Below are 57,671 nucleotides of genomic sequence, written 5' to 3'. Positions count from 1 at the left end.
ACCCGGCCGGGAACCAGTTCAGGAAGGACTTGTCCGACCAACGATTCGATGACCAACGCTTCTACCGCGATGCCCATCCAGGGCACCCGCACCCCCAACCGGATTTGATGATGACGCGACTTCCCAATCGCCGCCTGCTTGCCCTTGCCCTCACTGCAGCGATGGCGCCGGCACTGCCCGCGCTGGCACAGTCGGCCGATCCGTTCGCGCCAGCCGAAGCACCCGCGGCGAATTCGCCGCTGGCTTCCGCCGGCGCGTTCACAGTCAGCGACATCCGCGTCGACGGCCTGCAGCGCATCTCGGCGGGTACCGTCTTCACCTACCTCCCGATCGAGCGTGGCGACACGGTCGACTCGACCAAGGCCGCCACCGCCATCCGCGCGCTGTACAAGACCGGCTTCTTCGACGACGTCCAGCTCGATCGCCAGGGCAACATCCTGGTCGTCACCGTGCAGGAACGCCCGGCGATCAACAAGCTCACCGTCACCGGCAACAAGGACATCAAGACCGAGGACCTGATGAAGGGTCTGAAGGAAAACGGGATGGCTGAAGGCGACACCTTCAACCGCCTGGTGCTGGACAAGATGAGCCAGGAGCTCACCCGCCAGTACCAGAACCGCGGCAAGTACAACGTCGAGATCACTCCTGCGGTGTCGCGCCTGGACCGCAACCGCGTCGATGTCACCATCACGGTGAAGGAAGGCAAGGCCGCGCGCATCCAGCACATCAACCTGGTGGGCAACGAGAAGTTCGCCGACAAGGACATCCTGGACTCGTGGGAGTCCGGCGAGCACAACTGGCTGAGCTGGTACCGCCGCGACGACCAGTATTCGCGCGAAAAGCTCTCGGGCGACCTGGAAAAGCTCAACAACTACTACCTCGACCGCGGCTACATCGATTTCAACATCGATTCCACGCAGGTCTCGATCAGCCCCGACCGTCGCGACATGTTCCTCACCGCCGGCGTGAGCGAGGGCGACCAGTACAAGGTGTCCTCGGTCCAGCTGACCGGCGACACCGTGTTGCCGAAGGAAGAGTTGCAGACGATGGTGCTGGTCCACGAAGGCCAGATCTTCTCGCGTCGCCTGCTGGAACTGACTTCCGACTCCATCGTCGCCACCCTGGGCAACGTCGGTTACGCCTTCGCCCAGGTCAACCCGGTGCCGGACGTCGACCGCGAGGCCAAGACCGTGGGCATCAGCCTCCAGGTCGTGCCGGGCCCGCGCGTCAACGTGCGCAGCGTCGTGTTCAAGGGCAATACGCGCACCAGCGACGAGGTCATGCGCCGCGAGATGCGCCAGTTCGAGGGCAGCTGGTACTCGCAGGCCGCCATCGACCGTTCCAAGATCCGCCTGCAGGGCCTGGGCTACTTCGAGACCGTTGATATCGAGAGCAAGCCGGTAGAGGGCACCAACGACAAGGTCGACGTCGTCGTCAACGTCAAGGAAACCTCGTCGGGCAGCTTCGTCTTCGGCGTGGGTTACTCGCAGCTCAGCGGCCTGAGCACGCAGATCCAGCTGTCGCAGGAAAACTTCCTCGGCACCGGCAACCGCGTGTCGGTACAGGCCCAGCGCAGCTCCTACCAGTCGCGCTACGACTTCTCGTTCCTCAACCCGTACTTCCTCGATAACGGAATGACGCTGGGCTACAACGTGTGGTGGCGCTCGCTCGATTACTCCGACTTCGGCACCGCGCAGTACAACAGCGACAGCGGCGCCGGCCAGGTGGTACTGGGCTTCCCGATCAGCGAGACCGATACGGTTTCCGGCCTGTTCGGCATCGACACGAACAAGATCAACATCACGAACAGCACGCCGGCACCGATTGTCGATTACCTCAACGCACTCGACGCCGAAACGTTCCACGCCTGGCGCGGGGAACTGGGCTGGTCGCGCAATTCGCTGGACAACCTGCTGACGCCCTCGCGCGGCATGCAGCAGCGCATCTGGCTGGAAGCCACGCTACCGGGCTCGACCGTCGAGTACTACAAGCTCCAGTACAACATTTCGAAGTTCTGGCCGCTGTCGCGCCACCTCGTGCTCAACACCCGTGCCGAGCTCGGCTACGGCGACAGCTACGGTGACGCCACCACGCGCAACCTCTGCTTCACGGCGGGCAGCTTCCAGGACACCGACGGTGACGGCAAGACCGACACCTTCGTGCCGGGCCCGGATCCGAGCGAACCCTGCCTGACCTCGTCGCCCGACTACGACAAGACGGTCACCGCCGACGGCCTGCCCTTCTTCGAGAACTTCTACGCCGGTGGCGTACGTTCGGTGCGCGGCTTCCGCGACAACACCCTGGGCCCGCGCGAGTCGCCGCGCGGGAACACCACCTACCTGCAGCCGGTCGGTGGCGCGGTGAAGACCACCGGCGCGCTGGAAATGTATTTCCCGACCCTGCTCGACACGCCCGCGGCCCGCGCCTCGGCGTTCGTCGACTTCGGCAACGTCTTCAAGGACGTCGACAGCTGGGATGCGGGCGAACTGCGCGCTTCCACGGGCTTGGCGCTGATGTGGCGCTCGCCGATGGGGCCGATCTCGATCAGCTATGCCTTCCCGCTGCGCAAGGAAGACAACGACGAAATCGAGCGCCTGCAGTTCACCTTCGGCGGCACGTTCTGACCTGACGCGCGCCGACGTGGGCCAGCCTTCCTACAGCGCGGCCGAACTGGCCGAGCGTTTCGGCCTCGAACTGCAGGGTGATGGCGCCGTGCGCGTGCACGGCGTCGGCACGCTGGCCCGCGCGCAGGCCGGGCAGCTCGCCTTCCTGGCCAACAGCAAGTACCGCAGCCAGCTGGCCGAATCGCAGGCAAGCGTGATCACGATGCGCGCGGAAGATGCGACCGGCCACACGGGCACGGTGCTGGTCGCGCGCGATCCGTACGCTGCCTTCGCCCGGATGTCGGCGCTGTTCGAACCCAGGCCGCTGCGTCCCGCGGGTATCCACGCATCCGCCGACATCGCCGCAGACGCGCATGTCGACCCCAGCGCCCATGTGGGCGCGTTCGTCAGCATCGGTCCGCGCAGCCGCGTGGAAGCGGGGGCCGTGATTGGTCCCGGCTGCGTGATCGGCGATGACTGCGTGGTCGGCGCCGGCAGCGAACTCGTCGCGCGCGTCACCCTGGTCACGCGCGTGCGCCTGGGCCAGCGCGTGACCGTGCATGCCGGCGCGGTGCTCGGCGCCGCAGGCTTCGGCTTGGCAATGGAAGGCGGCAAGTGGTTGAACGTGCCGCAACTGGGTGGCGTGCTCATCGGCGACGATTGCGAGATCGGGGCCAACACCACGATCGATCGCGGCGCGATCGACGACACCGTGCTCGAGGAAGACGTGCGCCTCGACAACCAGATCCAGATCGGCCACAACGCCTTCATCGGCGCGCATACCGCAATGGCGGGCTGCGCGGCCGTGGCCGGAAGCGCCAGGATCGGGCGCTACTGCCTCATCGGCGGTGGCGCGGGCGTGCTGGGCCACCTCGAAGTCTGCGACAAGGTCATGGTCACGGCGATGAGCCTGGTGACCCACTCCATCCGCGAGCCCGGTGAATACTCCTCCGGCACCCCGTTGATGGACAATCGCAGCTGGCGCAGGAACGCCGCGCGCTTCAAGCAGCTGGATGCCCTTGCCCGCCGCATCGGGCGGGGACAAGCCGGGAAGGCCCCGGAAGACCCGGACGATCAATCGCGCTAATCTGCGCGCCATACGGACGCGCATGTGACGCCGAAGCGGGATAATTACAGATTCGCTTCGCGCCTTCCGTGCGCCAGGAAAAGATGATGACCCAGCCCGTGCAACTCCCGGTCGACGTGACCACCATCCAGAAGCTGCTGCCGCACCGCTATCCCTTCCTGCTGGTGGATCGCGTGGTGGAGCTGGAGCCCCACAAGCGCGTGCTGGCGTACAAGAACGTCACCTGCAACGAGCCCTTCTTCAATGGCCATTTCCCCGGCCATCCGGTGATGCCGGGCGTGCTGGTCATCGAGGCGCTGGCGCAGGCCGGCGGCCTGCTCACCCAGCTGTCGGGCGGTGAGCGCAAGGGCGATCTGTTCTACCTGGTCAAGGTGGACAACGCCCGTTTCGCCAGGATGGTAGTGCCCGGCGACAGGCTCGAACTCGACGTCACGCTCAAGCGCACCATCCGCAACATGGCGTTGTACGTCGGCGTCGCCCGGGTCGATGGCGAGGTAGCCGCCAGCGCCGAGATCCTCTGCGCCGAGGTCAAGAACGAGGCATGACCGCGACGACTCCGCCCGTGGTCCATCCCACCGCCGTCGTCGAAGCCGGCGTGAAACTTGGCGCGGGCGTGCGCGTCGGTCCGCTCTGCTACATCGGCGAAGGCGTCGAAGTCGGCGACAACACCAGCTTCGGCCCGCATTGCAGCGTGCTGGGTCCGACCAGGATCGGCCGCGACAACCGCTTCATGGGCCACTGCGCGATCGGCGGCGAACCGCAGGACAAGAAATACGCGGGCGAACGCGTCGAACTGTCCATCGGCGACCGCAACGTGTTCCGCGAGTTCTGCACCGTCAACCGCGGCACCAGCGGCGGTGGCAACACCACCAGCATCGGCAACGACAACTGGTTCCTCGCCTATACGCACGTCGCGCACGACTGCCACGTCGGCAACCACTGCGTGTTTTCCAACAACGCCACGCTGGCCGGCCATGTAACCGTGGGCGACCACGTCATCCTCAGCGGCTTCGCCGGCATCCACCAGTTCTGCCGCATCGGCGCGCATGCGTTCATCGGCATGGGCGCGTTCGTCAACGGCGACGTGCCGCCCTACCTGATGGTCGCCCAGGAGGGCTATGGGAAGCCGCGGGGCATCAACAGCGAAGGGCTCAAGCGCCGCGGCTTCGACAGCGATCGCATCGGTGCGATCAAGCGCGCCTACCGGGCGTTGTACATGTCTGGCAGCACGCTCGACGAAGCGCGCGCCAGGCTGGCGGAGATCGCCCGCGACAGCGCCGACGTGCGAGCGTTCCTGGACTTCATCGAAAGCGGCGAGCGGCCGCTGCTGCGGTAGGGACTACTGATGCGGATCGCCCTCGTCGCAGGCGAAGCCTCCGGCGACCTCCTCGGCGCCGGCCTGATCGCCGAACTGCGCAAGCGCTACCCCGATGCGCAATTCGCGGGCATCGGTGGCGATGCCATGCGGGCTGCGCGCATGGACACCTGGTTCGATGCCTCCGAACTCGCGGTGATGGGGCTGTCCGAAGTGCTCAGGCACCTGCCTCGCCTGCTGCGCGTTCGTCGCGCGCTGCGCGAACGCGTGCTGGCGTGGAAGCCGGATGTGTTCATCGGCATCGACGCCCCGGATTTCAACCTCGGCGTGGAGAAGTGGCTGAAGAAGCGCGGCATCCGCACCGTGCACTACGTCAGTCCCTCGGTCTGGGCATGGCGCGAGGGCCGCGCGGCGAAGATCGGCCAATCGGCCTCGCGCGTGCTGTGCCTGTTCCCGATGGAACCGCCGATCTATGCGAAGCATCGCGTCGATGCACGCTTCGTCGGCCACCCGCTCGCGGACGAAATGCCCCTCGATCCCGATCGCGCCGCGACGCGCGAGCAACTGGGCATCGATCCCGACCGCCCTGTGCTCGCATTGCTGCCGGGGTCGCGGGTAGGTGAAATCGAGCGGTTGGCGCCGACCTTCCTCGCCGCGGCAGCCCGCGTACTGGAGCAAGTGCCGGACCTGCAGGTGGTGGTGCCGATCGCGAACTCGCCTACGAACCTCGCCTTCCGCAAACTGCTCGGCGCGCATCGCGACTACGAAAGGCTGCGGTCATCGATGCGCATCCTGGTCGGCAACGCGCGCCGCCTGATGATCGCCAGCGACGTGGTGCTGCTGGCTTCGGGCACCGCCACGCTGGAGGCGATGCTGGCCAAGCGGCCCATGGTGGTCGCCTACAAGGTGGCGCCGGTCACCTATGCCCTGGTGAAGGGCCTGGGGATGCTGAAGGTCAGGAACTACTCGCTGCCCAACGTGCTCGCCGGAGAGCGCATCGTTCCCGAACTCATGCAGCGCGACTGCACGCCGGAGAAGCTGGCGGAGGCGACGTTGGCGATGCTGCGCGATACCGAAGCGACGGCGCGGATCCAGCCCCGCTTCCGCGAGCTGCACCTGCAGTTGCGCCAGGACGCCTCCGCGCGCGCAGCCGACGCGATTGCGGAACTGCTGCCGGCACGCCCGGCCAAGCTTGCGTGAATGTGCACCGACCGCGCACGCTCGGCGCGACGCCCCGGTAAGCCACGATGCTGATCGACCCGCCTGCCTCGCCGATCGAATCTTCACCGCTCGCGCCGCGCACCCCGCGCATCGCCGGCATCGATGAAGCCGGACGCGGTCCGCTGGCGGGGCCGGTGGTGGTCGCCGCGGTGGTATTCGCGCCCGGGCGCACACCGGTCAACGGGCTGGACGATTCCAAGCAACTCGATCCCGAACGCCGCGAAGTGCTGTTCGAACGCATCGTGCAGCGCGCCCTGGCCTACCGCATCGAATTCATCGAGGTCGAGGAAATCGACCGCATCAACATCCTGCAGGCCACGCTCACGGGCATGCGCCGTGCCCTCGAAGGCGTGGCGCATGCCGCGGATGCCGCCCGCATCGACGGCAACATCGTGCCGCCCGGCCTGTGCCGCCCGGGCGAGGCCTGGATCGGTGGCGACGCGCGCGACCGCGCGATCATGGCGGCTTCGATCCTCGCCAAGGTGTCGCGCGACCGCTACATGCGCGAGTTGCACCAGCAATGGCCGCAGTACGGTTTCGCCGAGCACAAGGGCTACTCCACGCCCGCCCATCTGGCCGCGCTGAAGGCGCACGGGCCATGCCCGCACCACCGGCGCAGCTTCATGCCGGTCAGGCTCGCTCAGGCGGATCTGTTCGCTGCGGAAGCGCCCTGACGATACGGGCCTCGAACAAGGGCACGGCAGCGGGCTGCCCTTGTCCGAGTTGGCTCGCTGCCTATTGGTTCTGGGATTTCGGCCCGATGATCACGTCCGGATCCACTTCCTGGTCGCCGACCTTGATGCCGTAGGAGTACCTGCCGTTGATCGCGCCGGCCATGACTTTCAGTTCGTGTTTGTCGCCCGCCTTGACCGACTTCTTCAAGACCCGCTCGTTCGCCCAAAGGAGCTTGAGGATGATCTCGAACGGCTCCGCGCTGGTCCAGACGATCGTTCCGCTGGGGCTGACCCAGGCGCTGTCGGGCTTCGCGCTTGGCTTGCCGGTCGCTGCATCCACTTGAATCGCGATCGACGTTTCGGACGGGGGCGTATTCTTCATTTTTGTTCTCCTATTCATGCCCGTCCGCTGGGCCAGGGGGTCAGCGGTCTTTCCCAACCGTCTGCTGTCGTGGCGTTATGCCGGCCAACAAGGGTTTGAGCAGCGGCGAAGCTTGCAACCGCTGCGTATTGATCCCGCCGTCGCAGGCGCGCTGCGCCCACGTGCGGGCACCATCCGGATCGCCTAGCAGCGCAAGCGATTGCGCAGCCCAGAACGCGACCTCCCCCTCTTCCACATTTAACGCATTCGCCCGCTCGATCAGCCTGCGCGCCTCCGGTTCCTGGCCGAGGTTCGCGCGGTACCAAGCGAGCACGGCGATGGCATGCGCATCGCTGGGCTTGATGTCGATGTACTCCTGCGCCATGCGCGCGGCGCGTTCATAGGCTGCGCGCGCCTGCGAGGCGGTGGCCGGCACCGCGGACAACGCGTCGCCGAGGTTGCCCCAGGTCCGATAGTCGCTGTTGTCCATCTGGGATGCGCGCCGGTATAAGTCGGCGGCTTCGGCATAGTGGCCCTGTTCGTAGCGCAGGGAACCCAGGTTGGTCAGCGCCGCGTAGTTCGGCTTGATCTTCAACGACCGGGTGTAGGCATCGGCGGCGCGGGCAGCATCTCCGCTGACCATGTAGAGGCCGCCCAGGCTGGCCCAGACGTCCTCGTCGTCGGGAGCGAGCGTGGCCGCCGTCGCGAATCCCGCAATCGCCTTGGGCATGTTGCCCTGCACGTAGTGCTCGAAGCCGAGCGCGCGATAGGTATTCGGGTCGCCCGGACGCAACTGGCGGGCGCGCTCGAAGTAGTCGAGGGCGACGTCGTTGTTGCCCTGCGCCGATTCCGCGCGCGCGAGCCCGACGTAGGCGTCGGGCCGCAAGGCGAGCGCGTCCAGGGCCTTGCCGTATTGCTCCACCGCCTGCGCGTTGTCGCCGCGCGCGCGGTAGAGGTCGCCCAATGCCAGGCTCACCTCGCGCAGGCTGGGGTCCATCGTGGCCGCCCGCTGGCAGGCGGCCTGTGCGCGCTCGAACGCGGCGGCGTCATGCGCGCCTTCGAACTCGATGATTTCCGCGCGGCAGATGCCGGCCTGCGCGCGGGCGAAGCTGGGATCGGCCGCCAAGGCCTCGCTGAAGAAACCGATCGCTCGGGTACCGCCCTTGCCGTCGCTGTCGTCGCGGTGTTCCAGCTGCTGCACGCCGTGCAGGTAGGCGTCGTAGGCGGCGACATTGCGCGTCGGTGCGAGCCGTTGCGTCAACGCCTGCGTGTCGCGCTCCCGCGGCAGCACCCCCAGCAACGATTTCACTACGTCACCGGCCAGTTGGCTCTGCAGGGCGAACACGCCGTTGAGCTGCCTGTCATAGCTGCCCGACCACAGCGTGTAGCCCGTACGGGTGTCCGTAAGCCGCGCATTCACCCGTACCTGCCGGCCCTCGCGGCGCACGTCCGCATCGAGCACGGTCGCCACGCCCAGCAGCTTGCCGAGCTTGCGGGCATCGGCGCCGCGCATGCCGCAGGCGCTGCGCGCCCGGCATGCGGCCACCTTGAGCCCCGGTACGCCGGCGAGCGCGCTGTGCAGTTCCACCGCCAGGCCTTCGGCAAAGTAGCTGTCGTCCTGGTTCTGACTGAGGCTGGTGAAAGGCAGGACGGCGATCGACGCCTCGCTCGGGAGCGCGGGCGCACGCGGCGATACGCGATAGAGAATCCAGCCGCCCGAACCGGCAAGCAGCAGCGCGGCAAGCAGCCATGCGCGACGCCAGCGCCTGCGTGCCGGAGCGCGAACGGGCTTGGGCAGGGCCGCCGTCGCCGTTGCCGTCGCTGCGGAGATATCCACCGTCGCCGCCCGGTGGGTGTCACCCGCCATCCCGTCCTCGCGGGCTCGCGCCGGTTCGGTTTCTGCTGCGGGTGCGACCGTGGCGTGCGCGGGCGGTCCATCCGCCTCGGGCCAGGACCTGAGCTCACCAATGAAGCGGTATCCCAGGCCGTGCTGGGTCTGGATGTACTGGGGATGGTGGGAGTCGTCGTCGAGCACATGCCGCAGTTGCGCGATCGCCCGCGTGAGCACGCCGGGCGTGACGTGGCGGTGTCCCCACACCGCGTCCAGCAGCTCGTCGTGCCTGACCAGTTCACCGGCGTGGCGGAGAAGGTGCAGCAGTACCGCGAGGGCCTTGGGCTCGAGCGCCTGCAACTCGCCGTCGCGCGTCAGCGTGTATGCCGCGGCATCCACCAGGAACGGGCCGAAACGGTAGCCGTCGCCCCCGTTTTTGGCGCCTGCCGCATGCCCTCCTGCATCCATCAGCAAAACCTCATGAATGCCTCGGCAACCTCGCCGAAGCTTGCGACACGGGTCTTACGAGCGTCATGACCGGTTTGCAGCACAGACGGATGCTGGCCCCACGCCGAAAACGCGGCGTGCCCACATCCCCACGGAGCCTTTGCCATGAACGCCATGCTTACCGCCACGATTCCGCTGCCTGCCATCCTCGACCAGCCGTCGCTGATGGCACCGGGCCGTCGCCACTGCATAGACAACTTCCATTTGACCGCGGCGTCGGTCGACCGCTTCAACGCCCTGCTTGCCCGTCTGGGCCGCCGGGCCGCTCCATTGGACTGCGACCGGGTCGCAACGGCCGCGCGTGAACTGCGCGACAGCGCAGCGGGAGCCGGCGAGCCAGCCTGCATCCTGCAACGCATGAAGCGCCTCGAAGCGGCCGCCCGGATGCTCGACGACGTCCAGTGGCAACCCGTCGACGACGCCGGCAATGTCGCGTCCCTGATGGTGCATTACGCCACCGGCCGCTACCAGCTACTGCCCAACACGCTGCCGACGGTAGGACACCTGGACGACGCCATCGCCGTGGAGGCCGCCTGGCCGTCGCTGCAGTATGAGGTCGCGTCCTTCCTCGACTATTGCCGGGTGCGCTCGATGGAGGCCTCCCTGCGCGGCCGGGACATCGGCGGCTTCAATTTCTCCCGCGACGACTGGGAGGATGCCCGCCAGGCTGAATATTTCCTCGAGAAGCAGCGCCGCTGCATTCGCGAAAGCAGCTACCTGCCCCAGCTGGCAACCCGATTCATCGTCCACTGAACGTGGGCAGCCAGGGATGGCGCCAATGAGGCCGCCTTCATCGGCGGCCTCGCTTTTTTCCGGGGAGGGCATCCGGCCGAGTCAGCAAGGCATCGCCCTGCTGAACCGTCCGTCGGAGGTCGCTTCCGTGCCCGCCGCACTGGCGCATGATTTCTTCATCCCCGGACAGGGGCCGTGCAAGCACCGGCCGCAGCGCGGCTCTACGAGGGAGACTCCCGTCGGACACGGCCGGAAGCGAGGTGCCCCCATGCGCATGCCTCATCCCACACCCACCGCCCATCCCCTGCCGTTCGAACACTTCCGGGGCGGTCTCGTCGACGACCTGGGCGCGCCGGCGGGCTTCCCCGAAATGGCGCTGTCGGCGCCTGCGGTCGCTCGATTCGATGAACTCGTCCATGACCTCTACCCCGATGCCGCCCGTGTCGATCCACCACGCCTGCAGCAACTCGCGGCATGGCTGCTGTCGCTACCGGAGGAAGAGGCGCGCGAGGAACTCGATGCACGCCTGGACCGCATGGACGAACTGCGCGCGCTGCTCGACGACCCCGCATGGGACTGCGATGACGCCACCCGCATGCGGATCAACAAGCTGCTGGCCTACATCGATCGCGAGGACGACCTGATCCCCGACCGGTTGCCCTTGCTCGGGCGCCTCGACGACGTGCTGCTGATCGAACTGGCGTGGCCCACCTTCGCCGGGGAAGCCGACGAATACCGCGACTTCTGCCTGTACCGGCAAACCGAGCACCCCGCGGGCACCCCGGAACAGCAGCGCAATGCCTGGCTGCGCGACCGCCTGGCCGAAATCGAACTGCTGCGGCAGAACACGCGCATGGAGGACGAGCATTTCGCCAACGGCCGCACCCCGGAAGGACCGTTGCGCGTGACCGGGTCCCCTCTCCCCTAGAGGAGCGGGGCGGGGGCCAGCGGCAATGGCAGTCGCGCACGTGATTGCGCCGCATCCCCGCGCGCCGTGGGCGAGCTAGGATCGAATGTCAAATCTCGTCCGCTCGCCCCCCGGCTGTTAACCTGCGGGACCAGTTCGTTCCGGCCCGCATGTCCGCACGTTTCGTCCACCTCCACCTGCACAGCGAGTACTCGCTCGCCGACTCGACGATCCGCATCGGCGAGCTGGTGAAACGCTGCGCGAAGCTCGGCCAGCCGGCGGTGGCGGTCACCGACATCGACAACCTGTTCGCGGCGGTGAAGTTCTACAAGGCGGCCGAGGGCGCGGGCCTCAAGCCGATCATCGGCGCCGATGTCGGCCTGGCCGACGGCAACGAGAGCCCGGCGCGGATGACCCTGCTGTGCCGCGACCGCAGCGGCTACCTGACCCTGTCGCGCCTGCTCTCCCGCGCATGGATGGAAGGCCATCGCATCGACGGCGTGGCGCTGCGCCCGGAGTGGCTGCGCGAAGACAACGGCGGCCTGTTCGCGCTGGTCGGCCGCAAGAGCCTGGCGGGACAACTGGTCAGCACGCATCGCCACGAGCTGGCCGAGGCCGCGCTGGCGGACTGGCGCGAAGTATTCGGCGACCGCCTGCACCTGGAGCTGACCCGCAGCGGCCGCGAAGGCGAGGACGCATTCAACGCCTTCGCCGTGCATGCCTCGACGCGCCGCGGGATCCCGCTGGTCGCGAGCAACGACGTGCGTTTCCTCGATTCCGAGGGCTTCGAGGCCCACGAGGCACGCGTGTGCATTGCCTCCGGCCGCGTGCTCGACGACCCCAAGCGGCCGAAGGAATACAGCGCCGAGCAGTACCTCAAATCGTCCGAGGAAATGGCGGTGTTGTTCGCCGACATCCCCGACGCGATCGACAACGCGGTCGCACTGGCGACACGCTGCAACGTCACTATGAAGCTGGGCGAGTACGCACTGCCCGCATTCCCGGTGCCGAGCGACCATACGATCGAATCGTGGCTGCGCAGTTCCGCGCGCGAAGGCCTGGCAGAACGACTGGAGAAGAATCCGCTCGCGCCCGGCAAGAGCCGCGAGGTATACGACGCGCGCCTGGAAACCGAGCTGGACGTCATCATCAAGATGGGGTTCCCCGGCTACTTCCTGATCGTCGCGGACTTCATCAACTGGGGTAAGGCGCAGGGCATCCCGGTCGGTCCGGGACGCGGTTCGGGCGCCGGCTCGCTGGTGGCGTGGGCACTCGGGATCACCGACCTCGATCCCCTGCCGTACGACCTGCTGTTCGAGCGCTTCCTCAACCCCGAACGCGTGTCGATGCCCGACTTCGACATCGACTTCTGCATGGACCGCCGCGACGAGGTCATCGACTACGTCGCGCGCAAGTACGGCCGCGACCGCGTCTCGCAGATCATCACCTACGGCACCATGGCCGCGAAGGCGGTGGTGCGCGACTCCGGCCGCGTGCTGGGCCATCCCTACGGCATGGTCGACGGCATCGCCAAGCTGATCCCGAACACGCTGGGCATCTGCCTCGACGATGCGCTGGGCGAGTCGGAGGCCGCGAAGAAGGACAGCAACCTCGCCTCGGCCGAGCTGATCCAGCGCTACCACGCCGAAGACGACGTCCGCGACCTGCTCGACCTGGCGCGCAGCCTCGAGGACCTGACCCGCAATGCCGGCAAGCACGCCGGCGGCGTGGTGATCGCGCCCTCGCCGCTCAGCGACTTCTGCCCGCTGTTCGCCGAACACGACGGCGAAGGCCGCGGCAGGAATCCGGTCACCCAGTTCGACAAGGACGACGTCGAAGCCGTCGGCCTGGTGAAGTTCGACTTCCTCGGCCTGCGCACGCTCACGATCATCGACTGGGCGGTGAAGGCGATCAACGTGCGCCGCGCGCGCGAAGGCCTCGAAGCGCTCGACATCACCACGCTGCCGCTCGACGACAAGCCGACGTATGAGCTGTTCGCGCGCGGCGATTCGGTGGCGGTGTTCCAGTTCGAATCGCGCGGCATGCGCGAACTGCTCAAGCGCGCGAAGCCCGACACCTTCGAGGACATCATCGCGCTCGCCGCGCTGTTCCGTCCCGGCCCGCTGGGTTCGGGGATGGACCGCGACTGGGTCGACCGCAAGCATGGCAACGCCGCAGTCACCTATCCGCACGATTCGCTGGAGCCGGTGCTCGCGCCGACCTACGGCGTCATCGTGTACCAGGAACAGGTGATGCAGATCGCGCAGGTGCTGGCGGGCTACACGCTCGGCGGCGCCGACATGCTGCGTCGCGCGATGGGCAAGAAGAAGCCCGAGGAGATGGCGAAGGAACGCGCCAAGTTCGAGGAAGGCTGCCTGGCACGCGGCATCCCGGCGCGGCAGGCGAGCCCAATCTTCGACCTGATGGAGAAGTTCGCCGAGTACGGCTTCAACAAGTCGCACTCGGCGGCCTATGCGCTGGTCGCCTACCAGACCGCATGGCTGAAGGTGCACTACCCGGCCGAGTTCATGGCCGCGGTGCTGTCGTCGGACATGGACAACACCGACAAGGTCGTGGGGTTCCTCGACGAAACCCGCGTGATGGGCCTGACCGTGCTGCCACCGGACGTGAACGCGTCGGCGTACATGTTCGAGGCGACAACACCCGACACCATCCGCTACGGCATCGGCGCGGTGAAGGGCGTGGGCCGCGGCGCCTGCGAGGCGATCGTCGAGGCGCGCCGCGCCGGTGAATTCACTGACCTGCTCGATTTCTGCAAGCGCGTCGACAGCAGCAAGCTCAACAAGCGCGCGCTCGAAGCGCTGATCCAGGCCGGCGCACTCGACAAGCTCGGCCGCAACCGCGCCAGCCTGATGCTGCAAATGCCGGAGGTGGTGAAGGCGACCGAGCAGCTCGCGCGCGAACGCGAAGCCGGGCAGAACTCGCTCTTCGGCGGCATGGAAAGCGCGGCCCCCGCGCTGCACATCGAATTGCGCGAAACCGACGAATGGCCGCTGGTGCAGCTGCTGGGCGGCGAGCGCGACACGCTCGGCCATTACCTCAGCGGCCACCCCTTCGATCCGTATCGCGACGAACTGCGCGCGCTGGTCGGCCACGACCTCGGCGACCTCGAACGCATCTGGGAATCGCGACCGGAAAGCGCACGCAGCGGCTGGCGCCCGGAACTGGAAACGGTGGTGGCAGGACAGGTGGTGGGCCTGCGCAAGAAAGGCGACAGCCAGATGTTCGTGCAGATCGAGGACGGCCGCGGCCGCCTCGAGTGCGCCTTCTTCGCCGAGACCTACAACGAGTTCGCGCAGCTGATCGCGCGCGACCGCCTGCTGATCGTGCAGGGCGGCCTGCGCGAAGACGCCTTCAGCGGCGGCTTTGCCTTGAAGGCGCAGCGCTGCTGGGACTATTCGCAGCTCTGTGCGAAGCATGCGCAGCGCCTGTCGCTGCGCCTGGACCTGCGCGTACCGGGCACCTGGTCGCGCGTGGACGCATTGCTGGCCAAGCACCGCCCCGGCTCCACGCCGCTGCGCCTGGACCTGCTGCGCGAGGGCGTCGCCGGCATGCTCGACCTCAACGGAACGCATTCGATCCGCGTCGACGCCGACCTCCCCGGCGCGCTGCGCTCGCAGCCGGGCGTGCGCACGGTGAAGCTGGCGTTCTCCCGCCCCTGGTAACAGACCTCCCAAACGGGCGCCGCAGCGCCGTGCTGCGTCACAGTTCGCGCCCGGAAACTGCCCCCAGACACCCCCGTACGGCCCCTTTCGCCGACCTCGGCTAAACTTGCCGCCTTCACCGGCCCCGGCCAACGCATGAACCCGAACTACCTCGACTTCGAACAACCCATCGCCGACCTGGAAGCCCGCATCCAGGAAGTGCTCCATGCCAGCCATGGCCCGGCGGTCAATGTCGATGCCGAAGTGCACGCGCTGCGCGAAAAGCTGCGCCTGCGCACCGCCCACATCTTCCGCGACCTGACCCCGTGGCAGGTCTCGCAGCTCTCGCGCCATCCTTCGCGTCCCTACACGCTGGATTACCTGCGCGTGATCTGCGACGAGTTCCAGGAACTCGCCGGCGACCGTGCCTTCGCCAACGACAACGCCATCGTCGGCGGCCTCGCCCGCATCGACGGGCGCAGCGTGGTCGTGATCGGCCACGAGAAGGGCCGCGACACCAAGGCCAAGGTCAGGCGCAACTTCGGCATGCCCAAGCCCGAGGGCTACCGCAAGGCGCTGCGCCTGATGAAGCTCGCCGAGCGCTTCAAGCTGCCCATCCTCACCTTCATCGACACCGCCGGCGCCTGGCCGGGCATCGATGCCGAGGAACGCGGCCAGTCCGAAGCCATCGCCCGCAACCTGCTGGAGATGTCCGAACTGAAGGTGCCGATCATCTGCACCGTGATCGGCGAAGGCGGCTCCGGCGGCGCGCTCGCGATCGGCGTCGGCGATCGCACGCTGATGCTCGAATACAGCACGTACTCGGTGATCACGCCGGAAGGCTGCGCGTCGATCCTGTGGAAGACCGCGGAGAAGGCGAAGGACGCCGCCGAGCAGCTCGGCATGACCGCCAAGCGCCTGAAGGAACACGGTCTGATCGACAAGATCGTGCGCGAGCCCATCGGTGGCGCGCATCGCAATCCGACCCAGATGGCCAAGCGCCTGAAGGCCGTGCTGATGAATGAGCTCGACGCGCTGGAACATGTGCCGGTCGCCGAACTGCTGGATCGCCGCTACAAGCGCCTGCGCAGCTACGGCGCCTACGAAGCCGCCTGATCGCCGGTGAGGGATCAAGAGAAAGCCGCCGGTTTCGCAACCGGCGGCTTTTTTCATGGCGCGTTACTTTGCTGCCGGCTCGTCCGGCGGCGCATCACCCGCACGCACGGCCAGCGGACGCACGTCGTTGACCAGGTGCATCAGGAACCGCCCCGGCTCCTCCTGCATCATCATGTGCGCCGAATTCTCGAACCAGAACATGCGCTTGGTTGGCGCCGACACATGCGCGAACCAGTTCGCCGCGACTTCGTGCGAGGTCGAATAGTCGTGACGGCCGTTGAAGAGGAAGAACGGGCAATCGAGTCGCGCCACCTTCGCATAGTCGATCGACTCCAGCGGCGGCAGCAGGTAGGTCAGCGAGAACAGGCTGCCCTTGTCGATCGCGACCACTTCCTCGTCGCTGTAATCGGGTGAGAGCTTCCGCGCGTCGTCGAACGGCGTGAAGTCCTTGCGCCCCCAGGCCAGGCCGCCGTAGTACATCACCCATTGCCGCTGCGCGCCGATGCGCTCGATCGTCAGCTGCCCCTTGGGCCCCGGATACGGCGCCAGCGCTTCCAGGTCGCGGATCGCCTTCCCGTTGTTTTCGGCGCGGGCCTGCGCGAGCGCCCAGCGATAGCCGACCGCTTCGCTTTCGCGCTGGTTGGCGATCTGGCCAGCGCCAAGGTAGGCGTGCAGCCACTCCGGATGGCGGCGGGCGATTTCCAGGCCCACCACGCTGCCCCAGGAATGGCCGAGCACGAAGATCTTCTTCTTGCCGTAGGTGCTCATCAGGTAGCGGATGACCTGCTCCGCATCGCTGACCATGCCGTCGACGGTCATGCCCGGCGCCATCGCCTCGGGCGCATTGGATGCATAGGTCTTGCCGGCGCCACGCTGGTCCCATTGCACGACGGTGAAGAAGTCCTCCCAGGGCCGCTGATAGCCGTAGGACTCCACCATTTCCGCGGCGCCAGGGCCGCCGTGCACGTACAGCAGGATCGGATTGCGGCGATCGTTGCCGCGGACCGAGATCCATTGCTTGGTGCCATTGATCTCGATCTGCTTCAACTCTTCGACCCCCAGCGGCGAGACGATCCTGCGGCTCTGCGCCACGATGGCGCGGGCGGCGTCGCGGCTGAACGGCTTGGGAGCGGATGGTGTTGCGTCGGCGGCATGTGCGGGCATGTCCATGCCGGCAACCGCGATCAGAGCGATGAAGACTAGTCCGTATAGCCGCATATGCTTCCTCCTGGAGTTCGTGCGGCCATTTTGTCGCGTCCGCGCCACCGGCCGACGTGTCATCGGTCACTGCAACCGATTCCGTCCTGGCGGCAACGGCGATCCCTGCCTGCGGCGCGATACGATGCGGCGATGACCACCACGCCGCTCATTCCGGCTTCCCAACTGCCCCAGGCCGGCGACGCCGCACTGGTCGTTGGCCTGAGTGGCGGACTGGATTCGATGGTGCTGCTGCATGCACTGGCAATGCTGCCGGAGGCGCGGGCGCGCGGCCTGCGCGCCCTGCACGTCCACCACGGCCTGCATGCCGACGCCGATGCCTGGATGCTTCATTGCGAAGCGGAATGTGCCGCGCTGCAGGTGCCGCTGCACAGCGTGCGCGTCGAGGTCCGGCGCGATGGCACAGGTCCGGAAGCCGCGGCCCGCGACGCCCGCCACGTCGCCTTCGCCGCCGAACTGGGCGACGACGAAGTGCTGGTCCTCGCCCATCATCGCGATGACCAGGCGGAAACCTTCCTGCTGCGTGCCCTGCGTGGCTCCGGCGTCGATGGCCTGGGCGCGATGCGTCCGTGGCGCCGCTACTCCCGCGGCTGGCTGTGGAAACCCCTGCTCGCCTGTTCGCGCGCGGAACTGCTCGCCTACGCTCGGACACACGGCCTGCGCTGGATCGAAGATCCCAGCAACGCCGATGTGAGTTTCGACCGCAATTTCCTGCGCCGGCACGTACTGCCGCTGTTGCGCGAGCGCTGGCCGAACGTCGACGTGGCGTTCGCGCGCTCCGCCCTGTTGAGTACCGAAGCGGCCGACCTGCTTGCGAATGAGGACGACCGCGGCCTGGCGCAGGCCCGCACGGCCGATGCGCAGGTGTTGTCGAAGGATGCGCTGCTCGCCCTCCCCGCAGCGCGCCGCGCGCGCGTCCTGCGCCGCTGGATCGAGGCACTCGGCCTACCGTCGTTGCCGGCCGAAGGCATCGTGCGGATCGAAGCCGAACTCCTGGCCGGTCGCATCGATGCCGAGCCGCGCTTCCAGTGGCAATACGCTGAAGTCCGGGCGTGGCGCGACCTGCTGTACGCCGGCACGGCCCAACCACCGCTGCCAGACGACTGGCAGCAGGCCTGGGACGGCGCGGCGCCGCTGCTGCTGCCGGATGGTTCGCGGCTCGCCCTCGCCGGTGCACCCGGCCTGGACGCGCCGTGCATCGTGCACGCGCGCCAGGGCGGCGAACGCATCACCCTGCCGCGACGCGAGCATTCGCACGCCCTCAAGCACGTCCTGCAGGATCTGGGCGTGCCGCCGTGGGTGCGCGATCACCTGCCGCTGCTGTCCAGCTCCGCGGGGGAACTGCTGGCGGCCGGGGATCTCGCGTATTCCGCCGGCTTCGACGCGTGGCTGCGCGAGCGCGGCGCCCGGCTGGTGTGGCTGCGCGATTGACCCGCCAGCACCCGGCCCTCAAACTTTCGCCATGGCCGCCCAGAAACCCAGTTCCGACACGACCGCCGCTTCGTCGGTTGCCGCTTCTCCCGTCGCCGACTTCGAGCAATCGCTGGACGCGCTCGAACAACTGGTCGAGCAGATGGAACGCGGCGACATGAGCCTGGAAGAATCGCTGGCCGCGTACGAGCGCGGCGTCGGCCTCTACCGAAAATGCCAGACCGCGCTGGAACAGGCGGAACTGCGCGTGCGCCTGCTCAGCGATCCGCAGGACCCGGCCAGCGCCGAGCCGTTCGCACCCGATGCCTGATCCGTCCTTCGCCGCGTGGCGGCTGCGGATTGAATCCGTGCTCGACCGCGCGCTCCCACTCGCCACCGATCCACCGCAGCGGCTGCATGCCGCCATGCGCCATGCGGCGCTCGATGGCGGCAAGCGGATGCGGCCACTGCTGGTGTACGCCACCGGCACGGCGTTTGGCGCGAGCGAAACCGAACTCGATGCCGGAGCGGCGGCGGTCGAGCTGATCCATGCCTACTCGCTGGTCCACGACGACCTGCCGGCGATGGACGACGACAGCCTGCGCCGCGGCAAGCCGACCGTGCACGTCGCATTCGACGAAGCCACCGCCATCCTCGCCGGCGATGCCCTGCAGTCGCTCGCCTTCGAACTGCTGGCCGATGCCCCCGTGGCTGCGGCCGCACGCGTGGCCATGCTGCGCGAACTGGCGATCGCGAGCGGCCCCCGGGGCATGTGCGGCGGGCAGGCCCTCGACATCGCCGCGACCGGCAATGCGGATGCGATGCGGATCGAGGACCTGCAACGCTTGCACGCGCTCAAGACCGGCGCGTTGCTGCGTGCATCGGTGCGGCTCGGCGCCCTCGCCGCCGCGGTCGATGCGGACACCCTGCAGCGCCTGGACCGGTTTGGCGATGCCCTCGGCCTTGCCTTCCAGATCCGCGACGACCTGCTCGACCTCGAGGGCGACAGCGCCACCCTCGGCAAGACCGCGGGCAAGGACGCGGCCCAGGCCAAGGCGACGTTTCCGTCGCTGATCGGCGTTGAGGCGTCGCGTGCGCGCCTGCACGAACTCGCCCAAGTCATGCATGAGGCATTGGCGCCGCTGGCGCCGCGCGCCGGCAAGCTCGAAGCGCTCGCGCACCAGGTGATCCAACGCGACCGCTGATCGCTTGACACCCGCTTGAAGCAGCGTCGATGCTCAGCCGCATCGTGCGCCAGCGCTTCCGGGGCACCCGCTTCTGGGGGGCATGTTGCGGAAATCGATCTTCCAGCGCATCGAGTCGCTGTTCGAAGCCGCAATGGCGCGGCTCGGGCACTCGTTCATCGATTTCTGGGGCGCGATGCAGCAGCGCTATCGGCGCGTGTATGCGCTGGTCGCGCTGCGCCTGCGCTACGCCTTCTTCCCGCTGCTGGCGCTGGCTGCGCTGGGATGGCTGGCCTGGGACTGGCAGCATGAGCGCCAGCTCGCTTCCGCCGAGGATGCGATCTTCGACCAGATCATCGGTTTCCGTCCGTGGGAACCCAAGCCCTCGCGCAAGGTGGTCGTGGTCGAGATCGACGAGTGCTCGATCCAGTACATGCGCGAACAGGGCGCCGGTGGTTGGCCGTGGAGCCGGCAACTGCATGCGGACCTGATCGACGCCCTCGATCGCGCCGGCGTGCGCGCGGTCGGATTCGACGTGCAGTTCGCCGACGCATCGGCCCAGGACCCGCTGGGCGACACCACCCTCGATGCCATCGCCGAAGGCGGGGCGGGCCGCTTCGTCTTCGGCACGACCCGATTGCACCCGGACTACGATCCGGGTTCGCCGCTGCACGCTTCGCAGGCCCCGTCGTCGTATCCGCTGGTGGCGCATCCGCGCAACGATCCGCCGGTTGCGCTGTTGCTGCCCTATGGCAAGGCCATGGCGAAAAACAGCGCGTTGCTGAACGTCGCGCGCGGACGGGATGGCGTGCTGCGCGACGTGCCGCTGCACGAGCGAGTGGGTGATTGGGCGCTGGCATCGATGCCGCTGCGGTTGGCCACCGGCGGCAACGCGAAGGCGATGGCGGCGTTTCCCGATAGCGTGCGCATCGACTGGCGCAAGCGCAGCAAGCTGCCCTTCGTGAGCGCCGCCGACCTGCTCACGGGCCGGCCCATCTGTCGCCCTCCATCCGAACCCCTGCCCGCGTTGTCTGGCCGCACCGTGCTGGTGGGCTACACCGCGGCCGGACTGAACGATGCCAAGCCCACGCCCGCGGGATTGATGCCGGGCGTCGAGGTGCATGCGGAAGCCACCGAGGCGCTGCTGGCGGGAAGCGCGATCTGGCTGCCCCCGGCGTGGCTCAAGTACGCGCTGGCGGCGCTGCTGCTGCTGTTGACCACGTTTGCCTTCTTCCGCGGTGAACCGGCCTACGAGATCGACGACGTCTTCGTCGCCACCAACCTTGTGCTCCTGGTTGCGGCGTTCGTGGGACTGACCGCATTCCGCGTGTTCTTCGACATCTTCGCCGCGATCGGCTTCGTCAGCCTGTACTTCGGTCTGTGCCGGCTGTACGCGGCCGTGCAACGCGGACGCGCCATCGGCAACAATGACTTCCGCAAGCAGTTCGATCCCGCGCGCGATCGCGTCCTGGCCTTCGCGCGCGTGCGATTCGTGCCCGACCCCCACGTGAATCCCCGCGGACTGGAGCGGCGCCTGCGCGAATATCGCCGCCGGCTGCGCCGTTACGTGCACGGCGGCATCGACGCGGTGATGCTGGACGGCGTGGTCGAGCGCAAGAGCTGGTTGTGGGAAGCCATGGAGGACGTGACCGTGCTCGTCTGGTCGGCGCCCGACCGGGCAACTGCGGCCGCCGCCGCGGAACGCGAACTCGACGGCCTGCATGCGCACCTGATCGCACACGACGACGTCCTGCCTGACGATGGCAGCGTGCATGTGGCCATCTTGTTCAGTGAAACAGGCGAGCCGGACCAGGATTTTTCCGAGGACTTTTTCGAGGTGCGCGCGAAGGTGCGTGGCACGCTCGGCAGGTTGCTCGCGGAACGCGCGGAATGGCCGCTTTCGGCGCGGAATACGTTGTCCTCCAGGTAGCCTGGCCGCGCCTTGGCAAGGAGGAACGCGATGCGCCTGTTCATGCCGCTGTCGCTGTGCGCCGGCTTCGCAATCGCCGCGACACTCGCCGCAACACTCTCCGCAAGCGGCGTCACCGGAATGTCGGCGGTGGTGCACAAACCCAAGGTGAGCGTGCATGCCAAGCCGGATTTCGCCTCGCAGGAAGTGACATCGCTTGCACGCGACACGCAGGTGCGGATCGATGGCCAGGAGGGACTCTGGTACCGCGTCACGCTGGCAGGCGGCGGCACTGGATACGTACGCGTCAACGAACTGCGCATGGCGGCCACCGCGCCGGCGCAGGGCGACGACGCCGGCGCGCTGGTGACGGGAAAGGCCGGCAAGGGACGTGTCAGCGAAACCGCGGGCGTGCGCGGCATCGACGAAAGCGACCTGCGTGGCGCCGGCTTCGATGGTGCGCAGTTGGCGGCCATGGAGGGATATCGCGTCACTGCCGATGCAGCGGCGGCATGGGCCGGTGGCAAGGGATGGCAAGCCACGCAGGTGGCGTACGCCGCCGAAGGCCAGGCGGCCAAGGGCCAGGGCACCGCCACCCAGGCCGAAAAGCGCGCTGGCACCTCGGCCGCCGCCGGACTGCTCGGCCGCTTCAGCAGCGCCGCACAATCCATGCTGGGCATCGCGGACAAGGCGGCATCGAAGTCCGAGGGCGAACTGCTCGAAGAAGAACTCGCGCTTGGACCCCAGATCGCCGGCCGCATCCTGGGCGCGCGACCGCTATGGTCCGACGCGGCGGCACAGCAACGGACCAATACCATCGGCCGCTGGGTGGCCTCGCAGACCGTGCGTCCCGAATTGCCCTGGACCTTCGGCGTGATCGACACGCCGGAAATCAATGCCTTCGCCGCACCGGGCGGCTATGTGCTGGTGACACGCGGCATGTACGAACTGGCGGGCAGCGACGAGGAACTCGCAGGCGTGCTCGCGCATGAGATCAACCACGTCGTGCATCGCGACCATTACACGGTGATACGCCAGCAGGAACTCCAGGAGGCGGGAAAGGACCTCATCGCCTCCCAGGTCAGCACCGGTGGCGGCATCGCCGGCAGCATGGCGCGCAGTTACGTCGAGAAGCACGGCGCGACAATCATGATGACCGGGCTGGATCGCGAGGCGGAGTATCGCTCGGACGAAGTCGCCCAGATCTACCTGGCGCGCTCGGGCATGAATCCGCTGGCGTTGTACGCCGTACTGCAGAAGATGGCGGCCATGGGCGGAAGTGCGAGCGGGCTCGCGCAGTTGTACAAGACCCATCCGCCGCTGGATGAACGCCTGGAGCGCCTCGATCGCCATGGCGACGGTGCGCTGGCGCAGTACGAGCAGCGCAACTGAGGTGCAATGCAGGCCTCCAGACGAAAACGCCGGCCAATGGCCGGCGTTTTCTCATGGAACCGGATGTAGCGCGTCAGCTGATCAGTCGCAGCGTGAAGGGATAGCGATAAGCCACGCCCTTGTTGGCCTCGATGCAGGCAAGGATGGTCAGCACCAGCCAGCCGGCGGCGACGACGGCTATCAGCAGGAAACCGATGAGGACGAACATCAGGATGCAGCTGATGATCGCGGCAATCGCGACGGTGATGTTGAAGTTCAGCGCTTCCTTGCCCTGGTCGGCGACGAAGGGCATCGTGTCCTTCTTCACCAGCCACACCACCAGTGGGCCAAGCACGTTGCCGAACGGGATGATGAAGGTGGCCAGTGAAGACAGGTGGGCAAGCATGCCCCAGGTCTTCTCTTCCTGAGCGATATCGTTCATTGCCAGCGTTCCCCTAACAGGACGGCGTCATGCCGTCGGACGGATGATGTAGGCACTCTCCCGCGCCCCGCCGGCCACTGTCAAGGGAACGGTATCTCAGCTTTCTCCGGCCACCGTCATGCGCCCGACCAGGATGGAACCGGTGCGGATATGCGACCTCGGATCGACGTCGGTGCCGACCGCCTCGATGGCGGAGAACATGCTGCGCAGGTTGCCGGCGATGGTGATGCCATCGACGGCATGGGCGATCGCGCCGTTCTCGATCCAGAAACCGGCGGCGCCGCGCGAATAGTCGCCGGTCACCGTGTTCACGCCCTGCCCCATCAGTTCGGTGACCAGCAGGCCCCGTTCCATGCCGCGCAGCATCTCATCCAGGCCGCCGGCATTCGCGGCCACCTGCAGGTTGTGCACGCCACCGGCATTGCCGGTGGTGCGCAGGCCGAGCTTGCGCGCCGAGTAGCTGCCGAGCACGTAACGCTGCAGCACGCCGCCCTGGACCAGCGGCGCTTCGCGCGTGGCCACGCCCTCGGAATCGAAGGCGGAAGAGCGCAGGCCGCGCGACAGGAACGGACGCTCGTCGATCGCGAACCAGTCCGGGAACAGCGCCTTGCCCGCGCTGTCGACAAGGAAACTGGCCTTGCGATACAGCGCGCCGCCGGACACGGCCCCGACGAGGTGGCCGATCAGGGAGCGCGCGACTTCCGCGGAGAACAGCACCGGATACGCGCCCGTCGGCACCTGCCGCGGGGCCAGACGCGACACCGCGCGCTCGGCGGCGCGGCGGCCGATGGCCGCGGCCGATTCCAGGTCCTCCGCGGCCAGCGCATAGCTGTACCAGCCATCACGCTGCATCGCCTCGCCACGCCCCGCGATCAGAGCGCAGCCGATGCTGTGGTTGGTGCTGCGTTCGCGACCGAGGAACCCGTGCGAATTCGCATACACGCTGAGGCTGCTGCCGCTGCCCAGCGAGGCGCCGTCGGAATTCTCGATGCGCTTGTCCAGGTCGCGACCCGCGGCTTCGCACATCAGCGCGAGATCGATCGCGTGGTCGGCCTCGATGGCCCACGGATGCCAGCCGTCGAATTCGCGCAGGTCGGTGGCCATGAGTTCGCGATCGGCCAGGCCGGCCGCATCGTCGTCCTCGGTGTGGCGCGCGATCGCACAGGCCTGCTCGACGGTGGAATCCAGGCTGTCCTCGCGCAGGTCGGCGGTGCTGGCACTGCCCTTGCGCTGGCCGAAATAGACGGTAACGGCGATGCCGCGGTCGCGCGTGGCCTCCACCGTCTCGACTTCGCCCATGCGGACGTTGACGTTCAGGCCCGTTTCTTCCGAGCAGGAGACTTCCGCCTGGCTCGCGCCCTGCGCACGGCAGCGCTCGAGCAGGCGCTGGGCGATGTCGGCGAGGCGGTCGAGCCGGGGCTGGCTGTCGTCCGTGGTGACGGGGGCGCCGTTGGCGGGAGTGATCGTGTTCAATGCTTTATCCTTGTTTTCCTGGCCGGGTTACCCCGGAAGCAGTATTCGAAGTGCGCCAGCGCGGCGCTATGACACGGGTGATGTGCGATGCGTGGTCGTGACGAGGACACCGGCGAATTCCTGAGCCCCAGCCGCAGCCAGCAACGGCGTGAAGCGCTGGAGGTGCTGGCCCTGGGCGAGAAGCTGGTTTCGATGACCGAAGCCCAGCTCGCCAAGCTGCCCGTGCCCGAATCGCTGCTGCCGCACATCCGCGAATGCAAGCGCATCACGGCGCAGATCGCGCACAAGCGCCAGTTGCAGTACCTGGCCAAGCAGATGCGCCGCGAGAGCGACGAAGCCCTGGAAGCGCTCCGGGACGCGCTGGACGAAAAAGGCGACGCGGCCCGGCGCGAAGTCGCGGCGATGCACCGCGTCGAGACCTGGCGCGAACGCCTGATCGACGGCGGCGACGCGGCATTGGCGCAGCTGCTGGACGAACATCCTGCCGCCGACCGCCAGCTGCTGCGGCAGCTGGTGCGCAACACGCTGGAAGAACGCAAGCGCAACAAGCCGCCGCGCGCGTTCCGCGAGCTGTATCGCGAACTGCGCGAACTGCTGCTGCAAGGCGAGGACGCGTTCGCCGACGACGAAGGCGATGCGGAAGCCGGGAGCGATCAGGGCGGTCATGGCCAGGGGCGCGACTGACCCGTGATCACGCGGCCTGCGTGCCGCCCACCGTCAGCGCTTCGATCAGCAGCGACGGCTGACCCACGCCCACCGGCACGCTCTGCCCGTCCTTGCCGCACACGCCCACGCCTTCATCCAGGGCGAGGTCGTGGCCGATCATCTTCACCCGCTGCATGGTCTCCGGGCCGTTGCCGATCAGCGTGGCGCCCTTCACCGGCGCGGTGATCCTGCCGTCTTCGATCAGGTAGGCCTCGGTCGCCGAGAACACGTACTTGCCCGACGTGATGTCGACCTGGCCGCCGCCGAAGTTGACCGCGTACAGGCCCTTCGACACCGAGCGGATCATCTCTTCCGGATCGTGCGTGCCGGCGAGCATGTAGGTGTTGGTCATGCGCGGCATCGGCAGGTGCGCGAAGGATTCGCGACGGCCATTGCCGGTCGGCTGCATGCCCATCAGGCGCGCATTGAGGGTGTCCTGCATGTAGCCCACGAGGACGCCGTCCTCGATCAGCGTCGTGCAGTTGGTCGGCGTGCCTTCGTCGTCGACGTTGAGCGAACCGCGGCGACCCGGCAGCGTGCCGTCGTCGACGATGGTCACGCCAGGCGACGCCACGCGCTGGCCGATGCGGCCGGCATAGGTGGACGTGCCCTTGCGGTTGAAGTCGCCTTCGAGGCCATGCCCCACGGCCTCGTGCAGCAGCACGCCGGGCCACCCGGAACCGAGCACCACCGGCATCACGCCGGCCGGTGCATCGATAGCTTCCAGGTTCACCAGCGCCTGCCGGACCGCTTCCTTCGCGAGTGCTTCCGGCCTGCCACCACCGAGCAGTTCCGCGTACGAGTAGCGGCCACCGCCGCCGGCATAGCCGCTTTCGCGGCGGCCGTTCTGCTCGACGATCACCTGCACGTTGAAGCGCACCAGCGGACGCACGTCGCCGGCGAGCACGCCGTCGCTGCGCGCCACCAGCACGGTATCGACGCCGCCCGACAGGCTCACCACCACCTGCTGCACGCGCGGATCCGCGGCGCGCACGTAGCGGTCGATGCGGCGCAGCGCTTCGACCTTTTCCTCGTTGCCCATCGAATCGATCGGATCGTCGCTGGAATACAGCGAGCGGCCATTGCCACGCACCAGTGCATGGGCATTCCGGGCCGACCCGTCGCGGGCGATGGCGCGCGCCGACTTCGCGGCCTCCAGCAGCGCCACGGTATTGATCTCGTCGGAATAGGCGAAACCGGTCTTCTCGCCGCTGATCGCGCGCACGCCCACGCCCTGCTCGATCGAGTGCGCGCCTTCCTTGACGATGCCGTCCTCCACCGTCCAGCTCTCGCGGCGCGCGTGCTGGAAATACAGGTCACCGAAGTCGATGCCCGGTCCGAGCAGCGTGCCGAAGGTGCGTTCGAGGCCGCCGGTGTCGAGGCCTGCGGGCAGCAGGAGGCGGGACTCGGCGAGCTGGATCGGTAGGGTCATGGGAGGAAGCCGGTATTGGGGGGATCAGACGAGAGCGTCTTCACACAGGCGAGTTGCAGCTTGTTGGCCAGGAAGGCCGGTGCCGGCGCGTTGTGCCCGCGGGTGCGGTGACGACCTGACGGCCGCCCGCGATCTGGCGCGGGCACCCATCATGGACCAGATGGAGGCGATGGCGGCCGAATCCAACCGGCCTCAGCCCTGCGGCACCCTGGCGGTGGCCTCCGCGCGGCTCTCCTCGTGCGTAATCACTTCGACCTTCGGTTCCTTCCACGGCCCGGTCACGCGATACGTCTTGGACGCCAGCGAGCCCAGCGGCTTGTTGAGCACGACATTCGCCGCCGCGCCAATGGCCGCTCCGACCGGGCCACCCGCCACCGCCCCGATCGCAGTCAGCAGGTTGCCGGTCTTGGGCCGTACTTCGATGGTCTGGTCGAAACTCTGCGCGTGCAGGTTGGCGGCGCCGCTGATGTCGATGGTCGCGGCTGGACCGTCGATCACCAGCTGGTCGCTGCGCGCCTGGCCATTGCCGAAATGCACGGCACCCTTGAGTTCGTTGAAGGCGAAGCCCTTGGAGAAGAAGTCGCGGAAGTCGAGGGTCAGGCGCCGCGGCAGCTGCGCGAGGCTGAGCAGGCCCAGCACGCGACCGGCGCCGGGCTCGATCTCCAACAGGCGGCCTTCGCGCACATCGAGCACCAGGCTGCCGTCGAGGCCATCGAGCTTGAATTCGACCGGCTTGCCCGGCCAACCCGCTTCGAACGTGACCTTCCCCTCGCCGCCGCCGAGCCGGCTCGCCATGCCGAAGCTGGCCAGCAGCGCCCCGAAATCGTCGCTGGCTACGTCGAGTTTCAGGCGCGTGTTCGCGGCCTCGCCCTTGCCGCTCCAGTCGCCGCTCAGGTCGATGCGCTGCTTGGCCGTGCGCGTCTGCAACTGTTCGAAGTGCATGCCCACGGCCGTCGGCCGCGTGCGCACCTTGGCGACGCCGAGCTTCGCATCGCCCAGGCGCAGCTCGTCGATATCGAGGGTGAGTGCCGGAATCTTCGCGGGATCGACTTCGTCGCGGACCGTCGTGGTCGCACTTGCGTTGTCCGTGTTCGGCGGAACCGGCGCGGGCCGCCAGTACACACGCTCCAGGCGTCCGGCAATGGCGTCCTTGTCGCCCGGCGGCACGAGCACCGCGCCCTGCAGGGCGGCGCCTTCGGCCTGGATGGCGATCGCGCCGCGCGCGGCCGGCGCGACGACGAGATGCGTGTCCGGGAACGTACCGCCCAGCATCTGCAGTTGCTGCGCGGTGACGTCGATCCGTTGCAGCGCGACCTTGCCTCCGCCCTCGCCGCCAAGCGTGAACGCGATCCAGTCGATCGCCTCCAGCGTGTCGGCGCGGCCGGTGGCGATCAGTCCCGAGGCCGGCGCGGCCTCATCGACGCGATCCGCACCCAACGCGACGCGCACGCCGGTCTGTCCCTGGTGGCTGCGGGCACGCAACGCCATCACGTTGCCCAGGCCGACGAGGATGTCGCCGCTGCCCATCGGCAACGGCGTCTGGATCGATGCCGCCAGCGGCGTTGCGGCCGCCTTGCGCATCGGTGCGGGCAAGGTGATCGCCGTGCCGACCAGGTTGGAATTCAACTGCAACAGGGTCTGCGTCGTGGCTCCCGGCTTGGCGTGCGGGATGGCGACGCCGATCGTCCACTGCGAACGACCCGACAGGTAAGGCTTCAACCAGCCCAGGTCTTCCGCGCGATCGATCAGTTCCACCGCGCCCAGGCTCGCGTCGAGGCCGGCTTCGAACACGTGCCCCGGGTCGCGCACGTAGCGGGTGCCGGCGCGCAGCGACAACTTGCCCGGCTCGCCCTCTTGGCGAACCGCAAGCCCGTCCGCCTTGAAACCTCCGTTCGAATACACCGCCTCGCCGTTGACCTGGTCGAAGGCGAGCTTCCAGCGCGGATCGGCGAGCTTGGCATTCTTCAACGCAACCGTGCCGTCGATTTCCACGCCCTTGCCATGCACCAGCGGCAGCTTCAGGCCAAACCCCACGTCGGCAGGACCACTCGCGCGGATGTTGGCGAAGGTGTCGGCGTTTTCCTTCTGCAACGGACTCTGCTTGAGCACGGTGAGCAGCTGGTCCGCGTCGCCGTCGCCGTCGGCTTTTACCGTCAGTGCGCCGCCGCGATAGTCGTCGATGCGCGCTTCGATATGGCGGATGCCGACGTCGCCGAGGCGGCCGGTTCCCACCACGTCGAAGCCGATGCCGGTGAAGCGCGCGTCGGCTTCAAGCCCCTGCGCTGCCGGCCATTCCTCGTTGAAACGGATCGTCGCGTCGCTGATGTGGCCCGTGGCCTCGAACACGCCGGTGTTGTCGCGGAACGGCCAGTCGTCGAGGTCGCCCGATATCACCGCGCGGCCGCCCTGCAACGTGCCGTCCACCAGCCCGGTGTCGAGCCAATGCACCGCGCTGGCCGGCATGTCCTTGCGCAGCCAGAAACCCTTCGCCGCCGGCAGGCGGGTGTCGTCGATCTCCGCGGCGATGTCGATCCACGGTCGCGTGCCGTCGCCCTGCCACCACAATCCACCGCGCGCAATCGCTCCAATGGCGCCGTACACGCTCTGCCCGTCGATGCGCAATGCGGTGGTGCCCACGCGCCAGCCCGCGCCTTCGCGCCAGCCACCGGCCTGGCCGCGCAGCTTCACCGTATGCACGACACCGAAGCCTTCCGGCCAGTCGAAGCCCACTTCGGCCTGCGGATCGAAATCCAGGGTGAAGCCGTTGCCGTCGCCGTCGATCCGGCCGCCGAGGCCGTGCACACCTGGCGACTTGCCGACCGCATCGAAACCGAGGTCGCGAATGACCGCGTGGGCACGCACGGCACCGCCGCGGCGGCCGGCGATTTCCACGTCGTGCAGCGACACGACCGGCTTGGCGGCCTGCAGCCAGCGGCGCAGGCCGGGCGGAATCTTGTCGCTGAGAGCGAGGGCAGCGAGCAATGGACCGCCGTCGACTTCCTTCGCCTGCACGGCGTACTGTTCGCCGCCCGCGATCAGCAGGCCGTCGAGCTTCTGCTCCTTGTCGCCGCGTCCGATGCGCAGCAGGGGCGCATCCACGCGCCAGCCACTCTTGATCAGCTGGTATCGCCCGCGCGCCTGGACATGGTCGAAGCGGCGGCGCGGCGGCGCCTCAGCGGCGTCAAGGGAAGTTCCGCGCAATGCCACGGCGTCAAGGGCGGTATCGACGGTGACGGTGGCCACGCGATTGCCGCGCAATTCGGCCCAGGCTTCGGCACGGCCGAGGCCACTTTCGACGGTGACGCCCTGCACCTTCAACAGTGCCGACCATGCCGCGAGATCGATCCGCTTCGCCCCGGCATAGGCACGGCCGTCACCCTTCTTGCGGTCGAAGTCGAGCGCCGCGTCGAGCGGGGTCGCATCCAGTCGCGGCCATGCGCGCACGCCGGCACGGACGCGGTCGCCGTCCACGCGCAGGCGCACGTGCACCTTGGGAATGTGCACGTCCACGCCCAGCGACGGAGCGAGCACGGCGAGCTTGCCGCCGATCACCTGCAATTCGCCCAGCCCCTGCAGCGCGGAGAACGGATCACTGCCCGCCTTCTGCTGGCCCGGCAAGCCGCGCACCTGCCAGCGGCCGTCGTCGGCGCGCTCGAGGGTAAGGTCGAGGCCACGCAGGCGCAGCTCCGAGAATGCATGCCCCGGCAGCAGGCCGGCATACAACGACACCAGCATTTCGGTGTCGCCGATGGTGAAGCCCTTCTCGCCTTCGCCGATGCGCAGGTTGTCCAGCTTCAGCAGCGGGCCGCGCCGGGTCCATTCGGTCTCGACGCGATCGAAGGCAACCGGTCGACCGGCGCGTTCGCTCAGCCACGCGGCGATGCGGTCGGGGTGCCGCTCGACGAGCGGCAGCACCTGGCTGGCCACGCCCAACAGCAACGCGATCATTACGAGCACGATCGCGCCCGTGTAGCCGAAGCCACGACGGGCCATGCGCAGGCGGCGGCGCATAGGAGTGGGCATCAGGCTGCTTCACTCACGAAAATGCGGGATTCGCGCCCCAGCGTCGGCAAGCTCGGCAGCGATGCATGACTGCGAGCCCCGGCGCCTTCAAAGCAGCACGACATCGAACTGCTCCTGCGCGTACTGCTCGTCCGCCTGGAAGCGGATGGACTTGCCGAGGAACTCCTCCAACTCAGCGACCGAAGCGGATTCCTCGTCGGTGATGCGCGCGACGACCTTGGGCGAGGCGATGACGAGCAGCCGCGCGGCGTCGAACTGCCGCACCTGGCGCACGATTTCGCGGAAGATTTCATAGGTCACGGTTTCGGGCGTCTTCAACGTGCCGCGACCGCCGCATTCGTGGCAGGGTTCGCTGAGCTGGCGCTCCAGGCTTTCGGTGGTGCGCTTGCGGGTCATTTCGACCAGCCCCAGCGGCGAGAATTCGTACACGGTGGTCTTGGCGTGGTCGCGGGTGAGCGACTTCTCCAACTGACGCAGCACCTGCCGGCGGTGCTCGGCATCGGTCATGTCGATGAAGTCGATGATGATGATGCCGCCTAGGTTACGCAGGCGGAGCTGACGCGCGACCGACTGCGCGGCCTCGAGGTTGGTCCGATAGACGGTCTCCTCGAGGTTGCGCTGTCCCAGGAATGAACCCGTGTTCACATCGATGGTCGTCATCGCCTCGGTCTGGTCGATGACGAGGTAGCCACCGGACTTCAGCGGCACTTCCTTCTCCAGTGCGCGCTGGATCTCGTCCTCGACCCCATACAGGTCGAATATGGGGCGCGCGCCGGTGTAATGCTCGATCTTCTCTGCGAGGCCGGGCATGTATTGCGCCGCGAACGTGCGCAGGCGATCGCAGGTCTCGCGCGAATCGACCTTCACCTTCTCCACGTCCTTGCGCATCAGGTCGCGCACGGCCCGCAACGGCAGGCTCAGGTCCTCGTACACGCGCTCGCCGACACGGGCGCTGGCGGATTTTTCCTCGATCAGCGCCCAGGCGCGGTTCAGGTAGGCGATGTCTTCGGCCAGCGCCTCTTCCGGCTGGCCTTCGGCGTTGGTGCGCACGATGTAGCCATGGTGGGCACCCGCCGGCGACAACGCGGCGACATGCGTCTTCAGGCGCGCGCGCTCGGCCTCGTCCTCGATGCGCGCCGACACGCCGACCACGCGCGTGCGCGGCAACAGCACGAGGTAGCGCGAGGGGATGCTGAGTTGCGTGGTGAGCCGCGCGCCCTTGCTGCCGATCGGGTCCTTCACGACCTGGACGATGATGTCCTGGCCTTCCCGCAGCAGTTCGGCGATCGGACGGGTCGGCGTTGGCGGCAGGGGCGCGGCATCGCCCTCGCCTTCGCCCTCGACGACCTGGGACAGCTTGACGATGTCGGCCGCATGCAGGAAGGCCGCACGGTCCAGGCCGATCTCGACGAATGCGGCCTGCATGCCCGGCATCACGCGCTGCACGCGCCCCTTGTAGATGTTGCCCACCACGCCGCGACGCCAGCCGCGCTCGATGTGGAGCTCCTGCAGCATGCCGTTCTCGACCACGGCCACGCGGGTCTCGCGCGGGGTGACGTTGACAAGGATCTCTTCGCTCATGGCGTGGCCACCGTCGGTACCGGTTCGAGTCCGAACTGGCGCAGCAGCGCCGCGGTTTCGTGCACGGGCAGCCCCATCACGCCGGAATAGCTGCCGCTCAGCCGGGTGATGAAGGTTTCGGCGAAGCCCTGGATCGCGTAGGCGCCGGCCTTGCCCTGCCACTGGTCGCCCGCCAGGTACGCCTCGATCTGCGCCTGCGTCAACGCGGCGAAGCTGACGTCGGAAATCGACACCGTCTGCATTTCGCGCGAGGGCGATACGAGCGACACCGCCGAGATCACCTGGTGGGTGCGACCCGACAGCCTGCGCAGCATCCCGGCCGCGTCCGCGGCGTCGCGCGGCTTGCCGAACACCTCGTCATCGAGCACCACCTCGGTGTCGCTGCCCAACACCACGGCGGTCGGATTACCCATCACCTGGAGCAGACCGGCACCGGCCTTCTCGCGGGCGACGCGGCGCACGTAGTCCTCGGCGGGCTCGCCGGGCGCACGCTGTTCGGGCACATCGAGGTCGATGATGCCGAACGGCAGGCCAAGGCGGCCCAGCAGTTCGCGCCGGCGCGGGGATTGGGAGGCGAGATAGAGCATCGGGACCTTGCTTGGAGGCTCGTGGCGCGCTCGCGCGCGACCCGGGCGCGTTCTTATTGGCGGCTGATTCGCTGGGCGGGAAGGATAACCCGCGCTGACTGGACCCCACCCCGGTGGCGGTCACGTAACCCTGAACCGGCTTACGAATCGTTTACCGTACCCGCGCGGCACATCGTGCCCAATGCACAGCCGGCGCTTCCCCCACCGTCCAACAGGAGTCAGACCCCCATGCCTCAGCTGTCCCGCTTCGCCCTGCGCCCCCTTGCGCTGGCCGCCTTCCTCGCCTTTGGAGTCTGCTCGCCAATGTCCTCGAACGCCCAGACAATGCCTTATGTCGCCACCGATGGCACCCTGCTGAACATCTCGGCCCAGGGCGAAGCCAAGCGGGTCCCCGACATCGCCACGATGTCGACCGGCGTGGTCACGCGCGCCGCCGATGCCAATGCCGCCATGCGCGCCAATGCCGAACAGATGGCCAAGGTCGTGGCCGCGATCAAGGCCGCGGGCATCGCCGACAAGGACGTGCAGACCAGCGGCATCAACCTCAACCCGACCTACCAGTACCGCGAGAACCAGCCGCCCACGATCACCGGCTACGAGGCCAACAACACGGTAAGCATCGTTGTCCGCGACATCGCCAAGCTCGGCAAGATCCTCGACACGCTCGCGTCCGTCGGCGCCAACCAGATCAACGGCCCCAGCTTCGACGTCGACAAGAAGGACGAAGCGCTGGACGAGGCCCGCCGCAAGGCCGTCGCCAGCGCGCAGGCGCGCGCCGACATGTACGCGAAGACCCTGGGCATGAAGGTGCGCCGGATCGTCAGCATCAGCGAGAGCGGCCGCTTCGCCCCGCCGATGCCGATGGCGCGCGGCATGGTGGCGATGAAGGCTGAAGCCGATACCTCGGTGTCGCCCGGCGAGAACACCTTGAGCATCAACCTGGACGTGGTGTTCGAACTCGCCCGCTGAGTTGTCGCCGCAACCGTCAAGCGAAGGCCCGCACCTGCGGGCCTTCTGCTTTTCGCCGGCAGAAATTTTTTTCGAGGGCCGAACCCCGCTCGCCACGACCAGGCGTTGTCATCCATGCACGACAACCCATGAGGTGGCACATGGCTCGGACCCTCGCTCTTCGCACGCATCGTTTCCGCATCGGGAAGCTGGACTTCACTCGTATTTCCGCCGAAGCCGGGGCGATCGCCATCCACGGCGCGGCCCTGCTGTTGCTGCTGGCGCCGATGAGCATGTACGTGCCGCCAGCGGCGGAACGCGACACCATCGAAATATTTCCCGTAATCCGCGAAAAGCCGCCGGTCCCACCCAAGCCGCCGGAGAAGGTCGAAATCACCAAGCCTCGCCTCGTGCCCACGACGCCGACGGTGCTGCCGCAGAAGACCGAGTTGCAGCAGCCGCCCGTGGTGGACGCGCAGGAGGGTGACATCGCGATCGATCCGAGGCAGCTTGCCAAGGTCGATACCGGCTTGGGCGATGCGATCACCGAGCCGCTGGTGGGCGCACATCTCGAATACGAAACCGCCCCACCCCCGCGCTACCCGATCGAAGCGATCCGCGAGTCGCTCACCGGCACGGTCACGCTGCGCGTGCTGGTGGATGTCGATGGCAAGCCGATCGACGTGCAGGTCGAAAGTAGTAGCGGCCATCGCGTGCTCGATGCGGCGGCGAAGCGGCAGGTGCTGGCGAAGTGGCGCTTCAAGCCCGCAATCCAGGACGGCCGGGCCGTGCAGGCCATCGGCCTGGTCCCGGTGGCATTCAACCTCAACCAGTAAGCCCGCAAACGACGCAGGCCCGGATCCGGGCCTGCGTTCTACGCGCGGTGATAGGGGTGGTTGGCCAGCAACGCCGCGGCGCGATACAGCTGCTCGGCCAGCACCAGCCGCACCAGCATGTGCGGCAATGTCAGCGGTCCCAGCGACCACTGTTCGTCGGCACGCGCGATGACCTCGGGCGAATGCCCCTCCGGTCCGCCGATCAGGAAGGCAAGATCGCGTCCCTGCCCGCGCCAGTGTTCCAGCCGTTGCGCCAGTTGTTCCGATGACCACGTCCTGCCGCGACCGTCCAGCGCGACCACGGTCGCCTGCTTCGGCAACGCCGCCAGCACGCGCGCACCTTCGTCCTGGGTCGCACGTGCGGCATCACGGCCCTTGCCGCGCAGGCCCGGTTCGATCTCGACCAGGTCGAGCGGCAACCAGTGCGACAGGCGCTTCTGGTACTCGCCGAACCCTTCGGCTACCCAGCGCGGCGCGCGTTCACCGACGGCGATGAGTTTCGCTTTCATCGCCGCATGGTAGCTGCCCGCACCCGCCGTGGGTCTGCGACTGCCGTCAGTGGCCTGCGTCGGCGTGGCCCGCGCCTTCGCGAATGTATTGGCGCGCGAACGGATCCAGCTCCATGTCACCGATGTCGGCGTAGTCGATCTCGCGCAATCCTTCGGTGGCCGTGAAGGCCTGCGCGACCGGCACCTGCCGCAGCGAGCGCAGCTCGACGGCGAACAGGGTCTTGCCCTGGCCGCTGCGATACGTCGCGGGCAGGTCGGCGGCATCCAGCCAGTCCAGTTCCACCGGCACGCCGTGGGCCTCGCCCCGGTAGCGCGTGGCTTGTGCATCGTGCGCGGCACGCACCTTCGCCACTCCACGTTCGCCCAGTTGCGTGCGCAGGTCCGGATCGACCAGGTGGCTCAGCTGCGGCCAGCCGGGAGTGCGGCCCAGCGCGCGCAGGTCCCCAGGGGCATAGCTCACCACGCGGCCGGCATCGAGGAACACTTCGCGATGGACGAGGCCGTCGGCCACTTTTTCCCAGACGCGGACGGGCTCGCCCGCCAGTCGGTATTCGACGCGGTCGTCGCCGCGCACCAGCACCAGGGTGCGATCGCCCTGGGCGTCGTGCACGCGGTATTCGGCGAGCCATGCCGCTGAAATCGGGGCCTGTGCGATCGCAGTCTGTTCAATCGGGGCCCCTGCAATCGCAGCCGGAGCCGGAGCCGCTGGCGATTCCATGGCCGTGGAGCCGGCCCACGCGGGACCGGCTCCAAGCAGACACGACAGAAGCAGCATGCGACGCATCACTGACCGCGCCTGGCCATGCCCGCGAGCAGGTCGCTGACCATCAGCGGCGGCGCAACTTTCTTGCCCTTGCCACAGTTGCCGTACAGGTTGCAGAGGAAGCCGCTCACGCCCTGCTCGGATCGCGCCATCACGTGGAAGATCGTGTTCTGCTCGACTACCCCCTGGAATGCGTGCGCGCCCGGGCCGCGTGCATAGATCGCGACGTCTTCGGCAGCATGGGTCTCCGATTCCAGCGGCACGGCGGCTTCCTGCAGGAAGGCCGGAGCGGTGGTATCCACAGCGGTCAGGTCCGGACGAGGACCCGGTGCGCGATAACCCGGGCCATTGGCATAGCCGAGCGTGGTGTACGGCTTGCCGTTGGCGTCGCGCGCGACCTGGCCGCCGCTGACCACCTTGCCGAGGATGTCGTTGCCGCGATCCGGATAACCGGCCACGGTGAAGACATGGCTGTGGTCGGCGGTAACTATCATCAGCGTGTCGGAGGCGGATGCCTTGCTCTGTGCCACGCGCACCGCATCGGACAACTCCATCGCATCGGTCAGCGCGCGGAACGCGTTGCCGGCGTGGTGCGCATGATCGATGCGGCCAGCTTCGACCATCAGGAAATAGCCCTTCTTGCCGCTGGCGTTGAGGACGTCGATGGCCTTGCCGGTCATTTCGGCGAGGCTCGGTTCCTTGCCTGCGTCGGTCGGCCGGTCGTACTCATATTCCATGTGCGAGCGCTCGAACAGACCGAGCAAGTGGCGCGTGCGGCGCGGATCGATCGCGTCGAACTGCGCCTTGTTCCAGACATACGCCGACCGCGGTTTGCCCGCCCATTCCTCGGCGAGGTTACGGCCGTCCTTGCGGCGGCCCTTGCTGCCGGCGTCTTCCGGATCGTTAGCGGTATTGGGCAGGAAGTAACTGCGGCCACCGCCGAGCGCGACTTCGATGCCGTCGCCGAACGGGAATTCGACCAGCTGGCGCGCGATGTCCTTGCAGCCGTTGGCCTTGGCTTCCGCGCTGAGTTCGGCGTCGCTTTCCCAGTCGCGGTTGGGCGTGTGCGAATAGGTGGCGGCCGGTGTCGCATGGGTCAGCCGCGCGGTGCTGACCACGCCGGTCGCCAGTCCCATGGCTTCGGACATTTCCAGCAACGTCGCCACGCCCTGTCCGCGCGCGGAGGCGCAGTCGTTGTAGCGCGTGGCCTGGGTCACGCCGATCACGCCCTGGTTGGTCTTGATGCCCGTCATCATCGCGCTCATGGTCGGCGCGGAATCCGGCGTCTGCCCATCGACCGAATAGGTCTTGGACAGGCTCACGTAGGGGAAGCGCTCGAAGCTCAGCGAGTTCTCCTCGCCGGTGTGGCCGTTGAGCTGGCCTTCGAGGATGCGCGCGGCCGCCACCGTGGACAGGCCCATGCCATCGCCGACGAACAGGATCACGTTTTTCGCCGGACGATCGTTGGCGCGCAGCGTGGCGCCATCGTGCGCGGCGCGCGCACCGTCCTCGTACCACTGCTTCGGGCTCTCGGCAAACGTCGGCGCTGCAACGAGAGCGGTTGCGGCAGCACAGGCCAGTATCAATCGGGATTGGCGCATCGGGGATCTCCGTCCTGGGAAGGCGGCCATCCTGCGTGCGGGATGTTGCGGAGAGATTGCGCGGATGCGACGCCACGTGGATGCGCACACACCAGGCTTCACTTGTTCGCAGACGAAGACGGCGCCTCGAGGGCGCCGTCGGTGTCGTTGCGAATCAGAACGTTACGAATCAGAACCGGCTTCGGACGCCGCTTTCGCCTTCGTCGGCCTCGCGGTGCGGTGGCGGTTGGTCGCCCACCGTCCACAAGCGCTCCAGCGCATAGAACTCGCGCACGCGCGGCAGCATGACGTGGACGACGACATCACCGAGGTCGACCAGCACCCATTCGGCTTCGCGCTCGCCTTCCACGCCCAGCGGCTGGACGTCGAGGTTCTTGGCGAACTTGACTACTTCATCGGCGATCGACTTCACGTGGCGCGTCGAAGTGCCGGATGCGATCACCATGAAATCGGTGACGCTGCTCTTGCCACGTACGTCGATCTCGACCACGTCCCGTGCTTTGAGTTCTTCGACCGCCGCGTGGACTGTCTTCAGCAATGCGTCGGCCGGCGGGGGGGGATTGGGAAGGCGGGTCTTGATGACTTGGGCTTGGCTGGTCAAGGGCGGAACTCTGGTGGATTGCCTGGGAAGTTATAGGGAACCCGAGTTTTGCCGGGCTGTCGAGTACAAATGGTGACGAACGATGTAACTGGCGACGGACGGCGGCGTCCAGCCCTGCCAGGCGTCGCCCGCGGCAATGCGACGCCGCAATTCAGTCGAGGATTCCGGGCGCAATTCTTGCAAGGGCAACACGGCCAACCCGCCGGCCGGCGTGGATCGCAGCGCATCGAGCGGGCGCCAGCGCGATGCCACTTCCGCGGCCACCTGCGGCGCGGCGAGGCCCAGCGCCCCCGCGTCGATGTGCGAGCCCGGCCGCTGCACGGCCAGGATGTGGGCGTGCTCGAAAAGCTCCCGCCAACGATGCCAGGTATGCAGCTGGTTGAGCGAATCCCCGCCGACCAGCCACGCGATCGGCAGCTCGCGGCCGGTTTCGGCGCGCAATTCCAGCAGCGTGTCGATGGTATAGGACGGACCGGCGCGGCGTAGTTCGCGGCGATCGACCTTGAGGCCGGGTTCACCCGCGATGGCGAGGTCGAGCATGCGCGCGCGCTGCGCCGCATCGGCGTGCGTCGGTCCCTTGTGTGGCGGATCGGCGGCGGGCAGCAGGAATACCTGCACAGGGCCGTGCGCCTGCATGGCGTCGCGCGCAGCGCGGGCGACGGCCAGATGGCCGTTGTGCACCGGATCGAACGTGCCGCCGTAGCAGATCATCATCGTCACGACCTCGATCCCACTTGCTCAACCACGCACGTGCAGCAGGCGTGAGGCACGTGGCTCGGCAATGGCGAGCAACAGCCGCTCGAGTGCGACCCAGGCATCAACGGGTTCCTGTCCGGGACGCGGGCGCCCCTTGGCGATGGCGTCGACCCGGCCGGCCTGCGCAAGGAACGCATCCCAGCGCTTTGCGTCATGGCGTTGCAGCGCGCGACGGTACATCGGCTGCTTCGAATCCCACACGCGCTGCGCCTTGAACGCATTGGCCAGGTTGCCGGCGCGCGCCAGCGCGGAGGCGGTCTGCAATTCCTTGATCACCATGCCCAGCAACGCGGGCACCGCCTCGCCTTCGCCGCGCAGGCCGCGGATCATGCGCGACACCTGCGCGCCTTGTCCGTTGAGCGCGGCGTCGATCAGGCGGAACACGTCGAACCGCGCGGCGTCGGCGACGAGGTCCTCCATGCGCGCGGCATCGAGGACATCTCCATTTGGAGCTGCGCCATGCGCAAGCAATTTGAGTTTCTCGATTTCCTGCGCGGCCGCGAGCAGGTTGCCTTCGACGCGGTCGGCCAGCAACTGCACGGCGTCGCGATCGGCCTTCAGGCCGCGCGAACGCAGGCGGGCTTCGATCCAACCCGGCAATTCATGCGGTTTGACCGGCCATGCGACGGCGATACAGCCGATGCGGCCGATCGCTTCGCTCCACTTGCCGCCGTGCTGCCTGCTCCACTCGCCGGCGGTGACCAGCAGGGTGATGTCGTGGGGCGGATTGGCGCAGAACTCGCTGATCACGCGCGCGCCTTCGGTGCCGGGCTTGCCGGTGGGCAGCCGCACTTCGAACAGGCGCCTGCTGGCGAACAGGCTGGGGGCCTGGACGCTGGCTTCCATCGCGGCCCAGTCGGGCTCGCGCTGGTTGCCTTCGGCTTCGAAGATCTCGCGTTCGTTGATGCCCTGCGCACGCGCGGCCGCGCGCACGGCGTCGGCTGCTTCGAGGACGCGCAGCGGTTCGGGGCCGGCGATCAGGTAGGCGGGGCGCAGCGGGCCCGCTTGTACCTGCGCGGCCAGCTGCTCCGTCTTGAGTTCCATCATTCCGCGGCCTGTCTGGCAGGCCTTCAGCGCGGCTGCGGCGGATTGGCCGGCGTCGCTTCGGTGGCCGGCGTCGCTTCGGTGGCCGGTTCGTCGGTGGCCGGTTCGTCGGGTGGCGGATTCGCATCGGCGGCTTCGAGGGCCGCCTTGGCGGCATCCTCGGCGACCGGTTGGTCAAGGCGCGAAGCCGGGGCAGTCAGCTCGCCCGAACGGGCAACAGCACCGAGGCGGCGGATGATCGAGGCGGCCATCTCGCGGCGCAGTTCCTTCACCAGGATCTCGCGCTCGCCTTCGGTGCCGATGGCATTGACCGGGTTGGAGATGTAGTCGCGCGAAAGCTCGACCGCCTGGCGCGGCACCGGCTTGGAGCCGTCGGGCCTGCGCATCTCGAACACCACCGCATAGCGCAGGCTGAATTCCTGGGCGCGGCCGAGCTGGTCGACACTGATCGGCGTATCGCCCCAGCGCTCGGACAGCAGGTCGACCACCGTCGCGTTCTGATCGGTCGGCAGGGCGATGGTTGCGCCTGCACGGCGGATCGACTGCGACAGCGAATCGGCCAGCGGGCTGTAGCGATCGACCGATGCCACGCGCACCGGACCGAGGTCACTCGGAAGCACGAGCGGGCTGCGGAGATGGAAGCCGCAGGCCGAAAGGGCCAGCGCGAGGACGATAGGCAGGCTGCGACGAATCATGCGGGGAGTCTGGACGAGGTCGGGGCAGGCGGCAAGCCGGAGCGTTCAGGCGGCACGCAGCATCGGCGGCAGCCAACTCGCGCCCGGGCAGTCATCCGCCTGCGACTAGCCGACGACGATGTTGACGATCTTGCCCGGCACCACGATCACTTTCTTCACCGCCTGGCCGCCGATGAACTGCGCGACGCCGGGTGAAGCCAGGGCGAGGCGTTCGGCCTCTTCCTTCGCCACGTTGACGGGTACCTCGATCGTGCCGCGCAGCTTGCCGTTGACCTGCACCGCCAGGGTGATGCTGTCGCGGGCCAGCGCGGCCGGGTCGGCGGCCGGGAACGGCACGTCCTCCAGCAGCGTTTCCGGATGGCCCAATGCCTGCCACAGCGCGTGGCAGACGTGCGGCGTGACCGGATTGAGCAGCAGCACCATCGCCTGCAGCGCTTCATGGCGGACGGCGCGTCCCTGGTCGCTCATGTCGGTGAACTTCGACACGTGGTTGAGCAGTTCCATCAGCGCGGCGATCGCGGTGTTGAAGCTGTGGCGACGGCCGTAGTCGTCGCCGACCTTCTGGATCGTCTCGTGCAACTGGCGGCGCAGGGTCTTCTGCGCGGCGTTGAGCTGGGCGGCGTCGACTTCCGGATGGTCCGGCTGCGACACATGCGTCAGCACTTCGCGCCAGAAACGGCGCAGGAAGCGGGCCATGCCCTCGACACCGGCTTCGTTCCATTCCAGCGACTGTTCCGGGGGCGCGGCGAACATCGAGAACAGGCGCACGGTGTCGGCGCCGAACTTGCCGACCATCAACTGCGGGTCGACGCCGTTGTTCTTCGACTTCGCCATCTTCTCGGTGCCACCGATGTGCACCGGCTGGCCATCGGAAGTCAGGCGCGCGCCGGTGATGTGGCCGCGCGCGTCGCGCTCGACCTCGACATCGGCGGGATTGAACCAGTCCTTCGATCCGTCGGCCTTCTCGCGATAGAAGGTCTCGGCGATCACCATGCCCTGGCACAGCAGGTTGACCGCGGGCTCGTCCGAATTCACCAGGCCCTGGTCGCGCAGCAGCTTGTGGTAGAAACGGAAGTACAGCAGGTGCAGGATCGCGTGCTCGATGCCGCCGATGTACTGGTCGACCGGCGTCCAGTACCTGGCACGTTCGTCGACCTGCTGCGATGCGCCCGGCGAGGTGTAGCGCGCGTAGTACCAGCTCGACTCCATGAAGGTGTCGAAGGTGTCGGTTTCGCGCTCGGCCGCACCGCCGCATCGTGGGCAGGTGGTCTTGCGCCACTCCGGGTCGGCCTTGATCGGCGAGGTGACCGCGCCGGCCTTGGCGTACGCGTCCTCGACATCTTCCGGCAGCACCACCGGCAACTGCTCTTCCGGCACCGGCACGTCGCCGCACTTGCCGCACAGGATCACCGGGATCGGGCAACCCCAGTAGCGCTGGCGGCTCACGCCCCAGTCGCGCAGGCGGTAGTTCACGCGGCGCTGGCCGCGGGCGGCCTGCTCGAAACGCGCGGCCAGGGCATCGAAGGCCTGCTGGTATTCCATCCCGTCGAGTTCGCCGGAATTCACCAGGTAGCCGCGGTCGGTATACGCACCCTCTTCGGCGATCTGGCGCTCGAATTCCTGCACCACCTGCACGGCGGCGCCGGTGGCGTAGGCATCGAGCGCACCGCCCTCGCCCAGCGCGGTGCTCATGGCATCGCCGTGGCGCGCGACGTCGCGGGTGATCTCTTCGATCGCATCGCGCACGTCGGCCGGCACGATCACCATCTTGATCGGCAACTGATAGGACCGGGCGAACTCCCAGTCGCGCTCGTCGTGGCCGGGGACCGCCATCACCGCGCCGGTGCCGTAGTTCATCAGCACGAAGTTGGCGACGTAGACCGGCACCTGTTCGCCAGTCACCGGATGCAGCGCGCGCAGGCCGGTATCGCGGCCGCGCTTCACCTGTGTTTCCAGTTCGGCCTCGGACACTCCGCCCTGGCGCAGGTCGGCGATGAACGCGGCCAGTTCCGCATCCGTCTTCGCGGCGTGCTGCGCGAGCGGATGCTCGGCGGCGATCGACACGAAGGTGACGCCCATCAGCGTGTCAGGGCGCGTGGTGAAGACGCTCAACGGCTCCACGGCGTTGCCGTTGCCGTCGACCACGTCGAAGCGGATTTCCAGGCCCTCGCTGCGGCCGATCCAGTTGCGCTGCATGGTCTTGACCGCATCCGGCCAGCCCGGCAGCGTGTCCAGGCCATCCAGCAGTTCCTGGGCGTAGTCGGTGATCTTGAGGAACCACTGCGGGATCTCGCGCTTCTCCACCAGCGCGCCGGTGCGCCAGCCGCGGCCGTCGATGACCTGCTCGTTGGCGAGCACGGTCTGGTCGACCGGGTCCCAGTTCACCACCGAGTTCTTGCGGTAGGCCAGGCCCTGCTTCATCAGGCGCACGAACATGCGCTGCTCGTGCACGTAATACGACGGCTGGCAGGTCGCGAATTCGCGCGACCAGTCGATGGCGTAGCCCATCTGCTGCAGCTGCGCCTTCATGTGCGCGATGTTGGCGTAGGTCCACTTCGCCGGCGCGGTGTGGTTCTTGATCGCGGCGTTTTCCGCCGGCAGGCCGAAGGCGTCCCAGCCCATCGGCTGCAGGACGTTGAAGCCGGTCATGCGCTTGTAGCGGCTGATGACGTCGCCGATGGTGTAGTTGCGCACGTGGCCCATGTGCAGCGCCCCCGACGGATACGGCAGCATCGACAGGCAGTAGTACTTGGGCTTGGCCGACGCCTCGTCGACCTCGAACGCCTTCGTTCCCGTCCAGAAGCGCTGCGCGGCGGCCTCCAGGGTTTGCGGATCGTAGGCGGCGGATTCGGTCTGGACGGCTTCGGTGGACACGATGGCGGGCAGGAACTGGGGGAAAGACCTGAAAGCCTACCGCAGCGCACAAAACACCGCCATGCGCGCGCGAATGGGCCCGCCGCGGGCCGTCCCGGCCCCGAATGGCGAACCAGCGGTGCCGGCCGCTGGCGAGACGGGCACGTCGCCAGCCGTATCACCCCTGTGTTGAACCGCCCGAAGCCGTAAAGCCCGCGCGGGCTGTGTCTGGATGAGCTGTGTCTAAAATCGCCGTCCAACCCGCCGTCCAACCCGCCGCAGCAAGCCCTGGAGGCTTCGTGACCCGACTGTCGATCGCCCTGCTGACCCTGTTGTCCGCCGCGCCGGCCTACGCTGCCGAGCCCGTCGCCCTGCAATGCGGGCACCTGTTCGATTCGCGCAGCGCCCGCCTGCTGGATGCCCGTACCGTGGTGGTGCGCGATGGCAAGGTCGCCGATGTACTGGCCGGACGCGTCGATGTGCCGGGCGCAAAGGCGGTCGACCTGTCCGGCCACACCTGCACCCCGGGGTGGACCGACCTGCACGTGCACCTGGGTTCGGAGAGCAGCCCGAAAAGCTACGAGGAGGAATTCCGCCTCGACGAGACCGACTTCGCCTTCCGTTCGGTCGGCTACGCGAAGAAGACCCTGCTGGCCGGCTTCACCAGCGTGCGCGACCTCGGCGGCGATGTGTCGCTGCACCTGCGCAACGCGATCAACCAGGGCCTGGTCGACGGCCCGCGCATCTGGGCCGCGGGCAAGATCATCTCGACCACCGGCGGCCATGCCGACCCCACCAACGGCTACAACGCCGAGCTCTCGCACCTGCTCGGCCCGCCTGGCCCCGCCGACGGCGTGGTCAATTCCGTCGACGATGCCCGCCAGGCCGTGCGCCAGCGCTACAAGGAGGGCAGCGACGTCATCAAGATCACCGCCACCGGCGGCGTGCTGTCGTATGCGAAATCGGCGGACGCGCCGCAGTTCACGGTCGAGGAGATCAAGGCGATCGTCGATACCGCCAAGGACTACGGCTATCGCGTTGCCGCCCATGCGCACGGCGCGGAAGGCATGAAGCGCGCGGTCCTGGGTGGCGTCACCTCGATCGAGCACGGCACGTACATGAACGACGAGATCATCTCGCTCATGAAACAGAAGGGAACCTGGTACGTGCCGACCATCTCGGCCGGTCGCTTCGTCGCCGACAAGGCGAAGATCGATGGCTACTTCCCGGACATCATCCGGCCCAAGGCCATCCGCGTGGGCGCGCAGATCCAGGAAACCGCGGGCAAGGCCTACCGCAACGGCGTGAAGATCGCCTTCGGCACCGACATGGGCGTCGGCCCGCATGGCGACAACGCGCGCGAATTCCTCTACATGGTCGAGGCCGGCATGCCGGCGGCCTTCGCCCTGCAGGCCGCCACCTTCAACGCCGCGCAGGTGCTCGGGGTGGACGACCAGGGCGTGATTGAAACCGGCAAGCGCGCGGACATCGTCGCGGTGCCGGGCAATCCGGTCGAGGACATCAAGGCCGTGCTCGGCGTCGACTTCGTGATGAAGGACGGTGCGATCTACAAGTCGCCGGAAAGCGCGCAACCGGGCGCCGCGCAATGACCGGGGAATGGATGGGTTTCGTGGCGGCCCTCCTCACCACGCTCTCCTTCGTGCCGCAGGCGGTGAAAACCATCCGCAGCAAGCAGACGAATGGCCTCTCGCTGCTGATGTACCTGACCTTCACCGTGGGGATCGGGTTCTGGCTGGCCTACGGCATCTACCTGATGTCGTGGCCGATGATCATCGCCAACATCGTCACCCTCGCGTTGTCGCTGACGATCCTCGGCCTGAAGCTGCGCTACGGCTGAGGCGCCCGGCTCACCGCAAGGCCGGCGTGGATCGCCCAGGCGAACCACAGCGCGAACGCGAGCCGCTGCGCGATTCCCGCCGGCAACAGGTTCGGCAACACCAGCGCGCACAGCGGAACCAGCACGGCGGCGAGCAGCGATGTCGACGCGATCGTCCGCCAGCCGCCTGCACCGCGCAGGCCGCGCGCAAGCAACAGGCCACCGGTCGCGAACGCGATCCACCACACCATCCATGCGGCGGCGTGGCGGGCACTGTGCACGCCGTCGAGATCGCCCGCATCCAGCGGCAACACGCCCTGCAGCGCGAACGCGAGCGCCGACAGCAACAGCAATTGCGCGCCGATCCGCGCCGGCCAGCGCGCCACCGCCGGCAACAGAGCGCGCAGGCGCCAGGCCACCCACGCGACCAGTGCGCCCGGCAGCACGAATGCCAGCAGGTTGAACAGGTCGGCGCCCGGCAACGGCTTCGCGCCGAGCAGGGCCAGCGGATGCAGCACGTGCGAATAACCCTCGATCCGGTCGGCCATGACCAGTGCCGACCCCGTGAACAGCAGCGCAGCCACTACCGCCGCGTACCGGGAGACCCGGGATGCCAGGCGCGTTGCAAGCGAAAAGGGAGCCTTCATGCCGCCATGCTAGCGTGCGCGCCGGCGCCGCTTGCGTCCTGCCGCCTTCGCCCCCATTTCGCTGCCATTCCGCACTCCGGCGCCCGCTGATGACCCTCGATACCACCAAGCCCCATGTATTCGACGCCACTGCGGCGAACTTCGACGCCGACGTCCTGCGCAAATCGCTGGAAACGCCGGTCCTCGTCGATTTCTGGGCGGAATGGTGCGGGCCGTGCAAGCAGCTTGGACCGGTCCTCGAGAAGCTGGCCGGCGAATACAACGGCGCCTTCGTGCTCGCCAAGGTCGATGTCGACAAGGAGCAGGAGCTCGGCGCCGCGTTCCAGGTGCGCTCGATCCCAACCGTGTTCCTGGTCAAGGGCGGCCAGCTCGTCGATGGTTTCCCCGGCGTATTGCCGGAGGGCCAGCTGCGCGAGTTCCTCAAGCACCACGGCATCGAACCGGCCGCTGCCGCCGAACCCGCGGCGGCGGAAGCCGAAACCGCGCCGGTCGATCCGCATGCCGAGGTGATGCGCCTGCGCAGCGAAGTGGCGGCCGCTGCCGACAACGACAATCTCAAGCTCGACCTCGCCCTCGCGCTGCTGAAGACGGGGGCCGCGCACGAAGCCGAACAACTGCTCGATGCCCTGCCCGCCAACCTCGCCCACGACGATCGCGCGATCAGCGCCCGTTCGCGCCTGGGCTTTGCCGCGCTTCTCGACAACGCCCCACCGGTCGAAGTCCTGGAAGCCGCCATCGCCGGCAATCCCGACGATCTGCGCGCGCGCCATCTGCTGGGCGTGCAGCGCATCGTCGCCGGCGAGGCGCAGCAGGGCCTGGAGCAGTTCCTGGAGATGCTTCGCCGCGACCGCGGCTATGAGGACGGCCTGCCGCGCAAGTCGCTGATCGATGCCTTCCGCATCATCGAGGACGAGGACCTGGTCGGCACCTACCGCCGCAAGATGTCGTCGCTGCTGTTTTGAAACAAGCGTGTTTTGAGACAAGCGGCCCGTCCAGGGCCGTGAAACCCTTGACTGTACGCGTGCGTATGGCGAAGCTGCCCGCGCTTCCCCCTCCGCGTGTGCGTGTCATTCATGAAGAACAGCATCAGGCCCGGCACGTTGCGCCGGGTCCTCAACCTGTGGCCGCCGTTCCTGTTCAGCGGCATCCACGTCACCGGCATCGCCTCCGACTGGCACAGCGCAAGCGTCGAATTGCGCGCCCGCCCGTGGAACCGCAACTACGTCGGCGTCCACTTCGGCGGCAGCCTGTTCGCCATGACCGATCCGTTCTGGATGCTGCTGACCATGCACGCGCTCGGTAACGACTACATCGTCTGGGACCAGGCCGGCTCGATCGAATTCGTCAAACCCGCCCGCGGCACCGTGCACGCACGATTCCAGCTCGACGACGCAGTGCTCGCCCAGCTGCGCGCCGCAACCGCGCACGGCGGCAAGCACCTGCACTGGTTCGAGACCGCGATTGTCGATGCCACCGGGGAAACCGTCGCCCGCGTGCGCAAGCAGGTCTACGTGCGGCGCAAGCGCGACCGCCGCCCCGGGGCCGAGGAACGCGGCCTGGCCGCCTAGCCGAGCCCCGCCGATATGGCGGCGCCGGCCCGGGAATACGCGGCCACGACATCCCCTGCACGACGATGGCACCGCCAATCAAGGGTGACATGGCGATGACGATCACAGTCCCCGGGCGTATCCAGCGGGCCTGGGCGTGCCCGCATGCGCTAACCGGCGTATGCGGCGCCGCCGCGCGGTATGCTTGGCCGGCCACAGGGGGCGCGGAACAACATGGCTGAAGAGCCGAAACACGACGACGGAACGCCGTTGCCGGAAATAACCGGCTATCGACTGCTGCGGGTGATCAACCACGGCGGCATGTCCACCGTTTATCTCGCGCGCCAGCACACGCTCGGACGCGACGTCGCCATCAAGGTGATGTCGCCGCAGGCCCTCGTCGACGAGACCAGCCGCCGCCGCTTCGAGAACGAAGTGCGCATCATCGCCCGCCTCGAACATCCGCACGTGGTGCGCATCCACGAAGTCGGCCGCACGCACGATGGCCTGCCCTACTACGCGATGCCGTACATGGCTCGCGGCCACCTGGGACAGCGCAACTTCGGCAAGAGCGAGCGACGCGTCGTCGAGATCGCCAACATCCTGCTGTCCGTGCTCGGCTACGCCCATGCCCGCAACATCGTGCATCGCGACGTCAAGGCCGAGAACGTCCTGTTCGACGACGCCGACCGGCCGCTGCTGGCCGACTTCGGCATCGCGCTGCGCAAGGACTGGGGCGGTGCGCGCATGACCGCCACCGGACTCGCCGTCGGCAGCACCGCCTACATGGCGCCCGAACAGGCGCGCGGCGAAGTGGTCGACGGCCGCGCCGACCTGTATGCCCTCGGCGTGCTGATCTGGGAAATGCTGACCGGCCGGCTGCCGTTCGAGGCGCCAGATGCGTTGTCGATGGCAGTGATGCACGCGCAGGACCCGGTGCCGAAACTGCCATCGCACCTGGCGCACTGGCAGCATTTCATGAACCGGGCGCTGGCCAAGCAACCGGCGCAGCGTTTCGAGGATGCGGCGCAGATGCGCGCGGGCATCGAATCGGTCATGCAGCGCAGCGTCATGCCGGCGTTGCGCGACCGTCTGCAGCGGCTCGCGCCGATGCAGCAGTACGCCAAGCCGATCTGGGCCATCTGTGCCTTGCTGGCCTTCATCGGCGTGGGCGTGCTCGGCGTGGAATACCTGGCGCGGCATCGCGTCACGGACGCAGCAGTCGCCCGCAGCGAAGCCGCCGAGACGGTTGTTGCGCACAACCAGGTCACCACCGCGATGCTCGAGCCGCTGCCGGAGTCCCCGGCGCGGCAGGCGATCGATGCGGCGCGCAAGCAGATCGCCGCCGGCCACCTGACGACTCCGCTCGACACCAACGCCTATACCAGCGTGCTGGAAGCGTGGAACTCCGACGGCAGCAATGAGGAGGTGATCGAGTTGGTCGCCAACCTCACCGATGCCTTCGCCAATGCCATTGCTGCCCAGATACGCGATGGAAAGGACGCCCGCGCCCGCGAGATCAACGCCATGGCGACCGCGCTCGCCGAGCAGACCGGCACGTCCGGCTCGCCCGAATACCTGCGCCTGCGCCGGAAGACCGAGGCGGCGGTGAAAGCCCGGTTCGAGGACGCCGCAAAGCGCCACGACCAAGACGCGGCCCTGCGCACGGCGCAACTCGTCGGCGACTTCGGGCTCTCGCCGCGCCTGGCCGCCGACTTCAACAGCCGCGTCGAGAAACTACCGAGTCAGAGCGCAGCGCCGGCCGCCGCAGGCGGGGTAAGCGAAGACAACACCAAGGCCACCGTCGCGGTCAGCCGCACGCCGGTCACGCGCGGCGATTACGCGCATTTCGTCGATACCACCAAGCGCACCGCGTCGTTGTGCCGCGAGCGCGTATCCCTGCTGCGCGTCATCGCCCCACGCGACTGGCGTTCGCCGGGCTTCAGCCAGAACGACAATGAACCCGTGGTGTGCGTATCCCTGCAGGATGCGGAGGCGTATGCCGGCTGGTACAGCCACAAGACCGGCCAGCGCTGGCGTCTGCCCACCGCAGAGGAAGCGCACGAGACCCCGGCACAATCCGGCAACCGCGCGGTGTCGCTGTGGTCGCGCGATTGCGCCGCGGGCTGCGGGCGCCGTTTCGCCAGTGGCAAGTCGTGGCGCAGCGCCAGCCCGCAACGCCCGCTGCTGGCCAATCGCGGCTACGACGACGTCGGTTTCCGCCTGGTGCGCGACCGCTAACAGGCGTTTCGATGTGAAGCAGGACTCCGCGCGCGCGTTTGAGCGCCAACGCTGCGCCTACAATGTGGCATGACCACGACTCCCCGTCCCGGCCCGCAGCGGCCCAGCTTCCAGCGTCTCTTCCTTACCGGCCTGCTTACCCTGTTGCCGATCTGGCTGACGTGGGTAGTGATCAAGTTCGTGTTCGTCCTGCTCTCGGGCATCAGCCAGCCGCTGATCGGCCCGTTGCTGCAGGGGCTCGCCGCGACATCGCCGCAGACCCTGGGCTGGATCGCCGAGCCGTGGGTGCAGACCGCGCTGGCCCTGTTGGCGACACTGGCTGTGATCCTCCTGTCCGGAGTGATGGCCCGCATCGTCATCGGCCAACGCATGCTGCGCTGGTTCGAGTCGCTGATCCGCCGCATCCCGCTCGCCAGCACGATCTATGGCAGCGCGCGCCAGCTGCTCGACATCCTGCAGACCAAGCCCGACGGCACCCAGCGCGTGGTGCTGATCGACTTCCCGCATACCGAGATGAAGACGCTCGGCTTCGTCACCAAGGTGATGCACGAGCACGGCACAGGTCGCGAACTCGCCGCCGTGTACGTGCCGACCACCCCGAATCCCACCTCCGGGTATCTCGAGATCGTGCCGGTGGAGAAGATCACGCCGACCGACTGGACCGTCGACCAGGCGATGAGCTTCATCATTTCCGGCGGCGCGGTATCGCCGGATACGATTCCGTTCACGCCGCCGCGCCGCGATAACGTTTGATCGACGACGCGGCTGATGCCGCCGCAGCGGCCGGCCATGGCAAACAACCACTTCGAACCACGCGCGCAGGCCGAGGACCACACGAGTGAATGACGCAAGTTCGCCAGCACTTTCCGCCCCCGTGAGCCGCCTCCTCGACGACCGCGCCGTGCGCATGTTCGTCATGCTGGCGGCGTTCTTCTGCGTCAACGCGGTGCTGGCCGAATTCATCGGCGTCAAGATCTTCGCGCTGGAAGACACCCTGGGCATCGCGCCGTTGCAGTGGAACCTGTTCGGCCAGAGCGGATCGCTCTCCTTCACCGCCGGCACCCTGCTGTGGCCGGTGGTGTTCCTGATGACCGACGTCGTCAACGAGTTCTACGGCCGTCGTGGCGTGCGCCTGATTTCCTGGCTCGCCGCCGGCCTGATCGCCTATGGCTTCCTTTTCGCCTTCGCCGCCATTTCGCTGGCACCCGCGGACTGGTGGGTCAAGGCCGCGCAGGCGCAGGGCGTGGCCGACTACCAGGCCGCATTCGCCGCGGTGTTCGGCCAGGGGCTGTGGACCATCGGCGGCTCGCTCGTGGCGTTCATGCTGGGGCAGCTGATCGATGTCGCCGTGTTCCATCGCATCCGCGATGTCACCGGCGAGAAGCATGTGTGGCTGCGCGCGACCGGCTCGACCGCGGTGTCACAGCTGGTCGACAGCTTCGTCGTCCTCTACATCGCGTTCGTGATCGGTCCCCAGCACTGGCCGACCTCGTTGTTCCTGGCCGTGAGCACGGTCAACTACGGCTACAAGATGCTGGCGGCGGTGGTGATGATCCCGCTGCTGTATGTGCTGCGGCGCGCGATTACCGGCTACCTGGGCGAAGCGCGCGCGGAGCAGTTGCGGCTTGAGGCGGCGCAATAGGGGAGCAATCTCCACAGTCCCTGCAGGCGCATGCTTTCCGCGGCGCGAAGCCAATGCCCGTAGTTCCCCTTTTCGACGCGCTGCGGCGCATTTGGCTGCGCCATATGAGAGCTCCATCGCGCGTTCCATGACTTCCGACCGGGTCGCAGGGGGCGCGGATGGGCCATGCTCGGGGATCAGCCCATGTCTACCCGGAGCCTGCATGACCCTGCGCCCGCTTGTCCTTTCCGCCGCCCTGCTGACCGCCCTCGCTGGTTGCGCCGGCAAACCCGTCGCCGAGGCGCCCGTTCCCTCCGCCGCACCGCAGGCGGCCACCCAGGACAAGGCCGCGCAGCTGGATGCTCTGTACGCGCAGTACTGGGAAGAAGCACTGAAGCTCAATCCGGTCCAGGCCACCTTCCAGGGTGACCCGCGCTACAACGACCAGCTGCCCGACTTCTATTCCGCGCAGTTCCGCCAGCAGTCCCACGACTTCACCCAGCGCTGGCTCGACCAGATCCAGGCGATCGGCCCGGATGGGCTCACAGGCCAGGACCTGGTCAGCTACCAGATCTTCGTGCGCGACGCGAAGAATTCGCTGGAAGGCGAGCAGTACCCCGGCTGGATGCTGCCGGTCGACCAGATGGGCAGCATCGCCACCTTCACCGCACAGCTGGGCGCCGGCACCGGCGCGCAGCCGTTCAAGACCGTCAAGGACTACGACAACTGGCTGGCGCGCGGCAACCGCATCCCGGTGCTCGTCGACAGCATCATCACCGACATGCGCGCCGGCATGCAGGCCGGCGTCGTGCAACCGCGCGCGCTGATGATCAAGGTGGTGCCGCAGTACGACGCCATCATCAAGGCCAAGCCCGAGGACAGCGTGTTCTGGGGCCCGATTGCCAAGATGCCCAAGGACTTCAACGACGCCGACAAGACGCGCCTGACCGCAGCCTACCGCGACATGATCGGCCAGCAGATCATGCCGTCGTTCCGCAAGCTGCGTGATTTCATCGCCACGGATTACCTCCCGGCCACGCGCGATACCGTGGGCATGGACAAGCTGCCCAATGGCGCGGCGTGGTACGCCTTCAACGTCCGTACCACGACCACGACCGACCTGAGTCCGGCGCAGATCCACCAGATCGGCCTGGACGAAGTCGCGCGCATCCACGGCGAGATCCGTGGGGTGATGCAGCAGGTCGGCTTCAAGGGCTCGCTGCAGGACTTCTTCAAGTCCATGCGCACCAGCAAGAAGTTCGAGTTCAAGTCCGAGGACGCCCTGCTCGCGTACTTCCGCAGCCTGGAAGCGCGCATCAACGCGCGCGTGCCCACGCAGTTCTCGCTGCTGCCCAAGGCGGGCTTCGAGATTCGCCCGGTCGAGGCGTTCCGCGCCAAGTCCGCCGCGGGCGGCGAGTACCAGGGCCCCAGCGAGGACGGCACGCGTCCGGGCATCTTCTACGTCAACACCTATGACCTGCCCTCGCGCAAGCAATGGGACGCGGAAGACCTGTTCCTGCACGAAGCCATCCCTGGTCATCACTTCCAGATCGCGCTGCAGCAGGAGCTCCAGGGCGTGCCGGCGTTCCGTCGCTTCGGCGGCAATACCGCCTATGCCGAAGGCTGGGGCCTGTACGCCGAGTCGCTGGGCAAGGACCTGGGCGTCTACGAGACCCCGTACGACTACTTCGGCTACCTGCAGAACGAACTGTGGCGCGCCATCCGCCTGGTGACCGACACCGGCCTGCACAGCAAGGGTTGGACCCGCGAGCAGGTGATCAAGTACATGCTCGACAACTCGGCGGCCGGTGAGACCGATGCCACCGCCGAGGCCGAGCGTTACATCGCCTGGCCGTCGCAGGCGACCGCCTACAAGATCGGCGAACTCAAGATCCAGTCGCTGAAGAACAAAGCACGCGCGGCGCTCGGCGACGGCTTCGATCCCCGCGAATTCCACGCCGAAGTGCTCAAGGACGGCCCCGTGCCGCTGTCGGTGCTGGAGGACAAGATCGACCGCTGGATCGCGACGAAGAAGGGCTGACCGGACACGGCGCGCTCGCGCCGCGCTCCACCGCGAGACCAAAGGGCCGGCACTTGCCGGCCCTTTTCGTTGCGCAACGTTTCAGCGATCCAGCGGGCTGACCACCCCGCCCGCCCCGCGGTTGAGCACATGCGTGTAGATCTGCGTCGTCGCCACGTCCTTGTGGCCGAGCAGTTCCTGCACGGTGCGGATGTCGTAACCGGCCTCGATCATGTGCGTCGCGAACGAATGTCGCAGCGTATGCGCGGACACCGGCTTCACGATCCCGGCGCGCCTGCACGCCGCCTTCAACGCCCGCGACAAGGTGCCGTCATCGAAGTGATGCCGCCGCTCCACGCCATCGCGGGGATCGATCGAGCGCCGGGGCGACGGAAACACGTACTGCCAGCCGAATTCGCGCTCCGCATTCGGATACTTCCGCGCCAGCGCGTGCGGCAGGTTCACACCGCCCAGGCCCTGCTGCAGATCCGCCGCATGCAGCGCCCGCGCCCGCTCCACCTCGCGCTGCAACGGCTCCACCAACGTCTTCGGCAATACGGTCCGCCGATCCTTGCCCCCCTTGCCATCGCGCACCGTGATTTCATTGCGCGCGAAATCGACGTCCTTCACTCGCAGGCGCAGGCACTCCATCAACCGCAGCCCGGTGCCGTACAGCAGGCTGGACAACAGCCACGGCCGCCCGTCGAGCTGCGCCAGCAGGCCCTGCACCTCCCCGCGCGACAACACCGTCGGCAGCCGCCGCGGCCGCTTCGCCCGCGTCACGTCCTCCATCCAGGGCAGCTCGATGCCGAGCACCTCCTTGTAGAGGAAGAGCAGCGCCGACAACGCCTGGTTCTGGGTACTGGCCGCCACCAGCCCATCCACCGCGAGCGACGAGAGGAACCGCTCCACCTCCGGCGCCCCCATCGCACGCGGATGTCGCCGACCATTGACCAGGATGAAGCGGCGAATCCAACCCAGGTACACAACTTCGGTGCGAATGCTGTAGTGCTTCACCCGCAACACCCGACGCACCTCATCGAACAACCGCGGCCCGCCACCCCTCCCATCCGCCTCCGGCTCCCGGACCCGCAAACCGAATCGCATTACCGCGGATTGCAAGGAATAAAACATAACGCCTCGTATCGTCAGATATGCACAGACAATCGTGCGCGCCACGCGTGCAAGGCGGAATCAGATAAGTCATTGACCTTCGATAGGATTTCTCTCTTGACGCCTACACAAGATCAACCTGAATATCCCGTCCATATCCCGTTTTTTGGGGTCTACTAAGCGTTATACGTGGGCAAAAGACGGGCGATGCGCGTCGGCACGGAGGCGCTGTGAGTGAGGCCCGCCAGCCCGCGTTCGACGCTCTTTGCTCGCGCCGCTCAGCTTCCGGAAACATGGATTCACTTCGGCGGCGCTATCGGCTCCGGATGTGTAAGCAACGGCCCCACACTCTCCCCGGCTTGCATCAGCTGATTCCCTGCTCCCGCCCGCAGCCGCTACCGTTACACTCCGTCTCTGCGCTGCTTGCCGTGGCGTATAACCAATCGTTCAAGCCGAAGCTGCTTCGCAGCTCGGCTTAACTCAGGCGTTAGGGCCCTATGCAATCTGCGTCGCAAGCGGCAGAGTTCTACCAAGAGGCGGCTGATAGCGGCGTTGTCTGGACGGCCCGTGATGAGGGCGGATTTCCCGCGCCACTCAACCGCGACGGGAAACGGGCGCAACCGTTTTGATCGTCCCGCGCTCGTGCGGAGCGGATCATCGCGTCCGTGCCGGCCTACGAGGGCTTTGTTCCGGTAGAGATCGAGCTTGGTGTCTTTCTCAGTCGGTGGGTTCCTGGCCTCACCGAAGACGGTATTCTCGTAGGGGTTAACTGGACTGGGGACCGGGCAACTGGCTACGACGTCGCACCCGCGCAAGTTGCAGAGTGCATTCGCGGTCGAGTCGCGTAGGGCCCTAACAATTCATTCAAGCCGAAGCCGCTTCGCGGCTCGGCTTAATTCAGGCGTTAGGCGTCACTCAAGCAGTGTCGCAAGGGGAGACAAATGCTCAAGTTCCTTTTTCTTGCGGCCGCGATCGCGACAGGGGACCCATCGGCTGCATATCAGTCTGATTCGTCAACGCAAGAAATTGTCGAGCCCACGATCGGAGCGGTTTCGATTGAAAGCATTGCGCTTGGGTCCCACATTGATTCCCGTCTTCGCATACCTGTTCCCAAGACGATTTTCAAGCCAACTGACACCATATACATCTCCGTAACAATGCACGCCTCCTTTACGGCTCCACGTACACTTGGCGTGCTATGGACATACGGTCAGGGCGATAACCTCCAAGCGGTACATGATGAAAGCCGGGAGCTCGTCTTTATTGGTTACGGTCAAACCGAATTTCATGTGGCAAAGCCGGACGGATGGCCGGAAGGTCAGTACTACGCGGAAGTCTTCATGAATGGCGTCAGCGTTGACAAGCTCGAGTTTACGGTCAGATGACGCCTAACAATTCATTCAAGCCGAAGCCACTTCGCGGCTCGGCTTAATTCACGCGTTAGGCGTCAATTAGGAGACTTAATGCGTTCCATCATCGTGCTTGCCCTACTAGCGTCATCGTCACTTCAGGTTGAGGCACAAACATCTGCCAAGCCTGAAATTTATGCTTTAGATTCTTTGAGCGACCATACCGCCCGAGTCGGCACAAGCAATATTTTTGTGTATCAAACCAAAGGCGGAAGCCTGGGGCAATTTTTGCTAGGCGGCGCGCTCCTCAATAGTCGCGCAATGACCCGGCAGTCTGAGTCCATTGCAAACAGCATCAACAGCGATTCTACGGTGCAAGAGTTCGGATCGATTGAGCAGATAGTTGAGGAAAAGGCCGCAACCAATCTAATCAAAGAACACGCAATACTTCTCAGCGTTGATTCGGACGGAATCACACGCGCCACACTCGTCGTGCATGCACAAGACGGGACCGAGCGTGGGATCAATTATTTCTATCACTTCAAACCCACTCTGCAAAATTCCGAGCTTCAAACGGACAGCGGAGCCGCGTTCTTTAAGGCGATTCAAGAAGAGGCGCCCACAGCCATAGATGGTCTTGTCGCCACGCTAAGCTCTCCTCTGAACTCAGGCAGCCCCACGAAAGCATTGTCGGATTTCATGCGCATCTATGGAAAGATCAAGATCCCGTTCAAAGGGGAACGATATGCAGACGTCGGCGGACTTAGCGTCGTTAAAATTGACGGCAAGCCCGGCGCGATTCGATTTGGCTTGATTGATGGCGTTCACCTTTTTCACGCCTCGCAAGTGGAGTACAAGTGAAATTGACGCCTAACAATTCATTCAAGCCGAAGCCGCTTCGCGGCTCGGCTTAATTCAGGCGTTAGGCCGCATGGACAGTACCGGCTACATCTCAGATCAGTGGGCTGACTACCGTCGGCGTGTTCGTTGGTTCTTCTGCGTTCTTGGCGCCATACCACCCGTTGTTGGCCTGTTCCTGGTCGCCCCGGATGCTCCCTTGGCACGGGCCGCAATTTTTCTGCTGGCTGCCGTCTGGGTTGTCGCTTTCTTCGTTGTCTCCCTACGGCTGCAATTCTTCCCATGTCCTGCCTGCGGAAAGCCGTTCGCCTATCGGTATGTCAACAATCTGCCCTTGTTCACAGGTGAGTGCATTCACTGCGGGCTCCCAAAGTGGCAGCATTGATGCGCCCCAAGGCCGGGCTGCGGCCTAACAATTCATTCAAGCCGAAGCCGCTTCGCGGCTCGGCTTAATTCAGGCGTTAGACGCGCAGGAGGA

The 57,671-nt window shown here is 67.1% G+C and carries 47 protein-coding genes and 1 pseudogene; 29 read left to right on the top strand and 19 right to left on the bottom strand.

The window, feature by feature from the left end; all coding sequences use genetic code 11:
* Window positions 1-110: 110 nt before the first annotated feature.
* The 6 genes from bamA (at window position 111) to ACYVGE_RS15105 (ending at window position 6,900) form a co-directional block, all read left to right on the top strand.
* Entirely contained in the window at window positions 111-2,624 is a 2,514-nt protein-coding gene (gene bamA / locus ACYVGE_RS15130; protein WP_460730927.1) for an outer membrane protein assembly factor BamA, read from the top strand.
* 16 nt (window positions 2,625-2,640) lie between these two features.
* Window positions 2,641-3,690, top strand: coding sequence for a UDP-3-O-(3-hydroxymyristoyl)glucosamine N-acyltransferase (gene lpxD / locus ACYVGE_RS15125; protein WP_460730926.1), 1,050 nt, complete (start codon window positions 2,641-2,643; stop codon window positions 3,688-3,690).
* Window positions 3,691-3,776: 86 nt separating this feature from the next.
* A complete protein-coding gene (gene fabZ / locus ACYVGE_RS15120) occupies window positions 3,777-4,235 on the top strand; it encodes a 3-hydroxyacyl-ACP dehydratase FabZ (RefSeq protein WP_460730925.1) in 459 nt (152 codons plus the stop codon).
* Entirely contained in the window at window positions 4,232-5,026 is a 795-nt protein-coding gene (gene lpxA, locus ACYVGE_RS15115; protein ID WP_460730924.1) for an acyl-ACP--UDP-N-acetylglucosamine O-acyltransferase, read from the top strand. Before fabZ ends, lpxA begins: the two co-directional genes overlap by 4 nt.
* Window positions 5,027-5,035: 9 nt before the next feature.
* The gene (gene lpxB, locus ACYVGE_RS15110) at window positions 5,036-6,205 is read left to right on the top strand and encodes a lipid-A-disaccharide synthase (RefSeq protein ID WP_460730923.1); all 1,170 of its coding nucleotides are present in this window, start codon (window positions 5,036-5,038) and stop codon (window positions 6,203-6,205) included.
* Between the two features lie 47 nt (window positions 6,206-6,252).
* Window positions 6,253-6,900, top strand: coding sequence for a ribonuclease HII (locus ACYVGE_RS15105; RefSeq protein ID WP_460730922.1), 648 nt, complete (start codon window positions 6,253-6,255; stop codon window positions 6,898-6,900).
* 61 nt (window positions 6,901-6,961) lie between these two features.
* On the opposite strand, the gene ACYVGE_RS15100 is transcribed toward ACYVGE_RS15105, so the two are convergent.
* Both ACYVGE_RS15100 and ACYVGE_RS15095 read right to left on the bottom strand, forming a co-directional pair.
* Complete coding sequence (locus ACYVGE_RS15100) at window positions 6,962-7,282, bottom strand: hypothetical protein (protein WP_460730921.1); 321 nt, start codon at window positions 7,280-7,282, stop codon at window positions 6,962-6,964.
* Window positions 7,283-7,322: 40 nt separating this feature from the next.
* Window positions 7,323-9,560, bottom strand: a complete 2,238-nt coding sequence (locus tag ACYVGE_RS15095; protein WP_460730920.1) for a winged helix-turn-helix domain-containing protein — start codon at window positions 9,558-9,560, stop codon at window positions 7,323-7,325.
* Between the two features lie 144 nt (window positions 9,561-9,704).
* Between ACYVGE_RS15095 and ACYVGE_RS15090 the strand changes: the two genes are divergently transcribed.
* The 4 genes from ACYVGE_RS15090 to ACYVGE_RS15075 all read left to right on the top strand — a co-directional run bounded on the left by ACYVGE_RS15090 (window position 9,705) and on the right by ACYVGE_RS15075 (window position 16,019).
* Complete coding sequence (locus ACYVGE_RS15090; protein ID WP_460730919.1) at window positions 9,705-10,352, top strand: hypothetical protein; 648 nt, start codon at window positions 9,705-9,707, stop codon at window positions 10,350-10,352.
* A gap of 247 nt (window positions 10,353-10,599) precedes the next feature.
* Window positions 10,600-11,259 (top strand): hypothetical protein, encoded by a 660-nt coding sequence (locus tag ACYVGE_RS15085; protein WP_460730918.1) that lies wholly within the window; start codon window positions 10,600-10,602, stop codon window positions 11,257-11,259.
* A 149-nt stretch (window positions 11,260-11,408) separates the two neighbouring features.
* Window positions 11,409-14,924 carry a DNA polymerase III subunit alpha gene (gene dnaE / locus ACYVGE_RS15080; RefSeq protein WP_460730917.1) on the top strand — a complete coding sequence of 1,172 codons (3,516 nt, stop codon included), beginning with the start codon at window positions 11,409-11,411 and terminating at the stop codon, window positions 14,922-14,924.
* 135 nt (window positions 14,925-15,059) lie between these two features.
* Window positions 15,060-16,019 carry an acetyl-CoA carboxylase carboxyltransferase subunit alpha gene (locus tag ACYVGE_RS15075; protein ID WP_310053446.1) on the top strand — a complete coding sequence of 320 codons (960 nt, stop codon included), beginning with the start codon at window positions 15,060-15,062 and terminating at the stop codon, window positions 16,017-16,019.
* Window positions 16,020-16,082: 63 nt separating this feature from the next.
* Here ACYVGE_RS15075 and ACYVGE_RS15070 read toward each other — a convergent pair whose 3' ends face one another.
* Window positions 16,083-17,189: an alpha/beta fold hydrolase gene (locus ACYVGE_RS15070; protein WP_460730916.1), complete on the bottom strand. Its 1,107-nt coding sequence runs from the start codon at window positions 17,187-17,189 to the stop codon at window positions 16,083-16,085.
* Window positions 17,190-17,369: 180 nt separating this feature from the next.
* On the opposite strand from ACYVGE_RS15070, the gene tilS reads away from it, so the two are divergent.
* From tilS to ACYVGE_RS15045, 5 genes are all read left to right on the top strand, one after another.
* On the top strand, window positions 17,370-18,668 hold the full coding sequence (tilS, locus tag ACYVGE_RS15065; RefSeq protein ID WP_460730915.1) for a tRNA lysidine(34) synthetase TilS: 1,299 nt from the start codon (window positions 17,370-17,372) through the stop codon (window positions 18,666-18,668).
* Window positions 18,669-18,699: 31 nt separating this feature from the next.
* A complete protein-coding gene (locus ACYVGE_RS15060; protein WP_460730914.1) occupies window positions 18,700-18,978 on the top strand; it encodes an exodeoxyribonuclease VII small subunit in 279 nt (92 codons plus the stop codon).
* Window positions 18,971-19,852 (top strand): polyprenyl synthetase family protein, encoded by an 882-nt coding sequence (locus tag ACYVGE_RS15055; RefSeq protein ID WP_460730913.1) that lies wholly within the window; start codon window positions 18,971-18,973, stop codon window positions 19,850-19,852. Before ACYVGE_RS15060 ends, ACYVGE_RS15055 begins: the two co-directional genes overlap by 8 nt.
* An 82-nt stretch (window positions 19,853-19,934) precedes the next feature.
* Window positions 19,935-21,761, top strand: coding sequence for a CHASE2 domain-containing protein (locus ACYVGE_RS15050; protein WP_460730912.1), 1,827 nt, complete (start codon window positions 19,935-19,937; stop codon window positions 21,759-21,761).
* A gap of 30 nt (window positions 21,762-21,791) precedes the next feature.
* Complete coding sequence (locus ACYVGE_RS15045) at window positions 21,792-23,132, top strand: M48 family metalloprotease (protein ID WP_460730911.1); 1,341 nt, start codon at window positions 21,792-21,794, stop codon at window positions 23,130-23,132.
* Window positions 23,133-23,205: 73 nt separating this feature from the next.
* Here ACYVGE_RS15045 and ACYVGE_RS15040 read toward each other — a convergent pair whose 3' ends face one another.
* Window positions 23,206-23,553, bottom strand: a complete 348-nt coding sequence (locus ACYVGE_RS15040) for a DUF4870 domain-containing protein (protein WP_310053453.1) — start codon at window positions 23,551-23,553, stop codon at window positions 23,206-23,208.
* Window positions 23,554-23,649: 96 nt separating this feature from the next.
* Entirely contained in the window at window positions 23,650-25,017 is a 1,368-nt protein-coding gene (gene pmbA, locus ACYVGE_RS15035; protein WP_460731089.1) for a metalloprotease PmbA, read from the bottom strand.
* A gap of 96 nt (window positions 25,018-25,113) precedes the next feature.
* Here pmbA and yjgA point away from each other — a divergent pair, with 96 nt between their 5' ends.
* Window positions 25,114-25,710, top strand: a complete 597-nt coding sequence (gene yjgA, locus ACYVGE_RS15030) for a ribosome biogenesis factor YjgA (RefSeq protein ID WP_457097246.1) — start codon at window positions 25,114-25,116, stop codon at window positions 25,708-25,710.
* Between the two features lie 7 nt (window positions 25,711-25,717).
* Here yjgA and tldD read toward each other — a convergent pair whose 3' ends face one another.
* The 4 genes from tldD to ACYVGE_RS15010 form a co-directional block, all read right to left on the bottom strand.
* Window positions 25,718-27,163, bottom strand: coding sequence for a metalloprotease TldD (gene tldD, locus ACYVGE_RS15025; protein WP_460730910.1), 1,446 nt, complete (start codon window positions 27,161-27,163; stop codon window positions 25,718-25,720).
* A 192-nt stretch (window positions 27,164-27,355) separates the two neighbouring features.
* The gene (locus ACYVGE_RS15020; RefSeq protein ID WP_460730909.1) at window positions 27,356-31,186 is read right to left on the bottom strand and encodes a YhdP family protein; all 3,831 of its coding nucleotides are present in this window, start codon (window positions 31,184-31,186) and stop codon (window positions 27,356-27,358) included.
* A gap of 87 nt (window positions 31,187-31,273) precedes the next feature.
* Entirely contained in the window at window positions 31,274-32,767 is a 1,494-nt protein-coding gene (gene rng, locus ACYVGE_RS15015; protein ID WP_457097243.1) for a ribonuclease G, read from the bottom strand.
* A complete protein-coding gene (locus tag ACYVGE_RS15010; RefSeq protein ID WP_460730908.1) occupies window positions 32,764-33,354 on the bottom strand; it encodes a Maf family protein in 591 nt (196 codons plus the stop codon). Before ACYVGE_RS15010 ends, rng begins: the two co-directional genes overlap by 4 nt.
* A gap of 228 nt (window positions 33,355-33,582) precedes the next feature.
* Here ACYVGE_RS15010 and ACYVGE_RS15005 point away from each other — a divergent pair, with 228 nt between their 5' ends.
* Window positions 33,583-34,323: an SIMPL domain-containing protein gene (locus tag ACYVGE_RS15005; RefSeq protein WP_460730907.1), complete on the top strand. Its 741-nt coding sequence runs from the start codon at window positions 33,583-33,585 to the stop codon at window positions 34,321-34,323.
* 140 nt (window positions 34,324-34,463) lie between these two features.
* Complete coding sequence (locus ACYVGE_RS15000; protein WP_460730906.1) at window positions 34,464-35,138, top strand: energy transducer TonB; 675 nt, start codon at window positions 34,464-34,466, stop codon at window positions 35,136-35,138.
* 38 nt (window positions 35,139-35,176) lie between these two features.
* On the opposite strand, the gene rlmH is transcribed toward ACYVGE_RS15000, so the two are convergent.
* From rlmH to leuS, 8 genes are all read right to left on the bottom strand, one after another.
* Window positions 35,177-35,647, bottom strand: a complete 471-nt coding sequence (rlmH, locus tag ACYVGE_RS14995; protein WP_460730905.1) for a 23S rRNA (pseudouridine(1915)-N(3))-methyltransferase RlmH — start codon at window positions 35,645-35,647, stop codon at window positions 35,177-35,179.
* A gap of 46 nt (window positions 35,648-35,693) precedes the next feature.
* A complete protein-coding gene (locus ACYVGE_RS14990) occupies window positions 35,694-36,257 on the bottom strand; it encodes a hypothetical protein (protein ID WP_460730904.1) in 564 nt (187 codons plus the stop codon).
* 173 nt (window positions 36,258-36,430) lie between these two features.
* Window positions 36,431-38,011, bottom strand: a complete 1,581-nt coding sequence (locus ACYVGE_RS14985) for an alkaline phosphatase (RefSeq protein WP_460730903.1) — start codon at window positions 38,009-38,011, stop codon at window positions 36,431-36,433.
* Window positions 38,012-38,180: 169 nt separating this feature from the next.
* A complete protein-coding gene (gene rsfS / locus ACYVGE_RS14980; RefSeq protein ID WP_460730902.1) occupies window positions 38,181-38,612 on the bottom strand; it encodes a ribosome silencing factor in 432 nt (143 codons plus the stop codon).
* Window positions 38,613-38,642: 30 nt separating this feature from the next.
* Window positions 38,643-39,326 carry a nicotinate-nucleotide adenylyltransferase gene (nadD, locus tag ACYVGE_RS14975; RefSeq protein ID WP_460731088.1) on the bottom strand — a complete coding sequence of 228 codons (684 nt, stop codon included), beginning with the start codon at window positions 39,324-39,326 and terminating at the stop codon, window positions 38,643-38,645.
* A gap of 24 nt (window positions 39,327-39,350) precedes the next feature.
* Window positions 39,351-40,412: a DNA polymerase III subunit delta gene (gene holA, locus ACYVGE_RS14970; RefSeq protein ID WP_460730901.1), complete on the bottom strand. Its 1,062-nt coding sequence runs from the start codon at window positions 40,410-40,412 to the stop codon at window positions 39,351-39,353.
* Between the two features lie 26 nt (window positions 40,413-40,438).
* Entirely contained in the window at window positions 40,439-41,107 is a 669-nt protein-coding gene (locus tag ACYVGE_RS14965; protein ID WP_460730900.1) for an LPS-assembly lipoprotein LptE, read from the bottom strand.
* A gap of 105 nt (window positions 41,108-41,212) precedes the next feature.
* Window positions 41,213-43,981 (bottom strand): leucine--tRNA ligase, encoded by a 2,769-nt coding sequence (leuS, locus tag ACYVGE_RS14960; protein WP_460730899.1) that lies wholly within the window; start codon window positions 43,979-43,981, stop codon window positions 41,213-41,215.
* 278 nt (window positions 43,982-44,259) lie between these two features.
* On the opposite strand from leuS, the gene ACYVGE_RS14955 reads away from it, so the two are divergent.
* Both ACYVGE_RS14955 and ACYVGE_RS14950 read left to right on the top strand, forming a co-directional pair.
* Entirely contained in the window at window positions 44,260-45,570 is a 1,311-nt protein-coding gene (locus tag ACYVGE_RS14955; protein WP_460730898.1) for a metal-dependent hydrolase family protein, read from the top strand.
* Complete coding sequence (locus ACYVGE_RS14950; RefSeq protein WP_460730897.1) at window positions 45,567-45,818, top strand: SemiSWEET transporter; 252 nt, start codon at window positions 45,567-45,569, stop codon at window positions 45,816-45,818. The genes ACYVGE_RS14955 and ACYVGE_RS14950 overlap by 4 nt, the downstream gene beginning before the upstream one ends.
* Here ACYVGE_RS14950 and ACYVGE_RS14945 read toward each other — a convergent pair.
* Entirely contained in the window at window positions 45,809-46,444 is a 636-nt protein-coding gene (locus ACYVGE_RS14945) for a DUF998 domain-containing protein (protein WP_460730896.1), read from the bottom strand. The two genes, ACYVGE_RS14950 and ACYVGE_RS14945, sit on opposite strands and share 10 nt — an antisense overlap.
* An 89-nt stretch (window positions 46,445-46,533) precedes the next feature.
* On the opposite strand from ACYVGE_RS14945, the gene trxA reads away from it, so the two are divergent.
* From trxA to ACYVGE_RS14915, 6 genes are all read left to right on the top strand, one after another.
* Window positions 46,534-47,406, top strand: a complete 873-nt coding sequence (gene trxA / locus ACYVGE_RS14940; RefSeq protein WP_460730895.1) for a thioredoxin — start codon at window positions 46,534-46,536, stop codon at window positions 47,404-47,406.
* A 111-nt stretch (window positions 47,407-47,517) separates the two neighbouring features.
* Window positions 47,518-48,012 carry a DUF4442 domain-containing protein gene (locus ACYVGE_RS14935; RefSeq protein ID WP_460730894.1) on the top strand — a complete coding sequence of 165 codons (495 nt, stop codon included), beginning with the start codon at window positions 47,518-47,520 and terminating at the stop codon, window positions 48,010-48,012.
* A gap of 213 nt (window positions 48,013-48,225) precedes the next feature.
* Entirely contained in the window at window positions 48,226-50,232 is a 2,007-nt protein-coding gene (locus ACYVGE_RS14930; RefSeq protein ID WP_460730893.1) for a bifunctional serine/threonine-protein kinase/formylglycine-generating enzyme family protein, read from the top strand.
* Between the two features lie 69 nt (window positions 50,233-50,301).
* A complete protein-coding gene (locus ACYVGE_RS14925; RefSeq protein WP_460730892.1) occupies window positions 50,302-50,985 on the top strand; it encodes a DUF502 domain-containing protein in 684 nt (227 codons plus the stop codon).
* Between the two features lie 154 nt (window positions 50,986-51,139).
* The gene (locus tag ACYVGE_RS14920; RefSeq protein ID WP_460731087.1) at window positions 51,140-51,874 is read left to right on the top strand and encodes a queuosine precursor transporter; all 735 of its coding nucleotides are present in this window, start codon (window positions 51,140-51,142) and stop codon (window positions 51,872-51,874) included.
* Window positions 51,875-52,001: 127 nt separating this feature from the next.
* A complete protein-coding gene (locus ACYVGE_RS14915; RefSeq protein ID WP_460730891.1) occupies window positions 52,002-53,894 on the top strand; it encodes a DUF885 domain-containing protein in 1,893 nt (630 codons plus the stop codon).
* Window positions 53,895-53,975: 81 nt separating this feature from the next.
* Here the strand turns inward: ACYVGE_RS14915 and ACYVGE_RS14910 are convergent, their stop codons facing one another.
* Entirely contained in the window at window positions 53,976-54,980 is a 1,005-nt protein-coding gene (locus tag ACYVGE_RS14910) for an integron integrase (protein WP_460730890.1), read from the bottom strand.
* Window positions 54,981-55,630: 650 nt separating this feature from the next.
* On the opposite strand from ACYVGE_RS14910, the pseudogene ACYVGE_RS14905 reads away from it, so the two are divergent.
* From ACYVGE_RS14905 to ACYVGE_RS14895, 3 genes and pseudogenes are all read left to right on the top strand, one after another.
* Window positions 55,631-55,834 (top strand): annotated as a pseudogene (locus ACYVGE_RS14905) (DUF2750 domain-containing protein); the annotation flags it as partial.
* Between the two features lie 93 nt (window positions 55,835-55,927).
* On the top strand, window positions 55,928-56,371 hold the full coding sequence (locus ACYVGE_RS14900) for a hypothetical protein (RefSeq protein ID WP_460730889.1): 444 nt from the start codon (window positions 55,928-55,930) through the stop codon (window positions 56,369-56,371).
* Between the two features lie 78 nt (window positions 56,372-56,449).
* Window positions 56,450-57,196, top strand: coding sequence for a hypothetical protein (locus tag ACYVGE_RS14895; protein WP_460730888.1), 747 nt, complete (start codon window positions 56,450-56,452; stop codon window positions 57,194-57,196).
* Window positions 57,197-57,671: the final 475 nt, after the last annotated feature.

It is taken from the genome of Lysobacter rhizosphaerae (assembly GCF_054779795.1).
The sequence above is the reverse complement of the archived record's forward strand: the minus strand, read 5'-3'. Positions and strand labels throughout refer to the sequence as shown.

Coding starts and splice junctions, on each gene's coding strand:
- bamA (WP_460730927.1), top strand. CDS start 111: ATGACGCGACTTCCCAATCGCCGCCTGCTTGCCCTTGCCCTCACTGCA.
- fabZ (WP_460730925.1), top strand. CDS start 3,777: ATGACCCAGCCCGTGCAACTCCCGGTCGACGTGACCACCATCCAGAAG.
- lpxA (WP_460730924.1), top strand. CDS start 4,232: ATGACCGCGACGACTCCGCCCGTGGTCCATCCCACCGCCGTCGTCGAA.
- lpxB (WP_460730923.1), top strand. CDS start 5,036: ATGCGGATCGCCCTCGTCGCAGGCGAAGCCTCCGGCGACCTCCTCGGC.
- ACYVGE_RS15105 (WP_460730922.1), top strand. CDS start 6,253: ATGCTGATCGACCCGCCTGCCTCGCCGATCGAATCTTCACCGCTCGCG.
- ACYVGE_RS15100 (WP_460730921.1), bottom strand. CDS start 7,282: ATGAAGAATACGCCCCCGTCCGAAACGTCGATCGCGATTCAAGTGGAT.
- ACYVGE_RS15095 (WP_460730920.1), bottom strand. CDS start 9,560: ATGGATGCAGGAGGGCATGCGGCAGGCGCCAAAAACGGGGGCGACGGC.
- ACYVGE_RS15090 (WP_460730919.1), top strand. CDS start 9,705: ATGAACGCCATGCTTACCGCCACGATTCCGCTGCCTGCCATCCTCGAC.
- ACYVGE_RS15085 (WP_460730918.1), top strand. CDS start 10,600: ATGCGCATGCCTCATCCCACACCCACCGCCCATCCCCTGCCGTTCGAA.
- dnaE (WP_460730917.1), top strand. CDS start 11,409: ATGTCCGCACGTTTCGTCCACCTCCACCTGCACAGCGAGTACTCGCTC.
- ACYVGE_RS15075 (WP_310053446.1), top strand. CDS start 15,060: ATGAACCCGAACTACCTCGACTTCGAACAACCCATCGCCGACCTGGAA.
- ACYVGE_RS15070 (WP_460730916.1), bottom strand. CDS start 17,189: ATGGACATGCCCGCACATGCCGCCGACGCAACACCATCCGCTCCCAAG.
- tilS (WP_460730915.1), top strand. CDS start 17,370: ATGACCACCACGCCGCTCATTCCGGCTTCCCAACTGCCCCAGGCCGGC.
- ACYVGE_RS15060 (WP_460730914.1), top strand. CDS start 18,700: ATGGCCGCCCAGAAACCCAGTTCCGACACGACCGCCGCTTCGTCGGTT.
- ACYVGE_RS15055 (WP_460730913.1), top strand. CDS start 18,971: ATGCCTGATCCGTCCTTCGCCGCGTGGCGGCTGCGGATTGAATCCGTG.
- ACYVGE_RS15050 (WP_460730912.1), top strand. CDS start 19,935: ATGTTGCGGAAATCGATCTTCCAGCGCATCGAGTCGCTGTTCGAAGCC.
- ACYVGE_RS15045 (WP_460730911.1), top strand. CDS start 21,792: ATGCGCCTGTTCATGCCGCTGTCGCTGTGCGCCGGCTTCGCAATCGCC.
- ACYVGE_RS15040 (WP_310053453.1), bottom strand. CDS start 23,553: ATGAACGATATCGCTCAGGAAGAGAAGACCTGGGGCATGCTTGCCCAC.
- yjgA (WP_457097246.1), top strand. CDS start 25,114: ATGCGTGGTCGTGACGAGGACACCGGCGAATTCCTGAGCCCCAGCCGC.
- tldD (WP_460730910.1), bottom strand. CDS start 27,163: ATGACCCTACCGATCCAGCTCGCCGAGTCCCGCCTCCTGCTGCCCGCA.
- ACYVGE_RS15020 (WP_460730909.1), bottom strand. CDS start 31,186: ATGCCCACTCCTATGCGCCGCCGCCTGCGCATGGCCCGTCGTGGCTTC.
- rng (WP_457097243.1), bottom strand. CDS start 32,767: ATGAGCGAAGAGATCCTTGTCAACGTCACCCCGCGCGAGACCCGCGTG.
- ACYVGE_RS15010 (WP_460730908.1), bottom strand. CDS start 33,354: ATGCTCTATCTCGCCTCCCAATCCCCGCGCCGGCGCGAACTGCTGGGC.
- ACYVGE_RS15005 (WP_460730907.1), top strand. CDS start 33,583: ATGCCTCAGCTGTCCCGCTTCGCCCTGCGCCCCCTTGCGCTGGCCGCC.
- ACYVGE_RS15000 (WP_460730906.1), top strand. CDS start 34,464: ATGGCTCGGACCCTCGCTCTTCGCACGCATCGTTTCCGCATCGGGAAG.
- rlmH (WP_460730905.1), bottom strand. CDS start 35,647: ATGAAAGCGAAACTCATCGCCGTCGGTGAACGCGCGCCGCGCTGGGTA.
- ACYVGE_RS14985 (WP_460730903.1), bottom strand. CDS start 38,011: ATGCGCCAATCCCGATTGATACTGGCCTGTGCTGCCGCAACCGCTCTC.
- nadD (WP_460731088.1), bottom strand. CDS start 39,326: ATGATGATCTGCTACGGCGGCACGTTCGATCCGGTGCACAACGGCCAT.
- holA (WP_460730901.1), bottom strand. CDS start 40,412: ATGGAACTCAAGACGGAGCAGCTGGCCGCGCAGGTACAAGCGGGCCCG.
- ACYVGE_RS14965 (WP_460730900.1), bottom strand. CDS start 41,107: ATGATTCGTCGCAGCCTGCCTATCGTCCTCGCGCTGGCCCTTTCGGCC.
- ACYVGE_RS14950 (WP_460730897.1), top strand. CDS start 45,567: ATGACCGGGGAATGGATGGGTTTCGTGGCGGCCCTCCTCACCACGCTC.
- ACYVGE_RS14945 (WP_460730896.1), bottom strand. CDS start 46,444: ATGAAGGCTCCCTTTTCGCTTGCAACGCGCCTGGCATCCCGGGTCTCC.
- trxA (WP_460730895.1), top strand. CDS start 46,534: ATGACCCTCGATACCACCAAGCCCCATGTATTCGACGCCACTGCGGCG.
- ACYVGE_RS14935 (WP_460730894.1), top strand. CDS start 47,518: ATGAAGAACAGCATCAGGCCCGGCACGTTGCGCCGGGTCCTCAACCTG.
- ACYVGE_RS14930 (WP_460730893.1), top strand. CDS start 48,226: ATGGCTGAAGAGCCGAAACACGACGACGGAACGCCGTTGCCGGAAATA.
- ACYVGE_RS14925 (WP_460730892.1), top strand. CDS start 50,302: ATGACCACGACTCCCCGTCCCGGCCCGCAGCGGCCCAGCTTCCAGCGT.
- ACYVGE_RS14920 (WP_460731087.1), top strand. CDS start 51,140: ATGTTCGTCATGCTGGCGGCGTTCTTCTGCGTCAACGCGGTGCTGGCC.
- ACYVGE_RS14915 (WP_460730891.1), top strand. CDS start 52,002: ATGACTTCCGACCGGGTCGCAGGGGGCGCGGATGGGCCATGCTCGGGG.
- ACYVGE_RS14910 (WP_460730890.1), bottom strand. CDS start 54,980: ATGCGATTCGGTTTGCGGGTCCGGGAGCCGGAGGCGGATGGGAGGGGT.
- ACYVGE_RS14900 (WP_460730889.1), top strand. CDS start 55,928: ATGCTCAAGTTCCTTTTTCTTGCGGCCGCGATCGCGACAGGGGACCCA.
- ACYVGE_RS14895 (WP_460730888.1), top strand. CDS start 56,450: ATGCGTTCCATCATCGTGCTTGCCCTACTAGCGTCATCGTCACTTCAG.